This is a genomic window from bacterium, assembly GCA_028820935.1.
Classification (GTDB): domain Bacteria; phylum Actinomycetota; class Acidimicrobiia; order Spongiisociales; family Spongiisociaceae; genus Spongiisocius.
Map to the genome: position 1 here is coordinate 1 of JAPPHZ010000042.1, position 57,671 is coordinate 57,671.

The window sequence follows — 57,671 nt, forward strand, 5'->3', positions numbered from 1 at the left end:
ACCCGGCCCAGGTTCATGACCGCGATGCGGTCGGACATGGTGAGGGCTTCCTCCTGGTCGTGGGTGACGTACACGAAGGTGGTGCCCAGATCGTGCTGGATGGCCTTCAGCTCCAGCTGCATCTCGCGCCGCAGCTTCACGTCCAGGGCCCCGAGCGGTTCGTCGAGCAACAGGGCAGACGGCCGGTTGACCAGAGCCCGGGCCAGGGCCACCCGCTGCTGCTGGCCTCCGGAGAGCTGGAAAGGCTTGCGCTTCTGGAACCCGGGCAGCCGGACGATCTCGAGTATCTCGGCCACCCGCTGGACGCGCTCCTTCTTCTTCACGCCGGAGACCCGCAGCCCGAACATCACGTTGTCCTCCACGTTCATGTGGGGGAACAGGGCGTAGTGCTGGAAGACCATGTTGACGTTGCGCTTGCTGGGCAGGTCCCCGCTGACGTCCTTGTCCCGCAGCAGAACCCGGCCGGCGTCCGGTACCTCGAAGCCGGCGATCATCCGCAGGCTGGTGGTCTTGCCGCACCCGCTCGGTCCCAGCAACGAGAAGAACTCCCCTTCACGGATGACGACGTCGACGTCGTCGACCGCCACCACCTCGCCGAAGGTCTTGGTTATGCCCTCAAGGTGGATCCCGACCTCGGATGTCACAGAAGAGCTAGCCGTCATGATCCGTCTCCTTGGTGCAGGGTGAAGGTTACCGATGATTCCCGTCCCGGTTCGTGGCATATACCGTGCATGGCCGCTATCCCGTCCCACGTCGGGGTCATCGCGGGCAGATCTCCGGTCTGGGGGTTGATATCGAAGGCCGGGAAGGCCCCGCTGGTCACGTGGAGACGCAGCTGATCACCGGGGCGGAGCAGCGCGGCGGTGGACTGCATCTGTATCTCGACCTCCGCCACACCGTCCTCGTCCCGAGCCTCGGCGAGATCCTCGGCCGTCATCCGCCTGATCCCGTCGCTGATGTTGAGCGAAGTGCCGTCGTGGACCAGGCATAGCCGGGTTACGTAGTCGGCTGAGACCGCCTCCGTGGCCGTCCACAGCCGGGCGGTGACCGGGCCGGCGAGGGTGACCTCCTCGGTGAAGGGCTCCGTCGAGTAGACAAGGATCTCGGGCAGCCTCTCCAGGAAATGCTGGCTGCGCGGACCGGCAGGCATGGCGTTCTCGTCGCAGCAGGTATGCCCACCCGCCGCTGCCACCGGGATGCGGGGGACGAAGTGGTAGAGGTCAGCCGGTTCCGGCTCCCCGGGAGGCGCCTCGTCGAGACGGCCGTCGCCACCCACCGTGTTGGCGGTTCCATCCGAGCGCAGGTAGAGGGTGGTCTCCGTCCCCGGGGGCGGCCACGACGGGACATCGTGCCATCGGTTCTCGTACAGCACGAAGTAGCGGACCCGGTTCTCGCCCGTCTGCGGGGTCTCGCCGTCGAGATGCCGATGGAAGAAGTCGACCTGGACCTGGTCGAGGGGGACCGTCCCTCTGGCCTGCGGCCCCAGGATCAGGTCTCCGATGCACTCCCCACCCGGGAGGTGTCCCCACGGACCGAGGATTAGCCATTGCTCGGGACCGTCCGGCCGGGCCGCCAGTTCCCGGTAGGCGACCAGGGCGCCTTCCAGGAACGTGTCGAACCATGCGCCTATGTGCAACACGGCACAGTTCACCGAGTCCATCCGGTGAAGGGCGCTCCGTTCCTTCCAGAAGGCGTCGTTGGTGGGGTGTTCCAGCCACTCCCGGTAGAACTCGGCGTGCTCCAGCGGCTCGAGGTCGGCCGGCGCCGCCGAGCCCAGCCAGGCAGCGGCCTGCGATGGTACGGCCCGGATGGCCCTGCCACGCGCCGTCAACCCGGGATCGCCCCGCCTCCTACCGGCTTCCATCATCAGGGCAGCCGTCCAATGGGGAACGAACAGGCGCAGCGCTCCCCCTTCGTACGTCCAGTGGCTGTAGAGGTCGGCGGCGGCCACCGTGGGAGAGATCGCTCCGAGGCTCGGGGGGCTCTCCACGGCCGCCAGATACTGCACCATTCCGGGATAGCTGGCCCCGTACATGCCGACCCGCCCGTTGGAGCCCTCGAGGCCGGCCGCCCACTCCACCGTGTCGTAGCCGTCCTCCAACTCGTTCAGGTAGGGCACGAACTCTCCGTCCGACCCGAACCTGCCCCGGACGTCCTGGACCACCACCACGAAGCCATGCCGCACGTACCAGCCCGGATGCAGGTAGTGGCCGTCGTGCACGAAATCCTTGCCGTAGGGGGTGCGGTGCAACAGGACCGGCCAGGGTCCGTCGCCGAGCGGTCGGTAGATATCGCTCCGCAGGGTGACTCCGTCCCTGGTCTGCATCTCGACGTTGCGTTCGAGATCAACGCCTGCCCAGGTGTGGGTCCGCCGCGAGTAGGGCTGCCGCAACGACGCCTTATCCGGCATCACACCTCCGGTCCTCTCCTGCCTCTCATCTCACTCCGTATCGGCGTCGGCCACGCCGAGCAGGCCGGCGGTCTGGCTCAGCACCTGGTACCGGCGCTCGAAGACCCGGCGCATGATTTCGGCGCCCACCACCACCAGCAGCGAGAGCGTCACGACGACCACCGAGATGGCGATGATCTGCGGTACTCGCACGGGGACCTGCAGCTCGGCCAGGACGAAGATCGGGAACGTGGTGACCGGACCGCTCACGAACACCGCCACCGCGTATTCGTTGAAGGAGATGATGAAGGAGATCACGTAGGCAGCCGCCAGGGCCGGCGCTATGAGCGGCAGGATGATGGTCCGGAAGGTCCGCCACCCGCTGGCGCCCAGGTCCTGGGCAGCCTCCTCGAGGTGGGCGTCGATACGCTGCAGTCGGGGTATCAGGATCAGGACGATCAGCGGCATCAGGACGACAACGTGGCCGATAGCCACTGCCGGCAACGACAGGGGGAACTCCAGAAAACCGTCCGTCAGGATATCGACGCTTCGGAAGGTGATCAGCAACGCCACGCCGAACACCAGATGGGGCACCACCAGCGGACTCAGCACGAGGGCCATGATCGGCGTCTTGGCCTTGAACTTGCGCCGGGCCAGGGGAATGGCCATCAGCAGGCCCACCACGATGGAGGCGGTGCTCGACATCAGGGCGATCGTGGCGCTGGTACGGATCGAGAGCAGGAGGCCGCGGTTGGTGAAGGCCGTCTCGTACCAGTTGAGACTGAACCCGACGAAGGGGAACGCGACGACGCTGCCCTCGTTGAACGAGAAGATGTAGAGCAAGGTGACGGGGGCGTACAGGAAGATGATCTCGAAGACGAATATCCCGATCAGGACCCACTTGGCCCACCTGGAGGTGGCGATGTCGATCATGATTCGGCCAACCTCCCGAAGCGCACCAGGCGCATGAACAGCAGCGCAAGGACGAACACCGCCATCACCAGCCACAACGAGAGCACGGATCCGGTCCTCCAGTCGAGACCCATACCGAACAGGTCGTCGATGGCGCTCCCGAACATGTAACCCCTGGTCCCACCCACCAGCTTGGGCACCACGAACTCCCCGATGGTCGGGATGAAGACGAAGAAGAACGAGGCCACCACTCCCGGGAGGCTGAGCGGGAATGTCACCTTCCAGAACGCCCGCCAGCGGCTTGCTCCCAGATCGGCGGCAGCCTCCAGCAGCCGGCGGTCCATGCTGATCATCGCCGCGAACATCGGCAGCATGACGAACGGGATCCACACGTATCCCAGCACGATCATGACCGGAATCTCCCCGAAGGCGAGACCCTCGATAGGATTCCCCTCCGCTCTCAGACCCGACCAGACGAGGAAGGAGTTGAGCACCCCCTGCCTGCCTAGCAGCACCTTCCAGGCCATCACCCGCATGAAGAAGTTGGTCATAAAGGGGGCGATCATCAGGAGCAACAGCGAGTACTTGTACTTGTCGGCGATCATCGCCAGGAAGTAGGCGATCGGGTAGGCCAGGATCACCACCACCACCGCCACGATCAGCGCCATCCGGAACGACTTGATGAACAGCAGCATGTAGACGTTCTCGCCGGTGAGGAAGATCCGCCAAGTTTCTAGGCTGACCCCCTCCTCCTTGGTGAAGGTCTCCAGAATCCCGACGCTGTAGGCGACGACCAGCGACACCGGGATCACGAAGAACAGCAGCAGCCAACCGAGCGGCAGCGCCAGCAGTGAACGGGTCACCCGGTCGCGGCGGCGCGCCAGGCTGGCCACGCGACCCCCCTTCTCAGAAGTGTCGTTCTCTGAAACCATGGCGCTCAAGGGTAGGGGTCGGCAGGTCTCACGGCCCGCCGGCCCGAGAGGATGCCGGACAGCGACAGGTTCTCACCGGCCACCGGCAACCCGGCACCCTCCTGGATCGTTGATTCGATTTGGGATCAGACTCCGGCCGCGGCCTTGACCTCGATCCACGCGTCGTTCAGCCTGTCGATGTTCTGCATCTTGTCGAGCAGCGACACCCCGTCCAGTGCGGCGGGGTCACCCAGTCCCATCACGTCCACCAGCAACGGATTGTCGACGGCGGTCGCCTTCAGGTTGGAGTTCCCGAAGTTGAACTTGTTCGAGATGGTCAGGGCCGCCTCGACGCTGACCGCCGCGTTGACCCACTCGTGGGCGTGGTAGTACTGATCGGCATCGGCCATCAGGAAGTAACCGCACGAGAACCCGATGAAGCCCTCGTCCGGGGTGATGAAGGCGATATCGACGCCCTGCTTGGTCAGTTCGATCCACTGGGTGGGCGCGACGTAGGACGCCACGATGTTGCCCGTGGCCAGGTCGGTCTGGTTGGTGGCCAGATCGCTGTACAGGGCAGCCGGCACGATCCTGATCTTCCGCTTCATGAACTCGACCAGACGGTCCAGTTCTTCCTCGGTCGGATCGAGGGGGTTGGCCACGTTGTTCTCGGGCAGCTTCCCGGCCACCACGAACCACTCGGCCGAGTCCGTCCAGGTGACCTTCCCCGCCAGGTCCTCATCGAAGAGGATGGAGTAGGAGTTCTCCTTGGGCGTGTACAGGTCGGCCCGGTAGATCGGGATCGCGAGCCCGTACAGCAACGGAATGGCGTACTGGTTGCCGTCGCGGGAGGTAGCCGCCGTCAGGTTGGGGTTCAGATCCGCGAAGTTGGGGATCAGACTCGTATCCCACGGCTGCACCAGACCCTCGCTCACCGCGGTGTCGAACACCGCGAAGCACGGGTTCCAGATGTCCGGCTCGATGGCGCCCAACTGCAACTCGCCGAGGGAAGCGAAGCTTCCGGCGGTGGCGGCGAACTGCGGATGCGGGAACCTTCCCAGGTAGCCGGGCCACTGGGTGGGAACTTCCCGCCCAGGTGGGGCGTAGATGAGAAGGTCGGCGCCGTTCTCCGCCGCCAAACCCGCCTCGCGCATGCCCATGGTTGTGGTGGGGGCCTCTCCCTCAACCTCGACCTCGACGATCTTCTCCTCGATGACCGTTTCGGTGACGACCCTCTCCTCGATGACGGTCTCGGTCACCACCACCGTCTCGGGCGGAGCATCCTCGCCGCAAGCGGCCAGAGCGGCCGGCATGGCGCCCGCGACGAGCGCCCCTTTGCCCGCTAGCTTGACGAAATCCCTCCTGCTAATCGGATCGCGGCCATCAGACATGGGCACCCCTCCTCCGGGTCGCTTGATCGATTATCGCCCGGGGGGGATGCACGCGCAACTGGTTTGCCGGTCTGATTGCGGAACGGGCCAGACCGCCGGTTCAACCACCTGCTTCACACTTGCGGTGATCTGAGGTCAGAGCGATACGCGGCCCTAGTTTTACACTGATTCAGAGGGTTTGCATTAACCTGTCGAAGTCAGATAGATCGCGCAAGCCGTTTCCGGTGTGTTACTAGCCGGCCCGTTCGATGCGGAGCTCGACTCCCTGGTTCTTCCAGACGTGGTCGCCGGCCCGGCGGAAGGCTCCCATGTCATCGGTTGCCACCCGGGCGAAGATGTTGGTGAGACCCACCCCTCCCGTGTCGCTGTAGAACATGGCGATGATCATGCGGTCGGGCCAGTAGGCGATGTTGCCCGCCTTCTGTGCCTTGGACTGGTTCTCGGGACCCAGGTAGGTCCGGATCGGGAACATCAACTCATCGCCGGCCAGGCGAGCATGGTTGACGGTGCCGGAGAGGGGGAGCAGGTCACGGATGGCAGAGGCGGTCACCGGCGCTTCGTCGAGGAGGAGCGTGGCCCGGATCTCCTCGCCGGCCACCTTGATCACTATGTCCGCGTCGCGGTCAGCTGGTCCTTCGATGATGCGGATCCCGGCTAGGCCGGCTTCGTCTCGGGCCGCAGCGGTGATCACGGTGGGCGGTTCCACCACCAACTCGGTCTTGCCTCGGCGGGCGACGGCCCTGATGTCCTCGGTGGTCAATACCCGGCGCATCGGATCATCCTTCTCCAAGAGCCTCGAGCGCTACGCGGTGTCCGATCTCCACCTCCGCTTCGCTGCCCGCGAGGATAAGCCGCCCGGTGGCGCCATGCAGTCTCACCAGCACCATGCGGAGCGAGGTTTGTTTCTCCACCTCGTTGGCCGCCAGCGCCACGTACGCGGCCGGCTCGGTCTCCACGACCAGCATGGCGTCGCCTTCCCGGAGCCGGTCGCGGATGCCCATCCGGTTCACCAGCCCGGCCTCCGCCCCGGTCACGTTGTTGATGACCCGCGTGGTCACCAGGGAGGGCGCGATACCGGGCGCCGAGGAACTGCCGATCATCCCCAACATGATCGTTCCCGCCTGGCGGACCGCGTCAGGATTGGCCGAATGGAGTTCGAGCGTCCCGTACCTCCGCTCGGCGACCAGCATCGAGGAGGAGTTCTCGGTGTTCTTGAGCGCGGCGTTGGCCAGCGAGAACACCAGGGTGGCAGGCGCCACCTCCACGTACAGCTGCGACATCCCCTCCAATGCCGTGCCATCCGGGTCGTCCCTTCCTACATAGGCCGCCCAGGCAGGCTGCATCTTGTCGACATACACGTAGGCGCGCAGGGAGTTGCCACCCCCGCCACCTGATTGCCCCGGACTCGTCACCTCATCCTCCCGGGTCGTGGCTTGCTTCGTCGACGATGCCGACGATTGTCGCGTCGGTCGGCGCCGACGCGGTGGATTCCGGGATCCTCGCCGCGGTTCCCTGAGCAACCAGCACCAGATCTCCCGACCCGGCGCCCACGGCGTCCATCGCCACGAACGACGAGGCGGGGTCGCCGCCCTCCGGCCGCACCACCAGCAGCTTGGCTCCTCCCATCCCGCCGGCCCGCACCGTCACGACGGTGCTTCCCGTAACACGGCACAACAACATCTAGGTACCCTCGCTTTCGCTCCGCCTGCGATTCCCGGCTGTCCCGCCTATCGGTAGGACAGGCGCGGGGATCAGCCGTCGAGCAGAGCGCTCACCTTCCCCAAGTCCTCATGGGGCTTGGGAATCAGGTGGGCTGCGACGAGTTCCCCGACCTTCTTGGCCGCGGAGGCGCCTACGTCCACCGCCGACTTCACCGCACCGACCTCGCCCTGCACCATGACCGTGACGTACCCGCCCCCGATCACGTCGCGCCCGACGACCTCGACACGAGCTGCCTTGGCCATCGCGTCGGTCGCTTCGATGGCGCCGACCAACCCACGGGTCTCGATCAACCCTAGAGCACCTTCCATGATCCGAACCTCCTCAGTTGCCTTCGTACCAATCGTTGAATCCGCGCCCGATATTGACGTGCACGTTCTTGGTCTCCAAATACTCGTGGAGCGACTCCAGACCCAAATCGTGGCCGGTGCCACTCTCCTTGTAGCCGCCGAAGGGCGCCTCGCTCGGATACACGCCGAAGTGGTTTACCCAGATCGAGCCCGCTTCCAAGTCCCGTGCCACTCTATGCGCCTTGCCTACATCGGTGGTCCATATCCCGGCGGCTAATCCATAGCGGACGTCGTTGGCCAGCCGGACCGCCTCCTCCTCGCCGCTGAACGGCATCACCACCGCCACCGGGCCGAATATCTCCTCCTGCGCGATCCTGAACCCGGGCTCGACGTTGACGAAGCAGGTCGGCCTGATGAAGTTACCCCGGGCGAGCGAGGGGTCGTCAGGCGGGGCGCCGCCCCCTAGGACCGTCGCTCCCTCCGCCCTGCCGATGTCCACGTACTCGTAGACCCGCTCCAGCTGCCGTTCGTTCACCAGCGGACCCAACTGCGTCTCCCACCGCCACGGCAGCCCGATCCGGATGGATGCCGCCCTGGCCGCGAAGCGTTCCACGAACTCGTCGTAGACCGTCCGCTCCACGAGAATCCTGGATCCGGCGGAGCAGACCTGGCCCTGCGCCAGGTAGATACCGAACAGGGCGCCGCTCACCGCCCGGTCCAGGTCGGCGTCGGCGAACACGATCGACGGCGACTTCCCTCCCAGTTCCAGGGAGACCCGTTTGATCGTCCCGGCCGATCCCCGCATCACCGAGCGGCCCACGACGGTCGAGCCCGTGAAGGCGATCTTGTCGACCCCCCGGTGCTCGACCAAGGCCTGGCCGGCGACCTCTCCGGCGCCCGGGACCACGTTGAACACGCCGGGCGGGAGACCGGCCTCCAGGCAGATGCGGCCCAACTCCAGGCACGACAACGGGGCGAGTTCCGGAGGCTTCAACACCACGGTGTTCCCGGCCGCCAGCGCCGCGGCCGCCTTCCGGCAGGCGATGTGGAGAGGGAAGTTCCACGGGATGATCATCCCCACCACCCCCATCGGCTCCTTGCGCACGTAGTCCAGGGAGTCCTGCGGGAGCGCCAGCACCCTACCGTCGATGGCTCGTACCAGGCCCTGGAAGAACCGGAAGGGATCCCAGGATGCCGGAAGGTCGATCAGGGTGGTCTCCCTGATGGGCCGCCCCACGTCCTGGCTTTCCACCTTGGCCAGGAACTCGTGCTCCTGCTCGATACGCTCGGCAACCCTGAGCAGGAGATCGGCGCGCTCGGCCGGATCGAGGACGCGCCACTCGCGGTAGGCCCGCCTGGCGGCCCGGACCGCCAGGTCGACGTCATCGGTGGCGGCGGAAGCCACCTCCACGATGGTCTCGTTGGTCGCCGGGTCGACGGAACGGTTGGTGGCCCCTCCGGTTGCGTCCCGGAACTCGCCGTCGATCAGGAGCTTCGGGTGCATGCGGGCGGGGTCCGGCAGTCCCTCGAAGCGGGGTCCGGCGCTCGTGGTCGCCGTCGGCGACGCCGGCGCCGCGTCTCCAGCCGTGACCGCCGGAGCGCGGACCGGAGGCTGAGCCGGAGGAGGCGGGGCGGGACGAGGTCCGTCTGCCGCAGGAGGCCGGGGAGCGGCCAAGCTGGAGCCCTCTACCAACCGCACCCCCAGCCGGTGCGCCTCGTCGAGGGCGGCGTCGGTCAGGACCGTCCCCTCGCGCATCATCAACTCGAACTCGCCCACCCCGGCCAGTTCGCGGATGTCCTCGGTGGTCACGAAGCGCCTCATGGCAGCCCGGCCTCAGACCAGCTCATCGACTATCCCTCGCGCTTCGGACAGGGTCAGAATCCGGTACGGATCCTGGAGAACCCGCTCGCGGAAGTCCGCCACCGTCCAAGGATCACCCCCGTACTCCCGGTCCTGGTCGGTCAGCTCCTTGGGTTGGAGTAGGGCATCGGGAGTGTGGATGCATGCCACCTCCTGGGAGGTCATCCCGTCCGGCGCCAGCCCGATCCACATCAGTCCCAGGTCGGGGCGGGCCAGGAAGAAGGGGGGAACTCCGAGATCGAAGCCGCGCGTTGCCAGGCTGTCGATCAGGAGCGGAGCCAGGTCGTGGGGATGCAGGTCGGTGTGGAGATAGGTATGGAAGTGCTCGGTCTCGTCATCGGCGTACCATCCCAAGACCTGCTGCCAATGGTCGGACGCGATGTAGGAGAGGATGCCCTCCCGATCCGCATCGGTGGCCCTTCTCGGACCCACATCGGCCAGGTAGCTGCGCTCCCCCTCGTCGGTCCAGACGTCCAGGAAGTCCTCGTGGTGGTCGGCAATCACCGACGAGTCGTCGTATCGCCATACCACGTTGAGCACCGGCCTGGTCTCCGGGTAGATCTTGATCCAGCCCCATTCGCCTACGAACGCGTGGCCCACGTTGCGAACCCTGCGGCCGATCCGGTCCAGATACTCCACGAAGAGGAACTCGAGCGAGAGCGGATGGACCACGGTGGTCACCTTGGCCTCGAAGAAGCTCACTCCAGGATCGTCCAGCAGGGCCTGGGCGTCCGCCCAGACGTCCGACCGGAAGAAGTCGAGGAGCCCGTCCCGCAGCGTCGTAGGCATCCGGCCGGCCTGTTCTAGCCCGGCCGGTCCGGTACTGGGTGACCTCGCGGAACGGTCACAGGTGGATGACTTGCTGCGTCTCGGCCGACTCGTAGGCGGCGAACACCACCTCCATCGTCTTGGCGTTGTCGGACGCCACGGTGACCGGTGGGATGCCGTTGTCCAGGTAGTCGAGAAATGCCATATAGCACCCCACGGTGCCCTCCCGGAGTTCGTCGGCCGGCCAGGGCGCCGAGTACCCGACGGTGTGCCCGCCCGGGGGCTTGGTGTCCGTGGGGGGATAGTGCCAGCCCTCCAGGCCCGCCTTGTCGGTGTACAGCTTGTAGGGGTGGTCAGGCTGGTTGATGAAGATCGAGCCGATGGTGCCGTCAATGCGCATACGCATCACGTACTGGTCGCCGCGGGCCGACACCCAGCACTCATCGATGCGGGCGATCACCCCGTTGTCGAACTCCATCGTGATCATGGCGAAGTTCTCGCCGGCCAGCTGCTGGGTTGCGATCTGGCGGGTCATGGCGTGCACCCTCACCACGTCGGCGTCGACCAGATGCCGGATCACGTCGATGTAGTGGACGTCCTGCTCGTACATGAGAAAGCGTTCCTGGTCGCGCCGGTAGGTGGGGTCGATGTCGTTGATGAACTCCTCGACCCGCACGTGGAAGAGGTCGCCGATCAGCCCGGCGTCGATCCGCTGCTTGGCATCGACCAGGTCGGGGTACCACCAGAAGTTCTCGGCGATCATGAACTTGATCCCGCTGTCCTCCACCACCTGGACCAGCTCCGCCACCTCCTCCGGTGAGGCGGCCATCGGCTTCTCGCATATGACATGAACGCCGGCCGCGGCGGCCGCCTTGGTGACCGCCAGGTGGAGGAAGGGCGGCACGCAGACGGAGACGATGTCCAGGTCGGCCTGCTCGATCATTTCCTCGAAGGGGCCGTAGACCTCGGGGATCCCGTACTCGTCCGCCCTGAGCTGGGCCAGGTCCATGTCCAGGTCGGCGATCGCCACCGTCTCAACGCCCTCGACGCGTTGCTGGACGGGCAGGTGGTAGACCGAGGCGGCGAAACCCGCCCCCACGCATCCGACCCTGTAGTTACCGTCGCGTTCGGCCACCTGCTCCTCCTCGATTCCCGCTAGTCGGTCATTTCCTCGTACTTGCTGCTTATGTCATCCCACGGGACCAGAGTGTCGGCCCACCAATGGAGGCGGCCCAGGTAGACGCTCAGCTCGTGGGTGTAGGCCAGGTACTCCTCGCGTGTCTCCATGTGGTCCAGCGCGTCCAGAGAGCCCCGCACCAGCGCCACGCTGTCGTCGAGCCCGTACCAGTTGTGGAGAATGCCCAATTGCGCATCGCAGAACATCCGCACCACCTGCTTGAGCGTCTCCAGGTCGAGCGACTCGTCCCGGCCGGCGTTGCGTAGCACGGCCATGTCGTCGGCGAAGGCCCTCGTGTTCTCCTCGGCGCAGATGATCATCGGCCATCCGTACCCCTTGGTCCCCCGCCGGGTCGTGAGCCTCCTGACCTCCTCCGGCATCTCGTACCAGATGGCGTTGGTGGCGCGGTTCAGCACTTCAACGGTGTTGGCAACCCTGTAGTCCATGAGTCATCCCATCCTATCGGTCTCCGCCGCGGCGGTGCCAGCCCCCGATTTGGTCAGGCTGCCTTCATGGCGAGGGTGAGAGCACGTGCCGGGTTGTCGATGACGGCTCCGTAGACGGTGTCGATCGGCATGCCCCGCTCCCTGAGCGACGGGAGGATGACGTTCATGATGTGGTCCCAGCCCGGGCCGCCGAAGCTGGACAGGCGGGCCTTCAGGCCGATGTCGTGCGCGAAGAGGAGCTTGTCGGCCAGACCGTCCTCCACCATCCACTCGACCGTGGACATCCGGTCCTCGTCGGATACGTATACCCCGTCGGTCGGGCAAGGATGGCCCCAGTCGTCCAACTCCAGGAAGGTGTCGAAGGCGGCGATCTCCTCCAGATAGGGCCGGTCGTCGGTGCACAGGTCCAGGTGGCCGGCGATGACCCGGCTGGGATGCACGCCGTGGCCCTCGATCAGGAACTCGAGAATGGACGGCATCAGGCGCTGCTCGTGGAGCGCATGGATCTGGATGGCCGCACCGGTGGCGTGGTGGGTGATGGCGGCGGCCTCCAGGACCTTCCATTCGTTGGGCGTCACCGGGTCGGAGGTGCCGATCTCCCCGATGATCCCGCAGCGGATGTCGGTCCCGTCGGCGCCGGTGGTGATGTCACCGATCATTCCCTCTGCCAACTCCTCGGCGGTCATCGAGTCCACGTACCAGGGATGGGCATGGTCGACGTAGTACCCGGTGCCCGAGATGATGTTGATCCCGACATCGTCGGCGACCTTCTTCAATCCCCACACGTCCCTGCCGAGACCGAGGTTCGACGAGTCGACCACGCTCTGGCCCAGGGCCATCTTGAACCGCCTGATCTCCTGCGCGGTGAGCCTCCAGTCGGTGTTGATCAGGTTGTCGCGGCTGCGGTACGGAAACTCCCGGAGCAGCGCGGCGTTATGGGGCGTGACGGGGACGTACGAATCGGAACCCAAGCCCCGATGTGACCCTTCCAGGAACCACATCAGGCAGGTGAACAGCAGATGCTCGTGCATCATGGTCACGCCGAGTTGGTGAGGCTCGATGGGACCGTTGACCGTGATGATCTTGCCTGGGTCTCTCATGGTTTCTCCGTCGGCTCGTCCCGTGACACTCGGAAGGGTACCGAAAAATGTCCGGGTGGCCCGATATTCGGCTACAAACCCCACGTAATGCCAGCGCGGGCCAACCTAAACCCGTCTTTGAGCACCCTCCAGGACGGGCCCGGAGCGAGAGGTGTTACCGCTCGGAGTGGCGGGCCGGCATTAGAACAGGCCGGATACCTTGACGCGGACGCCCTCCGCGTCGGACTCGACAATGACAGTTATGTTCTCCACCCCGGGGTTGAACACCCAGATGGCCCGGTCGACACCGGCCTCAGTCCTTACGTCGAGAGGCGGTTCGAGGGCATCCGTGAAGAAGTCGATGAGCTCGTCGAAACCTGCGGTCACCTCGAAGAAGACGTCGGTGCCCGCCCCTGTGGGTTCCCAATAGGCGGAGGTCACGCCGGGAGGGACCAGCTCGGGCGGGAGTCTCTCCGGGAGTCCTTCGGTGGGCGCGGCCACGGTCGTCGGCGGCAGCGTGGTCATGGACGCCGGCCGGGTGGTGGTGGGAGCGGAGGTCGTGGCGGTGGTGGTCGGGCCGGCGTCACCGCCGCACGCGGTGAAGAGTAGAAGGGCGATCGCCGGAACTACATGGCGTTTCATCAACCCTCCCGGTGATCCGAAAACGATCAGTCTGTCGCCGATCCTAGCCCCCGATCGATGGGGCGGTCGGTGGTGACAGGTGACGGATCGCGCGGCAGTGGGTAGCATCCGCGGCGCGTCTGTAGAGGAACCGGATGGCCAGAAGTAGTCGTCGGCGAGGTGTCTCGCCCCCGGCGCGAACTCCGAAGCAGTCGTTGCTGGTCGCACAGGCCGCCTTCGTCCCGGTGATCCTGGCGATCGTCTGGTACTTGGTCACCAGGGAGACCCAGCTGGACCCTATGAGCCTGCCCTCGTCGTTACGCCTGTTCTTTACGACCGACAGTTCGGGCCTTACCCGCATCGACCCGGTGTACCTGCCCCCGCCCGAAGCGGTCTACAACAGCGCGATCGAACTCTCCGACATTCTCCCCGGCGCCCTCTGGATCTCGATGCGGATCGTGCTGCTAGGCCTCGCCATCGGGGGTGCAGCCGGCATCGCCACCGGCCTCATCCTCGGCTATAGCCCGACGATCCGGCGGTACTTCGAGGCCACGCTCGACAACCTGGTGCGCCCGGTCCCGTTCATCGCGTTCATCTACTTGTTCATCCTCTGGTTCAGGGTCGAGGCGGTCCGGCTCGTCGTGCTGGTGGCCATCGGGATATTCCTGCTTCTGAGCCTGACGACTCTCGAGGCGGTACGGAACGTCCCTCAGATCTACGTCAAGGCGGCCCTGACCGCCGGGGCGGAACGGTTCCGCATCTACCGAACCGTTGTCGTACCGGCCATCACGCCGCACCTGATCGCTTCCGTGCGGTTGGGAGCCGCCTACGCCTGGGGGCTGCTCGTCGCAGCCGAGCTGGCCGGTAGCCAGCAGGGTCTGGGCTACATCCTGATCAGCCGGGTCAACTTCTACCTGGACACGGCTTCAGCGGTGCTCATCGTGCTCATCTTCTGCTCGCTGGCGGTGGTCTTCGACCAATCGGTGCGGTACGCCGCCGGTCGACTGACCAGGTGGAGCCCTCGGGCGAGGAGAGGAATGGTCGGCCACATGTTGGGGAATTGACGCGAGATGCGGCGACTTGGCCTCCTACGGTCCAGAACGGAGAGGAGAGACGTTCAACTCCAGATCCAACCGGTGACCGCCGGACCGGCGCGCCGGCTGGCCGAGGCGTCGGTGGTGCCGCTCGTCTTGGTAGCGGTCTGGTATGCGCTGACTCGGAACATCCTCGATTCCGGCATATACCCCGGCCCGGACAAGGTGATCGCCTCCCTGGTGGAGATCATCGATCTCATCCCCTCTGCTACCTGGGTGTCGCTGCGCATGGTGTTGCTGGGAATGGCGGTGGGTAGCGTCGCCGGGTTGGCCACGGGCATCGTCTTCGGTTACAGCGCGTTCATCCGTCGGTTCTTCGAGGCAACCCTCGACAACCTGGTCCGTCCCGTTCCGTTGTTCGCGCTGATCCCGTTCTTCATCCTCTGGTTCGGAGTCGGGTACGCGCCCCAGGTGTCTCTGGTCGCGCTGGCCATGTTCCTCCTGTGGACGCTTGTCACCTTGGAGGCCATACGCAACGTCCCGCACATCTATATGCAGGCCGCCCTTACCACGGGAGCGAGCCGCTTTCACATCTACCGGACGGTGGTCGTGCCGGCCATCATCCCGCACCTGGTGGGCTCTCTCCGCCTGGCCGCAGCCTCTGCCTGGGGCCTCGATGCGGCCGTGGAACTCATAGGCGGTTCCCGGACCGGACTGGGCTTCATCCTGCTGGTCCGTAACCAGTATCTCGATCCGGCCGGAATGATGATGATCGTGTTCATCTTCTGCACGATGGCGATCATCTTCGACCAGACGGTTCGCCTTATTTCGGCGAGAATAATTCGCTGGAGCCCACGCAGCGACCGCGGCCTCGTAGGTAGCATGCTCGGTAACTAAGTGGGAAGTAGGCTGCCGGCGCGGCCTAATGCGGCCTAATTGATGCACCGGCAGGAGAGTACGCACTCCCACGCGATGGGAGGCAAAATGCGACGCTCACCCAGGAAATGGCTCTTCATCCCGATCATGATGGTCCTAGCCCTGATGGCGACGGCTTGCGGGAGCGACGAACCTGCCGCAACTACGGCCGCGCCCACCACGGCCGCGCCCACCACCACCGCCGCGCCGACCACCACGGCCGCACCCACCACCACGGCGGCACCCACCACCACGGCGGCGCCCGCGCCCACCACCACCGCCGCTCCCCCCGAGACTGTGGTGGTCCGGGAGGTAATCCGCGAGGTGGTCGTGGAGCCGGAGGAAGAGGAGATGGGTCCGATGATCCCGGACGCCCCGCTCGTGACGGTGCGGATCAACGGCGGACCTTTCTATCCGTTCAACCTCTGGGCCGCATCCAAGGAGTTGGGCATCGCCGACGAACTCAACATCGAGTTGGACATATCTAGCCAGGGGTTCTTCCCGACCGCCGCGCTGAAGCGGGGCGAGTTCGACGTGATCGCCTCGTGCCCGGCCTGCGCGTTCGGCGTGTACGAGAGCATTCCGGAGTTCCGCAACTGGATCACGTCCTACCAGTGGAGGGGATTCCAGCTGATCGGCCGCGCCGATCCCGAGACCGGCGCCGCGGTACACAAGCCTTGGATCGACTTCTTCGTCGACGCCGGCGGCGACCTGGAGCAAGCCAACCGGGAGTTCGCGGCATCGCTCGCCGGACGGAGCTTCGCGATCTGGGATCCTGGTGGCATCGCGACGCTCAAGGCCCTGATCGAGCAGGGCGGGTTGACCCTCGACGATATCGAGATCATTGGCTTCGCCGACATCAACGTGGCCTCGACTTCGTTCATAGCCGGCGAGGGTGACTACCACTCCGGTGACAGCATCCAGATGCACCGAATGCTGACCGCACCCGACCTGAGAGACAAGTTCGTATCGGCTGCCCCGTTCCAGGCCTACGGCTCGACCGGGTTGTGGTACAGCACCTTCGCGTCCACCCAGGACTGGCTCGACGCCAACGAGGAAACGGCGCTGCGAATGCTGGCGATCTGGTATCGGACCACCCGGTACCTGCACAACCGTACCGCCGACGTGCTCCCGCCCATGCACGAGGCGGTGCGCCGGGCCGGCGGAGTCCTGGTGGACGACGAGACGCTCAAGGCCGAGTTGTTCAACATCGAGGACTTCGTGCGGTACCAGGATGCGTGGGATCACTACTTCGCCGACGGTTCGCCCACCAACATGGACCTGTCCATCGCGCTTACGCACAAGAACGCGGTGGAGGCAGGGACCGTGGCGGCCGACTCAGACTGGCGGATCTTCGAGGTCGAGAAGGATTGGTTCCAGAAACTCATGGCCAGACAGGACCTCGTCAACTGGATCATGAAACCGCTGTAGGACAGCCAAGCGAGGAGGGTGCTGAAAAAGACGGGGATGGATTGGCCTGCGGCCCCTTGAACTGGGGCTTCATTACCGACTATCAGGCCAACTGGACATTTTTCAGTACCGTCCGAGAACAGGCCCCGGACCGGAGCCGGGGCCTGTTCCGCGCACCGGACCGCTCAAAGGAGAGAGAAGCAAGTGACCGACGTCAGCGGGAGGGTGGCAACCGGTTTCGAGCCGGTGGTGGAGGCCTTCGAGGAGAACTTCGCCGTCCGGGGCGAGGTGGGAGCCGAGTTCTGTGCCTACGTGGGGGGCGAGCCGGTGGTCGACATCTGGGCCGGGACGGCCGCGCCGGGGAGGCCGTGGCGCGAGGACACGTTGGTGCCGGTGTTCTCGGTCACCAAGGGCCCGACCGCCCTGGTGGCCCAGATGCTGGTTGACCGAGGCCTCATGGACCTGGACACCCCGGTTTGCGAATACTGGCCGGAGTTTGCGGCCGGGGGCAAGGGTGATGCTCGGGTGCGGGAGGTTCTAGGCCACACGGTGGGACTTCCGTCCTTCCCCGACTACTGGAACCTGGTGAGCTTCGACGCTACGGAGGGATGGCACCGGTATGGAGAGATCTCGTCGAGGCTGGCCGCTGCTCCCCTCGCCTGGGAACCGGGTGCCCGGGTGGGTTACCACTCCATCACCTACGGCTGGCTGGTGGCGGAACTGGTGCGGCGGATCGACGGTCGGACGCTGGGCGCCTTCTTCGCCGAGGAGGTGGCCGCCCCGCTGGGACTCGACTTCTGGATCGGGCTTCCGGCCGAACATCACGACCGGGTCGCCCGGCTACGGCACGATCCCGACCCCGCGTTCGACCTCGTCGAGGCGCTCGGAGGACCCGAGAAGGCGGCGGGCGCGGCCCTGTTCATCGGCCCGGAGCGCCGATCTCCGATTGACCTCGCCAACGACCCCGACTTCTGGACGGCCGAGATGCCGGCTGTGAACGGCGTCGGCGCCGCCCGCAGCGTGGCGCGGATGTACGCCATGCTGGCCGCGGGCGGTGAGCTGGACGGTGTGCGCCTGGTGTCCGAGGAGTCGGTGGCCACTCACGCTACGGAGCAGGCCAGGGGCACCGACGCCATCTTCGGGGGCGAGACCCGCGTGGCGCTCGGGTACGGGCGTTCGACGCCCGGAGGACTGTCGTTCGGACCTAACGACGAGGCGTTCGGGATGCAGGGGATCGGAGGATCGGTCGCTTACGCGGACCCGGTCGCCGAGGTCGGCTTCGGCTACGCCATGAACCAGACCCACATGGAGGTCGGCACCGACCGCCGGCCCAGAGCCCTCTCGTCCGCCCTCTACCGCGCGATCGCCCTCCAGGGCGGTTGATACCGAACCACGCGGGACTCAGACCGGGTTGTCCTTAGCCTCCGGACCCATGGCTGTGTACCCGCCGTCCACCTTGAGATCGATGCCGGTGATGAACGAGGCGTCTTCGCTGCAGAGGAACAGGATCGCCCTGGCCACGTCCATCGTCTCGCCACAGCGGTCGAGCATCAGGCGCGGGATGATGTAATCCTCGAAGGCCTGGCGCTCCATGACGTTGGCGGTGGCTTCGGTCCAGGTCCATCCCGGGCTGACCGTGTTGGCCCGAATGCCGTGGGCGCCCAGGTCGAGGGCCATGCATATGGTCATCGCCACCAGCGCCCCCTTGGTGCTGTGATAGGTCCAGGCGCCCGGCTTGGCGACTCCCGCCACCACGCTGGCCACGTTCACGATGGCGCCGTTGCCCGCCTGTTTCAGCGGCTCGAAGGCGGCCTGGACCATGTTGGTAGCGCCCAGAACGTTGGTGGACCAACTGGCCTCCCACTCCTCCCTGGTGACATCCAATCCCGCGACCACGAAGCTGGCCGCGTTGTTGACCAGGCAATCGACCCGGCCGAACGTGTCGACCGCAGCCGCCACCGCCCGGCGGCAGTCCTCCAATTTCGCCACGCTGCCGCCCACCGACCGCAGGGCGTCGGGCGAGCAATCGAGGCCTTGAGTGACGAGGTCGTGGTCCACCGGCTGCTGGTCCAGCACCACCACCCGGGCGCCCTCCCGGAGGAACTCCCTGGCGGTTGTCCGGCCGATCCCGGACGCCCCCCCGGTGACCAGCGCCACCCGATTCTCGAAACGCATCATGAGGGCCTCCCATCCCCGAGGAGCGATGGCCTGAGCCCCGCCTGGTGAGGGGACACACGCCGCCTGCCCGCAAGCGTATGGCGGGCCCGCATGGGCGTCAACAATGTCGTGTGCCCATCGACCTCCAATCTAAGACCAACTATCGCAGACAACTAGCAACTAGCAACTAGCAACTAGCAACTAGCAACTAGCAACTAAAGCGTCGTATCCCGCTCGATAGTCTGCCAGCGGCCGCAGCCGCCCGCGTGGAACCAGCGCTCTTGTCGGGCTCCCTCCGTGTTGCTCATCATGAAGCCGCGGTCCACATCCCGCTCCTCGGCACCGGTCAGATAGTCGGGAGGGTCGGGGACCTCGCCGTACATCCACTCCTCGACCGGGCGGGAACCGCAGTGCGGGCAGTCGAGACGCAGGACCATCAGTGGGTCGTCCCTGTCGAACCGGGGTCGAACATCAGCCGGTCCTCCCTGAAGCGACTCAGGGAGAACGGGGCGATCAGCTCGGGCGTGCGATCCGTGGCTATGAGTTCCGCCATCTGCTCACCGCCGGCGGGGATCCCCTTGAAACCCCATGTTCCCCAGCCGGTCGTGACCAGGAAGCCGTCCACCCCTGTGTACCCCATGATCGGGGACAGATCCACCGACATGTCACAGACGCCAGCCCACTGGCGCAGGATGGTCAGGCTTCCCAGGAACGGGAGAAGGGTGACCGCGGGAAGCGAGCAATAAGAGAGGAACTCGTAGCTCGACCGGTACGAGTAGCTCGGCTGGCTGTCGATACCGGCGCCCAGAAGCATCTCTCCTCTCGGCGTCTGGCTTACGTAGAAACCCATCTCTGCCGAGGCGACGATGGGGCGGAAGGAACGGGCGTAGTGGTTGGTGACGAACGCCTGGAGGGGATGGGTGCGGATCGGTAACCGCACTCCTGCCATGGCCGCCAGGGTCGAGACATGGCCCCCCACCGCGCTCACGACCACGCCTGCCGCCACCGGTCCCCGGTCGGTCAGGACACCCGTGACCCGGTCTCCTGACTTGAGCAGGCCGGTCACGGCGGCTCGCTGGTGGACGTGGACCCCCCGCTTCATGGCGCCCTCCGCCAGCGCCCACACCACCCGATCATGGCGCGCCGTGGCGGCGTGGGGACTGTACGAGCCCCCCGTCACCCGGAACTCACCTCCCCCCGCGTTCAGGTCCACATCCGGACAGATCTGCCGCACCTCCTCCGGGGTCACGTAGACCGTGTCGGCTCCGAAGGCCTGGTTGACGATGGACCGGGCCCGCTCGTGGCGGGTACCGGGAGTCCCGTGGACCAACCACAGGAGCCCCTTGCGGTCGTGCATGATCCAGCGCCCGGTCTCCTCCTCCAACCTGGAGTAGAGGTCGACGCTCCGCTGGTAGAAACGGACCGCCTCGGGGATGCCGTAGTTCGCCCGGATGATGGTGGTGTTGCGACCGGAGTTGCCCGATCCGATGTAGCCGCGTTCCAGGACCGCCACGTTGGTTATCCCGTGGCGGGTGGCCAGGTGATAGGCGGTCGACAGGCCGTGCCCGCCTCCGCCCACGATCACCACGTCGTAGGACGACCGCAGATCCTCCCAACCGAAGGCCACCTGGGCTTCGATGAACTCGTTCACTCCGCCCGCTCCCCCAGACCGAGACGCTCCTCAAGGTGGTGCGCCAGCACAGCCGGGACCAGGACGAGGACTCCGCCCTCGTCGAAGAGCATCTTGACCGGTACGCCGGCAAGATGCCCCTGTGCGAACTCCGGGCAGTGCAGGGGGAACTCCCACGCCGACACGGCTTGCAGGCAGGCCAGTTCGGAACGGTCGAACCACGCTGCCGAGAATCCCGCCTCGGGTTCGATGATGGCGTACGGGTCGGCCACCTCGACCCGCTCGGGGGGCGGCAGCACGAGCAGGTCGTCAGGCGCGAGGCGCAACAGGCGCCCGCCGTCCGGCGAATCGATTTCGTCGAGCGCCTCAGGGACGCCGACGATCCTGGTGGCCTCCAGCTGCTCGAAGCGATCAGGCGCGGACACGTCGGCCCTCCGGATCGTAGAAAGGCACCGGCACCCTCCGAGCCGGGCGTCCATCGATCATGATGTCGCCGGGAAGTCCGCCGTCCCGGGCGTAGAGCCAGGCCAGCATCACCGAGCGGCCCAGCACGCGGGACCAGGTGGTGGAGGTCACGAACCCGGCGTAGTCGCCTCTCACGCGCAGGATGGCACCCTGCGGCGGCGGAGGGCCATACCCCTCCAAGCCCACTAGCAACCTGTCCAACTCCATCCGGGAGGTCCGGGCCACCGCAGGCCGGCCCAGGAAGTCCGCCTTGTCCATCCGGACCGCCCAGCCGTGGTCCAACCGGCGGGGCGTGGAGTCGGGCAGGCTGTCCACCCCGACCAGAATGTGGCCTTTCTCGAGACGCAACTCCTCCAACACCTCGATCCCGTGCGGCCACACGTCGAGGTCGGCGCCGGACTCCATCAGAGCACGCCAGAGGTGTCGCGATCGACTCGCCCCGTGGTGGAGTTCGTAGGAGATCTCGCCCGTGAAGCTCAGCTTCATGACCCGGCACGCGACACCCGCCACCTCGATCTCGGTGTGGCCCATGAAAGGCGGCAGCCGATCAGCGGCGCCGAGCCTGGAAAGGAGCTCAACGGACCGGGGTCCGGTCACGTTTATGGCCCCCCAGGAGGCGGTCCGGTCCAGGATCCTCACGTCCATTCCCCAGGCCTCCGCCCAGTCCCGCAGCCACATCTCGAAGTGACCAGCGCCGGCGGAGGTGGAGGTGAGTAGGAACCGGCTCGCGCCCTCGCGGCACACCAGCCCGTCGTCGAACACGTAGCCCCGCTCGTCAAGTGCCAACACGTACTTCGCCCGGCCCGGGCGGAGCGGCGTGATGGTGGTCGGGTAGATGCGCTCGAGGAACGCGTCCGCGTCGGGACCCGATACCAGGAACTTGCCCAGGGTGCTCACGTCGCAGATCGACACGCCGGTCCGGACCGCCCAGTACTCGCGGTCCGGGTCGCCGTAGGTCCAGGGCCTGAGCCAACCCCCGGATCGTTCCATCACGGCTCCCAGGGCGAGATGCTCGTCGTGGAGGGCGGTCCGCCTGTCGGGGTGGTGGTACCAGCCCGCCGCGGCCTCGCCCATCGTGATCTGGGTGACGACCGGACGAGCGGTGAACGACGGAGGCAGGTCCTGCCCCCCGGCGGCCACGAAGCTGCGCACGTGCGGCATGCAGACGGACCCCTGGCAGGCGCCCGTACCGGCCAGCGTGGATCGCTTGATCAACTCCAACTCTTGGAACCCGCGATCCCACACCGACCGAAGGGCATCCACCGTTACATCGGAGCACGGGCAGACGACACCCGCCTCGGGCACGGGCGGCCGGTCAAGATGTCCGGCGACGCTTCCTACCGAGCGCACCCCCGGCAAGCCGTGGGCCATCCGGGCGAGCGTGTCCCTCGGACCGGATCCGAGACCGACCACGGCCGTATCGCACGGGTAGGCGCGTTCGGCGCCGGTCTCGGCGTCTACGGTCACCACTCGCTGCACCGTTCCGTCGCCCTCGAACCGGACCAACCTGCCCCGAGCCGGCTCGTGTCCGACTCCCTCCGGTGGCCTACCTACCGACACCACCCTTCCCAGATCCACTCCCGAAGCTGCCAACGCCTCGGCGGCTCGCCTGGTCACGATGCCGGCCAGCTGGTTCCCGGGACAGACGGGCTGCACCTCGACGGACCCGGTCGCCACCACGACCTCCTCGCAGAAGATCCTCGCCATGCCTTCGGGCGTCCGGGCCACCACCTCGGGACCGGGGTAGACACCGACCGCTTCCCTGCCTGCCCGCGCGTCGAGGGCGACGACGCTGCGGCCGCTCTCCTCGGCCTCGGTAGCGGCCTCCCTCCCCGAACTACCCTGGCCGATCACGACGGTGTCGCAATGGACCATCTCGAAGCCGACGGCGCTCTCGCGGGCGGGCGGCTGAGTCGACGGAGGAAGGGCCGGGTACCCGCCGGGTGGATGCGAAGCGACCTTCATGCCTTCGACGGCCGGCGTCCGGCAGGCGCGGACATACGAGACCCCCTCGAGGGTGACAAGGCAGTACGGGCAGTCTCCCGCGGCGCAAAGGCATCCGCCCCACGGCCTCAGACCGGCTCGGAGAACAGCTGTGAGGACCGTGTCGCCCTCTTCGAAGGGGACCTTCGTCCCGTCGAAGTCGATCACCTTGCCCGGTGCGTCATCGCAGCCCGAGAGGGTAGCTGGAAAGCAACTCGGCGCCGGTATCTGTAACTAGCACCTGCTGCTCCAGCTTGACGCCCTCCCCCCGACCCCACCGACCCACGAAGGACTCGACGCAGAGCACCATTCCGGCCTCCACCACGCCATCCCAGCCGGACTGGTCCCAGGTGTCGGGATAGACGATCATCGGCCACTCGTCCGCCATGCCGACCCCGTGGAACTGGGTGGTGTAGTGACGGAACTCCTCTACGTCCGGCACGAAGGTATCGAAGGTCAACTCGCGGAAGGTGATGCCGGGACAGAGCATCGCCATATTGTGGTGGATCATCTCCTCGGCCCGCCCGAATACATCGAGTTGGTGAGCATTCGGCGGTCGGTCACCGGCGATCCACGTTCTCGAGATGTCCACGCACATCCCGAATGGACCGATCAGATCGGTGTCGAAGGCCACGAGGTCACCGTCCTCGATCACCCGGGCGGATGCCTCCTGGAACCAAGGGTTGGTGCGGGGGCCGGAGGACAGCAGGCGGGTCTCGAGCCACTCGCCACCGCGGCGGACGTTCTCCGAGTGGAGCACCGCCCAAAGCTCCAGTTCGGTGATGCCCGGCTCGAGAGCCGCCCGCATCGCGTCCAGGGAGCGATCGGTTACGACGGTTGCCGCCCTCAGCAGCGTGACCTCCTCGGGGCTCTTGATGGATCGCGCTACCTCCATGACCTCCCCGCCGTTTCGGAGCTCGAGTCCGCGCCCCTCCAGAGCGTGGATCGCGTCGGGACTCGCCCGATCGATCGCAACCCGACGGTTCCCCCCACCGTGTTCCTCCACCACGGAGACCAGCTCGGCGGACCATCGGCGCAGGCTCCGGTCCATCTCGATCCCCGACAACTCGTACATCCACTGGGTAGCCGGCCGTACCTCTTCGACCAATCGGGCGTGACCGGCCAGGAAGGCCGCATCGCCGTAGTCGAAGAGGATCATGGGACCCTCGGCGCCGACCCAAAGGTACCGGCAGGGGTTGTGAGCCGTCCAGAGCGACATGTTGGTGGTGTCGGACGCGTAGCGGATATGAACGGGGTCGTAGAGAACGATCCCCGCGTAGTCCAGTTCCCGCAGCTGCTCTCGCACCCGGTCCAAGCGGTAGCGGCGCACCACGTCGAGGTCGGGAAGAACGATCCCGGCAGCCTCTATCTCCGCGAGGGCATCCGGCGGTAGTCCGATGGAATGCCAGTTGTCGGCCACGGCCCGCCGGTACTCCGCGCCGCCAACCCCACTGGAGCCGATCCGGCTGCCAACACGCGGTCCGAACGGGTCCCGGCGGGTTGTCATCGGCGGTGGCAAACGTCCGATCTCGCCACCGTAAGGAGGCTCCCCCCGACTGGACCGTAGAACTCGAGAGTCGCGGTCATCGGAGGCCGATCGGAAACCGGGACAGGAGCTCGTGACCATGCTCGGTCACCAGCACCTGCTGTTCGAGTTTCACCCCCTCGCCCCAACCCCGCCTGCCCACGAAGGACTCGACGCAGAGCACCATGCCAGGCTCCACCACACCGTCGTAGCCAGCCTGGTCCCACGTTTGAGGAAGGCCGATCATCGGCCACTCGTCGGCCATACCGACCCCGTGGAACTGGTTCGAGTAGGAGTTGAACTCGTCGATGTCGGGAAGCCAGGCATCGAAGGTGAGCTCCCGGAAGGTGACACCCGGGCGCACCATCTCGATATTGCGCCGGATCGTCTCCTCGGCGCGGGCAAAGACATCCTGCTGGTTGGCATTGGGACGCCGGGAGCCGGCGATCCAGGTGCGCGAGATGTCGACGCACATCCCGAAGATGCCTATCAGGTCGGTGTCGAACGCCACCAGATCCCCGTCCTCGATCACCCGCCCGGCGGCCTCGTGGAACCAGGGGTTGGTCCGCGGACCGGAACAGAGGAAACGATTCTCGATCCACTCACCTCCACGGCGGATGTTCTCCGCGTGGAGGATCGCCCACAAGTCCAGCTCGGTCATGCCGGGCTCGAGTGAAGCCCTCATCGCTTCCACGGAATGCTCGGCCGCCACCAGCGCGGCTCGCATCAGGGTGACCTCCTCCGGGCTCTTCACCGAGCGAGCCACCTCCATGACCTCGCCCCCGTTGCGGAGCTCGAGTCCCCGCTGATCCAGGGCGTGAATGGCATCAGGACTGGCCCGATCGATTGCCACCCGCCGGTTGCCCGAACCGTGCTCCGCCACCACGGAGGCCAACTCGGAGGACCACCTACGTAGATAGCGCTCCATCTCGATCCCCGCGAGTTCGTACATCCACTGGGTAGCCGGCCGTACCTCGTCCACCAGGGGGTTGTGTCCGGCCAGGAATGCAGTCTCCGAGAAGTCGAAGAGAATCATGGGCCCCTCGGCTCCCACCCAGAGGTAACGGCAGGGGTTGTGCGCGCTCCACAGAGTCATGTTGGTGGCATCGCACGCGTAACGGATGTGTACCGGGTCGTAGAGGATGATGCCTGCATAGTCGAGGTCTCTGAGGCGATCTCGCACCCGTTGAAGCCGGTATCGCCTCACCACATCCAGGTCGGGGAGAACGATGTCCTCGGCTTCGATCTCCGCGAGCGTCTGGGCGGGCAGTCCTACTGAATGCCGGTTGTTGGCCACGTCCCACCAGTACCCGCGGGATCCTCTCCGGCCGGGTCCGATTCGGCGGCCGGCAGGGGCGCTTCCCAAGTGATGGGTCATATCATCCATGGCTCAGCGGCGGGATCGGGATTGGTCGCCGGCGTGCCAGGTTACAGCCGTACTCACCGGCCGGCAGCCAAGCCACGGGCACTCTCCCTGACAAACCACAGCAGGTGATGATCCCCCATCAGGTGCAGCGATGGTGATCCTTTGACAGATGGCTCGAGCAGCGATCGGTGGATGTCTGCTGGCAAGCGATCCGCGACCGGTTTTCCGGACAAATCGCGTGCCAGACCGGGGCGGGAGCACCCGTTTCGTTATGGTGATCACACCGGCGTGACGCCTAGCGGCAGGTTCGGGAGAGGCCGGAAAGAAAGGGAAGACCATGATCATCGACAGCCATGTGTGGCTCTCGAAGCCGGAGCACTGGGGCGGCAAGGGCGTGATGGACGACGCCATGTACAAGGCGGGTTGGGCCGCCCGGGGTCTTGGTACCAAGACGGGGCTCTTGAAGGGCATGAGCGCCGAGCAGATGGTGGAGATCATGGACGAGGCAGGGGTCGACATGGCGGTCTGCCATGCCAGCAAGGTACCCCACCTGAACTCGGAGGTGCCCCCGTCATTCGTGGCTGCGGCCGTTGACAAGTACCCCGACCGGTACATCGGGCTGGGGAGCGTCGACCTGTTCGGGGGGCTCAGCGCGTTGCGCGAGATGGAGGAGATCGTGGACATGGGCCTGGTAGGCATGAAGATCTCGCCCGCCACCAGCTTTGACATACCTCTCAACGACCTCTCCATCATGCCCATCTACGAGAAGGCCCAGGAACTCGGCATGGTCATATTCGTCCACACCGGGTGGTCCGGGTACTTCCTGCTCAAGAACCAGCACCCGCTCCTCCTCGACGACGTGGCCGTGGAGTTCCCCGAACTGAAGCTGGTGGTGGTTCACGCCGGGGAGAACTACTACGAGGAGGTCGTCATGATGATGCTGAAGAACCCCAACGTGTACGCCAACACGGGCTGGTGGGGCTTCCTCCAGCCGCTGGAGACCAACATCCGGTTCCTCAAGTACGCCAAGCACTTCATGGTCCTCGACAAGGTCCTGTGGGGTACGGACAACTACGACTGCCGGGAGGACGTCCCGTTCGTCAAGTCCTTTCCCGCCCAGGCCGCCGAGCACAACATCGCCCCCGGACTGCCGGAACTCACCGACGAGGACATCGCCGACTACATGGGGAACAACTCCGCCCGCCTCTTCGGCGTGGACACCGGCTGATCCCGATCCGAGCCCGATAACCTCCGCGCATGCGGGCTGCCGTAATGCACTCGCCCGGTTCGCCGCTCGTGATCGAGGAAGGGCCGCGGCCTCGTCCGAAGTCGGGTCTGGTGGTGGATGTGCTGGCCTGCGGCGTCTGCCACACCGACCTGGACCTCCTCGACAGCGATCTCACCAGGACCCCGCACGTGCTCGGCCATGAAGTGGTGGTGGCCGGCCCGGGTGGAGAACCGTGCCTTGTGTACGGCAGTTGGGGGTGCCGGCGATGCTCGCACTGCCGGTCGGGAGACGAGGCCATGTGCGCGGACGTGGTCATCGCGGGGGTGCATACGGACGGCGGCTACGCGGAGGCTATGGCGGTCCCCGACGAGAGCTACCTGTACCCGATCGGCGACCTCGACCCGTCCGAGGCCGCGCCGCTCGCCGACGCGGGAGCCACCTCGTACCGGGCGGTTCGGAGGGCCATGCCGGCCTCCCGGGCGGTGGTGATCGGGGTCGGCGGCCTCGGCCAGTTCGCCATCCAATGGCTGCGGCTGGTGGCGGACTGCTCGGTCACCGCGGTGGATACGGCTCCGGCGAAACTCCGCCGAGCCCTCGAACTCGGCGCCGACGAGGCCTGCCCACCCCCGGCCCAGATGGAACCCGCGCCGGTCGTGCTCGACTTCGTCGGTACTCCGGAGTCCTTGCAGCTGGCCAGGTCCCTGGTCGAGCGGAAGGGAAGGATCGTGATCGTGGGAGGCGGCGGAGGGTCGATTGCGGTGGGTATGGAGACGATCCCCTACCAGACGTGGGTAACCACCTCCATCATGGGATCCCGGTCAGATGTGACGACCGTGCTGGAACATGCGCAGCGAGGGAGCGTGGATTGCCATGTGGAAGAGCTCCCGCTGGACGATGCCGACACGGCTCTGGGACGGCTACGCGCGGGCGGGGTCACCGGCCGGCTGGTCCTGAAGCCGTAGGAGCCACCAGATCGTGGACGGCTCGAGCAGTCAGGAGTGGTAGGAGACGTAGGGTGCCTCGACGCTCGGGACCTTCACCTGGACGACGGCCGGCATTCCTGACTCCATAGCCCGGCGCAGGGCATTGGCCAGGTCAGCCTCGTCCTCCACGTATTCCCCGTGACCGCCCATCGCCTCCATCACCTTCCACCACGCCCGGCGTGGCAGGTCGAGTTCGATCTCCGTGCCGTAGGCCCGCTGCTGGGGCAGGGCGATGGCTCCCCACTTCTCGTCGTCGTACACCACCACAACAACGGGGGCTCCGTACCGGAGCGCCGTCTCCATCTCGAATCCATGGAACGCGAACCCGCCGTCGCCGACGATCACGACCACGGTGCTCGCCGGGGAGGCGAGCTTCGCGGCCACACCGAAGGGAATCTCGGCGCCGAGGGTGCCCGACTGGCCCGCCCGCAGGTAGCGGCCCGGTGGCCTGACCCGCAGCACCGGGTCGGCCCAGAAGTCGATGTTGCCGTGCGAGGTCACGAAGGTGGTATCGCGCGGCATTGCCTGCTCGAGCAGTGCGGTGAGCCGGGCCGGGTGTACCCCCTCGCCTTCGACCTGCGGCTCCACGGCCGCACGATCCCGCCACGAGCGCCAGTCCTCGGCGACCCGGTGGCACCAGGCGCGGTCAAAGCCTCCGGGATCGACCCTCGCCAGAGCGCCCAGCATGACTTCGGAGCCGGCCACCAATCCGAGGTCTGGTTGCAGGAACTTGCCCACCACTGCCGCGTCCGGATGCGATTGGATCACCACGGCATCATCAGCCACCGGGCCGCCGTACCCCAGGTCCGCCTCGAATTCGTGACCTACGACCAATACGAGGTCGGCTTCGGCGATGGTGTCGCGGAGCGGGGGGTTGGATCCGAGGTAGCCCACCCCGGCGTAGTACGGGTGGTGTTCGTCCACCAGACCGCGGCCGAGCCGGAGGGTGACGAACGGGATCCGGAGGTGATCGACCGCATCGGCCAGAACATCGTCGGCGGTCGACCACAGGACGTCGTCTCCTGCCACCAGGAGGGGTCGCCGGGAACCGGAGACGAGGTGTGCGAGGCCCTCTGCCTGCTCCGCCCCCAGCCCCGGGCCGCGCGGCGGGCCTTTGGCCCGCCTCGCCGACGGAGGGGGCGCCGACCCGGCCAGCACATCCACCGGGATCTCGAGGAACGCCGGGCCCGGACGCCCCGAGGTCATGGCCCTCCAGGCGGCATCCAGGTATTCCTCGATGCGGGCGGGGTCCACGACCCGGGCCGCGTACTTGGTGACCGGCATCATCACCGGGAGAGGGTCGAAGGACATGACCGACTCCTTGTCCAGCACGCTCACCGGCGCCTGCCCGCCCAGGATCAGGAACGGCACGCCGGCCCGGACGGCCGTCAGCGCGGGCGTGACCGTGTTGGTGACGCCTGGCCCCAGGGTCACCGCGCACACTCCGGGAGACCTGGTGACCCGGGCTGTGCCCTCCGCCATGAAGGCGGCGGCTGCTTCGTGGCGGGTGTGGACTATCCGGACAGGGGCCCGCCGCGTGGCGTGGTAGATGGGGTTGAGCGGCCCGCCGGACACCGAGAAGACATGCCGGATTCCCCGGGCGGCCAGTAGGTCTACTACCAGATCACCGCCGGAATAGGGGGCGTCGGCGGCGGTCACCAGGTCAGGCTTCTCGGATCTCGGCGATCACTGCCCCGACATCCACGGTGTCATCCTCCGAGACGTGCACCTGGGTGAGGATGCCCGAGGCCGGAGACTCCAGCTCGACCTCGACCTTGTCGGTCTCGAACTCCGCTATGGGCTCGCCCTTGACGACCGGCGCGCCCACCGGCTTCAGCCAGCGGATCAGCACCGCGTCCTGCATCGACACGCCCCACTTGGGAAGAATCACCTGCATACCGACCTGCCTCCCTTCACGCCGAGCCGACCGCCACCCGGTCGGCGAGTGACGCCCTGATGGCCCTCTCCAGGTCGTCGGCGCCCACGTCGAGCCTTCCCTCGAGCACAGGGCTGAACGGCACGGGTATGTCGGGCCACGTGACCCTCTGCGGCTGGGACCGCAAGGAGTCCCAGGCTCGCTCCGACACGCCGGCGATTACCTCCGCGGCCAGGCCGCACAGGCGGCGGGCCGGATCGGCCACCACGAGCCGCCCGGTCTTGCGGACCGAGGCGACGATCGTCTCCCAGTCGAGCGGCACAAGGCTGCGGGGATCCACCACCTCCACCGAGATCCCGTCGGCCTCCAGCTTGTCCGCCACCTCGACGGCCGTGTGGACCAGCGAAGCCAGCGCCACCACCGTCACGTCCTCGCCCCGACGCTTGACGTCCGCCACGCCCAGCGGGATCTCGTAGGGATCCCCCGGGACGGGCTCGCGGCGGCGGGAGAGGCGCAGATCGGCCAGGAAGACGACCGGGTTGGGATCCCGTATGGATGCGATCATCAGGCCCTTGGCATCGTGGGGGGTGCTCGGCATCACCACCTTGAGGCCGGCCGTGTGCATCAGGATCGAGTGGGGGTTCTCCGAGTGCTGGGCGGCGGCGGAGCCCGACGGCCCGGTCCCGGCGAAGTAGACGATGGGAAGTTCCACCTGGCCGCCGGACATGTAGCGGAGGCGGGCGGCCTGGTTGGCCACCTGGTCCATGGCCACGTAGAAGAAGCTGGAGAACATCACGTGGGCGAACGGCTTCAGACCGGCGGCTGCGGCGCCGACCGCCCCGCCGACGAACGCCGCCTCCGAAATGGGGGTCTTGCGGATCCGGTTGGCGCCGAACGTGTCGATCAGGCCCCTGGTGACGCCGAAGACGCCCTGGTCCACATCCTCGCCCATCACAATTACCGTCTCGTCCTCCTCCATGGCGGCGCGTAGCGCCTGGTGGATGGCCGCCATGAAGTACACCCTCGCCACCGTCATCCTCCTGCGGGGGCGAATACGTGGTCGAGCGCCTCGTCGGGCGACGGGAGGGGGCTGGCCTCGGCAAAGTCCACGGCCCGGCGAACCGCCTCCTGCTCCTCAGCGTCGATGGAGTCGAGTTCCCCGGCCGTGATCCCGGCTTCGGTCTGGAGCAGGTCACGGAAGCGGGTAATGGGGTCGCGGGCCTTCCAGCTCTCCACCTCCTCATCCGTGCGGTAGGCGGACACGAAGGCGCTCTCGCCCTCGCTGTGACCCGAGAATCGGTAGGTGATCGCCTCGATCAGGGAAGGCCCCTCCCCGCGCCGGGCCCGGTCGACCGCCTCGCCGACCACCCGCCGCACCTCCAGGACATCGTTGCCGTCCACCTCCATGCTGGCGACCCCGAAGGGTTCGCCACGGCGGAAGATCCTCCCCGCGGTGAGGTCGGCGGTGGGAGTGAACTCCATGTACTGGTTGGACTCGCACAGGTAGATGACCGGGAGCTTCCAGATGGCGGCCAGGTTGAGGGCCTCGAGCAGGACGCCCTGGTTGGCGGCGCCGTCACCGAAGAAGCAGATCGTCACCCCGTCCCGGCCCAGCACCGAGTCGGCGATGCCCGAGCCGGTGGCCATCGGGATCCCGCCGCCGACGATTCCGTTGGCGCCCAGGATCCCCAGGCTGGTGTCGATGATGTGCATCGAGCCGCCCTTGCCCCGGCAGTAGCCGTCCTCCCGCCCGAAGAGTTCGGCCATCATCGGCGCGACATCGGCCCCCTTGGCGATGCAGTGGCCGTGACCCCTGTGCGTGCTGGTGATGTGATCCGTGTCGCGCAGCACGCTGCAGGCGCCCACCGCCACCGCCTCCTCGCCCACGTAGACATGCACGAATCCGGGCAGCTTTCCGAGCCGGTGGAGTTCCTGGACCTTCTCCTCGAAGACCCGGATGCGTACCATCCGCCGGTAGAGGCGCAGCAGGGTATCGGGCGACATAGTGGCCGATCCTAACGGCTACTCCTCCCGGCGCCCCAGCGGCACCGAGAACGTGAAAATCCCGAGGAGCGGGCTTCGCCCGCTGGGCCCGCCCCCTCCGCCACCACCTTGGTGTCGAGCGCGTTCCGTCCTCCCCCCCACGGGCCACTCGACGATCTGTTCCCGGCGCGGTCCGGTCGACGTCGGAGCCGGACCGCAGGTGCTTAACGATCTTCCAACACCGTATAGCGGGGGTATGACAGATACAACCCCCCTGTTCGTGGGGGCGTCTCCGCGTGGGATGACGGATCCGCGCGGTGTTAGAGCAACCCTTCGGAGCGCAGGTCGGATTCCACCCGTTCGAGGCTGCGTTCGATCACACCTACCACCCAATCGCCCTCCTCGGCGGTCATGATCAGGGGAGGGGACAGGATGATGTGCTGGCGGAGGGGCCTGACGATCAGGCCCTCGTCCCGGCAGAAGGCCTCTACCCGCCCGGAAATCCCTACCTCCGACGGGAACAGCGCCTTGGTATTCCGGTCCGCCACCAGCTCGACCGCGGCCATGAACCCCAGGCCCCTCACCTCGCCCACCAGCGAGGAGCCGGACAGGTCCCGGAGCCGGGCCTGGAACCGGGCGCCTACCCGGGTGACGTGGCCGCAGAGATCCTCGCGCTCCATTATGTCGATATTGGCCAGACCGGCCGCGCAACACACCGGATGCCCGGAGTGGGTGAATCCGTGGGCGTAGATCCGATCCGGGTCCTCGGAGGCGCTGATGACTTCCTGGATACGGTCCGACACCAGGGTTGCTGATAGGGGCTGGTATCCGGAGCTGATCCCCTTGCCCAGCGTGATGAGATCGGCCTGCATCCCGAAGACCGGCTCGGCTGCCATGAAGTGGCCCAGCCGGCCGAACCCGGTCACGACCTCGTCGGCGATCACGAATATGTCGTTTGCGTGGCATACCTCCACCATCCGGGCGTGGTATCCCTCGGGAGGAACGATCACTCCTCCGGCGCCCAGGACCGGCTCCAGGATGAAGCAGGCGATGTTGTCGGCCCCGAGGCGAGTGATCAGGCGTTCTAGGTCGTCCACCAGGTAGTCCACGAACCGATCCCCCACCAGCCCGTCCGGAGCGCGGTAGGGGTAGGGAGAACGGAGCTCGTGGACCACATCCACCACATGGAACGTCTCGTGATAGTTACCCGAGAAGGTCAGCGACGCGGCCAGATATGTGGATCCGTGGTAAGACTGATCGACGCTGAGGACAAACCGTTTGCTGTCCCGGCCCTGGAGCCGGAAGTAGTGATGGACGGTCCGTATCGCTGTCTCGTTGGCGATCGACCCGCCGGTGCCCAAGAAGACCCGGTTCAAGCCCTCGGGCGCCAACCGGGCGATCCGGGCGGCCAGCTCGGCGGAGGGCAGGTTGGCGTTCCGGGCGAAGATCTGCCCGTAGCTCATCCGGCCCGCCTGCTCCCGGATCGCCTCCACCATCTCGTCCCGCCCGTAGCCGACGTTGACGCACCAGAGACCGGCGTTGGCGTCGAACAGTCGATTGCCACGGGCGTCCTCCAGATAGCACCCGGCGCCCCCCACGTACATGTCGTCCGGGGTGATCTCGGTGGTGGCCAGCTGGCTGAACGGATGGATTACGTGGGAACGGTCGTGTCCGATCGCCTTGCTGTAGGTCCCGTTGGCGCTCATGGGAATATCCGGATCGCCCATCCGCGCCCGCTACGGGGAGAACGATGCTTCCGGGCGGCGCCTACCTCCGGCGTCGCATGGGAGGGATCCTGGAGCCGGTCGGCCATGGACCGCACAATACACCCTCCATCCACGAAGCCCCCGGACCGGCCCGATCCGCTCCCCCGCGTCGGGCCAACCCGGTGACCACTCAGAACCCTCCCGACAGGGGTAGTTAGCCTTGGATTGGACCCGGAAGTCGAAGGAGGCCGCGTGGTGCTGGGCGCAACCAAGAACCGCCCCCTCGCCACGACGACCACCGGCGGCCTGCCCCGCCCAAGCTGGCACACCGAGTCACTCTCCGGGAGACCGTTCTCGGTAGCGATGGCAGGGCGCGGTTTCCGCGAGCAGTACCGTGACCTGGTCGCCGCCCTGGTGGCCGACCAGAACCAGGCCGGTATCGACATCCTGGTCGACGGGGACGCCCGGTTCGACGACGACGTGGCAGGGAGGCAGTGGATCGCCTACCCGGAGGAACGTCTGGCCGGTCTCGGACCTCCTGAACTGCGCAGCTATCCCATCCACCAGGGCCACCAGCCCGGCGAGTTCATGTACGAGGTCATGGAGACCAGGATGCCGCGCGCCGTCATCGGGAAGGTCGGCCCGGGCCCGCTCGAGTACGACCGGATCTGGCAGACCGCGCAGGCCTCCACGGACAAGCCGGTGAAGTTCGGCGCCATCTCGGCCCAGCTCCTCGAAGCCTCCATCAACAACGACTTCTACCCTGACCGGCGTCGCCTGGTCATGGATCTGTCGGAGATCATGAACGAGGAGTACCACCGCCTCGCCGACGCCGGCTGCCCGGTGATCCAGGTCGAGGAGCCCGCCATCCACGGGATCGCCGGGACGGAGCCGGGCACCATGCTCGACGCCGGTTTCTACGTAGAGGCCTTCAACCGGGAGGTGTCCGGCCTGCGTGACAAGACCGAGGTGTGGTGCCACACCTGCTGGGGAAGTCCCGGTGCCCAACGGACCCGCTCGCAGCATTTCTCCTACGAAGCGGCTCTGCCCTTCCTCAACGAGCTGGACGTCGACGTCCTGACCTTCGAGGCGAAGGAGACCTCGGGCGAGGAGATACCGATGATCGCCTCCGGTATCGGACCGGACAAGAAGATCGCCCTGGGGGTGGTGAGCCACCGCACGCTCCAGATCGAGCCTCCCGAAGAGGTGGCAGGTTTGGTACGGATGGCGCTGGACCACATCAGCCCCGAGCGGTTGATCCTGTCGACGGATTGTGGGTTCGGGCGCCAGGGGATGAGCCGCATGCACGCGTTCTACAAGATGGTGTCGCTGGTGCGCGGCGTGAACCTGGTGCGGGCCGAGCTCGGCTTGGAGGAGGCCGACGTCCCCACTGCGTCGCCTGGCCTGACCACGCTCGACTGACCGTCCGGAACCCGGGCACGTTGCCCGCCTCCGCGGTACGCTCTGCTCGTTCTCAGACTTGACAGGAGCACCCTATGGCTGGACGCGGCGCGGACGTACTCGATCTCGACGGCCGGGTGGCGGTAGTCACCGGCGCCGCCTCGGGACAGGGGAGGGCAGCAGCTCACCGCCTGCGCCGGGCGGGAGCGACGGTGGCCGCACTGGACCTGAATGCGGAGGGCCTCGCCACGTTGCGGGACGACATCCTGACGCTGGCGGTGGACACCTCGGATCCCGATCGGGTCGCAGAAGCCTTCGATGAGATCGAGAGCTCGCTGGGACCTGCCTACATCCTGGCTTCGGCGGCGGCCGTCTGGGCGGGCTGGAACAGCATCGTCGACATGGACTACGACGACGTGGAGCGGATCTTCCGCATCAACACCTTCGGAACGCTCTACTGCGTCAAGAATGCCGCCCGCCAGATGATCGGCGCAGCCGAGGGCGGCCGGATCATCATGTGGTCGTCCATCGCAGCCGCCCGCGGCCAGGCCGGCGACATCCCGTACAGCGGCAGCAAGGCCGCCTTGGAGGGCATGGCCCGACCGTTGGCCGCGGAGCTGGCCCAGCACGAGATCACCGTCAACGTGATCGCGCCCGGCGCCATCGACACCCCGATGCTGGGCGGCACCGACCTGAGCTTCTACGATACGGTGCTGCCCGGCCGCCGGATCGGAACCCCGGAGGAGATCGCCGAGTTGGTCGCCTGGCTCTGCTCGCCCCTTTCGCGCTTCGTCACCGGAGCGGTGATCCCCATAAACGGAGGCGTCGCCTCGATCAACGGACCGTGGGCGCTGGCCCACACTTTCCACCAGCTGGAGCCGGAACTGGTCGACCGGATGAAGGTGGCCCTGTACGGCGAGGACCAGCCAGCCAGCACCAGTTACAGCTAACAGCTAGGTCTCAGTAGGGCCGGGATCCCTTCGGCCGGTTAGCCAGGTAGGGCTGGGTGATCTTGCGAGCCTGCTCGATCGGATGCACCCCTACCTGCTGGGCGAAGGCGTCGATCAGCCGATCCACCACCGGACCGGGAGTCCCGGTCCCGATCTCCCTGCCGTCGATGCTGGTAACCGGCATCACGAAGAAAGGAGTGGAGGCGAAGAAGGCCTCATCGGCGGTCATCACGTCGTAGGGCTCGAGGTTGGTCTCCACGAACTCCATACCAAGTTGTGGCGCCAGTTCCCGCACGTCCTCGCGGGTGATTCCCCGCAGGATGTTCCGCCCCTCCGGTGAGATGATGGCGCCGTCCTTCACGATCAGGAAGTTGGCCCCGCCCCCTTCGGTGATGTAGCCGTCATCGTCCACGAACAGCGCCTCGGCCCTGGGGTCGATCTTGCGGGCCTCCCTCATGCCCTGCCCGTAGTGGATGCGGTTGCGGTTCTTCATCTTCGGATCGAGATAGCGGGCCGGGAGGTTCTTGGTGGGCGGTATGACTGCCGGAACTCCGTTCTCCAGCCCGTCGAGGAACCCGACCAGCGACGGTCCCAGCGGGATCACCATCATGAACACGGTCCGCTCGTAGGAGTCGTACGGTCCGGGATCGAACGGTTTGGCGATGCCCCTCGAGCAGTCGTTGTTCCACATCAGGTCGTCGTAGGGCTCGATGGTGGCCCTGTTCCGGTCGATCAGTTCGTGGGTCACCTCCTCCATCTCCTCGATCGACATGCCGCAGTCGATATCCAGGGCCTTCATCGAGGCGTAGAGCCGGTCCAGGTGGTCGCGGAGACGGTGGGGACGGAGGTCATAGGTCCGAACCGTCTCGAACACGAACTCCCCGATCCGCACCCCCACGTCGAATGGCGCCAGCCTCAACTCCGACTCGGGGATGAAATGGCCGTTGTAATAGGCGGTACGTTCGTCCATGTCCCCTCCTTCCGGCTGCCAAAGGCCCTACCCGATGCGACCGTTGTCGTTCATAATGGCACAGGGCAGACCCGGACGGTCGGTAGGAGGGCTGATGGCGAATCAGGTAATGACGGTTACCGGTCCGGTCGATGTGGAGGACCTGGGCCTCACGCTCATGCACGAGCACATCTTCTTGGACCTGATGCGGGACGCCTGGATCTTCACCAACATCCTCAACGACCCCGAGCTCGCGGATATCGAACTCGACATGCTCTGCCAGGCCGGTGGCGCCACCGTCGTCGACCTCACCTCTGGAGGCCTCCGGGAGTACGACAACCCCATCATGTTCCACCAGGACGATCTCGCACCGTTGCCACCGCCCCTGGCCGTTCGCCGGGCCGCCGAGCGGAGCGGGCTCAGGATCGTCATGGGCGCCGGCTGGTACCACGAGAACTACTACAAGCCCAGGTTGTGGGACCTCTCCACCGACCAGCTGGCCGAAGAGATAGTCGGGGAACTCCGCCTGGGCATGGAAGGGACCGACGTCAAGGCAGGGATCATCGGGGAGATCGGCGCCCAGTACAACCGCCTGTCGGCGATCGAGGAACGGGTGTTGCGGGCCGCCGCCCGCGCCCAGATGGAGACCGGCGTCGGCCTGACCACCCACACCACGAGAGGTGTCGGTGGGTTGGAGCAACTGGACGTCCTGGAGCAGGAGGGCGTAGACCTCTCCCGGGTAGTGCTCGCCCACTCCGGAGGCCAGCCCTACCCCGAGTACCACGCCCGGATCTCCCGGCGCGGAGCCTGCGTCTCGTTCGACCGCATGGGGAGCCTGCCGGACATGACGGATTTCCACCGCAACCGGGTCCTGCGCAGCATCAAGCGCCTGATCGATGACGGTTGTACGGACAAGATCGTCCTGTCACATGACGTGTGCTATGCCGATGACCTGGCCACCAACGGCGGCCCCGGCTACGCCTGGCTCCCCGTGGCCGGCCGGGAGATGCTCGCGCGAGAGATCGGCCTTACCGACGACCAGTGGCACACCATCATGGTCGAGACCCCCAAACGCATCCTCGCCGGCTAACCGCCCCCGCCCAGGCCGTCACGTGCCTCCGGCGGCCATTGGTAGGACGTCGCCCGCGCCGGTAGCCGGGCCTACGTCAGAGGCTGGCGGCCTCGTCGATCACGGCCAGGAACCGGTCGATGTCCTCCCGGTTGTTGAACACGTGCGGATCCACCCGGAGCATGTCCGCGTAGTGCCAGCCGTCAACACCCCTCCTCCGCATCAGGTCGCACACCTCTCCGGAGTTCTCCATACGGACGGCCACAATCCCGGCCCGCCGGTTGCGGTCGGGGAGCGTGTAGAGGTCGAGGCCGCGGGATAGCAACCCTTCGATGCAGTAGCCGGCCAGGTCCAGCACGTGCTGCTCGACCTCGGCCATACCGGCACCCGTCAGGATTTGGAGCCCCGGGAGGGTGGCGGCCAGTCCCAGGAGTGGCGGAGCGCCCAGGCGGAACCGATCCGCGCCGGGCTTGGGATCCAACCCGCCTTCGGGCCACGACGGATAGTCGTAGGAGAGCCCGGTGATCCCGGCTCGGGGAGGGAGGCGGTCCAGGTAGCGCCGGTCGACATACAGGAACCCGACCCCGGCCGATCCCAGCAGCCACTTCATGGCGCCGCAGGCGAGGAAATGGACCCCCGACCGATGTACGTCGATCTCTACGGCGCCGGCCGACTGCATGGCGTCCACGATGAGCGCCGCACCGTGCTCGACGGCCAGCGTCCCCAGTGCGTCCAGATCGTGGCGGAACCCCGTCATGTGGCACACGTGGGAGACGCTTACCGCGATCGTGTCGTGGTCGATGGCCTCGGCCAGGTCGTCCAGGTGGACCGCCCCGTCCCGAGGCGCCACGAAGCGGCATTCGATCGACTCGCGTGCGGGGAGCATCCACGGATACACCGAGGAGGGGTAGGTGAGGGTGTCGAAGACCACGTTGGTTCCGGGGAACCCGTCGAGTACATCCACCGCCAGGCTGGAGCCGGCGCCGGTGCAATCGGTGATGACCACCTCGTCGGGTTCGGCACCGATGAGCGGACCGAACAGATCCTGGACCCGGCGGTAGTCCTGGTCGAGCCGGTCGTAACGGTCGTTTGGATCGTACGTGACCTCGTCGACGAACCGGGCGATCGCGTCGCGGGCGGGAATCGAGGCGGGCGCCAAGCCGCCGCTGAACAGGTAGGCGCGCTCGGCCAGCACCGGGAACAGCGCGCGGATCTCCGACAGGTTCATGGACCGACCATCATGCGTTCGCTGTGCCGACGCATCGGCTCGGCTGTCAGGCGGGCGACTCTACGGCGAGAGTCAGCACCCGGCGCGGGTTGTCGATCAATATCTTGTTGATGATGTCGCGGGGAACGCCGTCCCTGCTCAGCGTGGGGATGATCACGTTCATGATGTGGTCGTATCCGGGCCCTCCGAAGCTGGACAGCCTCGCCTTGAGCCCGATGTCATGGGAGAACAGCAACTGGTCCTCATGGCCCTCCGAGATCATCCACTCGACGGCACCGACCCGATCGGCGTCGGAGACGTACACGCCTTCGGTCGGGCACGGGTGTCCGAACCCGTCGAGTTCGAAGAAGGTGCCGTACTCGGCGACGCGCTTCATGTAGCTGGGGTCGCCGGTGGTCAAGTCCATGTGTCCGGCGATCACCCTCGTGGGATGCACGCCCATCTCCTTGACCAGGAGGTCCAAGATGTCGGGCATCAGCCTCTGCTCATGCAAGGCGTGGATCTGGATCGCAGCGCCCGTAGCGTGGTGGGTGATGGCGGCGGCTCTCAAGGCCTTCCACTCGGAGGGAGCGACCGGATCCGATGTCCCGATCTCCCCGATCAGCCCGCAGCGGATCTCGGTGCCATCCGCACCCTCGGTGATGTCCCGGATCATGCCCTCCGCCATATCGTGCTCCGTCATCGACTCGACGTACCAGGGCTGGGCGTGGTGGACGTAGTACCCGGTACCCGAGATGATGTTGACCCCGACATCATCGGCGATCTTGCGCAACCCCCACACATCCCTGCCGAGGCCGAGGTCCGAGGAGTCGACGACGGTGCGGCCCAGCGCCATCTTGAAACGCCTTACCTCCATGGCGGTCAGGTACCAGTCGGTGTTGATCAGGTTGTCCCGGTTGTGGTACGGGAACTCCCGGAGCAGGGCCGCGTTCTGGGCGGTCACGGGCATGTATGCGTCCGATCCCAGGCCGCGATGGCTCTCCTCCAGGAACCACATGAGGCACGTGAACAGCAGATGCTCGTGCATCAGCGTGATGCCGAGTTGGTCGGGCTCCATGGGGCCGTTGACGGTGATTACCTTGCCCTGATCCTTCACAGCAACCTCCTCGCCACGGCCCTGCCGACATTAGCCCTGATTATTCCTGTTCCCGGCACGCCGATGCCGTCAGGCCACTCGGACTTGTCGTTGCTAAGCGGCCACTCTTCACCCCGGCAACGGATGTCACGCCAGGCCGCAGACCGAGTTTTCAATGTGGCTGTAGCACCAGGTCGGGAGACCTGAGCTCCTGCGACCTTCACCCGTGGACCCCCATCCATGAATAATTGGGGCTAGACAATCAGCGGTCTTGTTCGTCGGTTTCCAGGATCCTGGGCCCTGCAGTACTTTCCTACTCGCGGCTCCGGATACCGCGCTGCCGGCCTATCTCCGACCGCAGCCGGGCCACGACCGCGCGGAACTCGGAAGATGCCTCGGAGAACCCTTTCTTGGTCTTGACGCCGGGTCCGTTCAGGTAGTCCAGGACGATCGCCTCGGCGGCAACGAATTCGGCAGCGGCATCCGCCACCTCGGTGGCGATGTTCCCGGGGATGCTGGTCACCCCGTTCAGATCGCCGTGCAGTAGATCGCCCTGGTTGACTACCAGGCCACCCACCCGCACCTGCCGCCCGACATGGAGGGTACGGCAGTAACCGTGGGCACTGATGGTCGACCCGGTGAAGACCGGGAAGTCCAGAGCCCTGACCTGATCGAGGTCCCGCCCGGCGCCGTTGGTCACCAGCCCGACTGCCCCGAAGGTCCGGTAGGTGGTGCACATGATCTCCCCGAACACCGCGGCGGCCGGCGGATCGTCGAGGTCCTGGTAGACGACCACCGGCGGACCCCCGAGTCCTTCGAAGAGTTCGATCTGGTCCTCAAGAGATCCGTAGATGTCGGTTGCGGACGGCTCGCCCGCCGATCGGAAGGCGGCAGTGGCGGCGAAACCGACCATCGGCGGCATCTCGGGGAAGGCAGAACGGATCCGATGATCCATGTAGCCCTGGTCGCGGGGTCTGACATCGAACAACTCGATCACGTTGCAGATGGTGGGTGTGTCGAAACGCCGGAGCAGGTCCAGGGTGGAACCTGTCAACCTGGTCCCTGCCGGCACACTTCACCTCCCGTGACATCCGCCCACCGGAGCCCGCGGAGCGTACCGTAATTGGGCTGACCGTGGGCTGTGCCTACTGTCCGGCCGCGCCGGGTAGTAGGGCTCAGGCTCCCGCATCCGGCTTCAGCTACTCGGCTTTCCCGACCGTCTCGAGACCAGTGTGGATCGGCTGCTTCATCCGGATAAAGGCTAACCCGATCAAGAACACCCAGGCGATCTGGAGCAGCAGGATGCCGCTTCCGACTTGATACAAGCCGATCACGTTCCCGCCTCCGAGCAAAGCGATCAGCAGAAGGAGTGCACCAAGGATGGCCGGGATCACTCCGAGAACGGTTGCCACAGCCCGATCTGGTCCCAACAGGCGAACCTTCATCGTTCCCAGGGCGAACAATCCCACGCCGATCATTGAAAATGAGATCCCGAAAGAGACCAGGAGGGTGCCATCTGCGGTGAACAGCTCAGAGACACCAGAGGGCTGTTGTTCGCGGTCAAGATGTGTGGTCAAGAAGTGAGAGAAAGTCCACGCGATGATCTCCGACACCAACCCCAACACCAATACCACCAACCCCGCTTGCCTGAGATAATCGGTGCTCTTCCCGTCCTGGAGTACCCGTTCCATACCGATCATTCCCAGTAGAAAAGCAACAGAGACGAATATGCCACCATCCGCTATCAGGTGAGACAATGCAGTGTCCACACTTTCATCAGGTTCCAGCGCAAAAACAACGAGGAGACCAAGCGGAACGCTTAGAACGGCTCCGATCACCAGCAACCAACCTACAGCTATTCTAAAGGTTGGTCGGTCGGTGACCCGTGCCATGAAGCCCCCTTTCAGCGAATCCGCTTCCCCGCAATCAAACCAAAACTGCGACCGCGGTGCTCAAGACCCATACCAACTCTGCCGGTCGGTCAGTATAGCAACGGGGCCGGCGCGGGAGCTTTGGGCCGATTCGATCGCGGCGCCCTGAACGGAAGGCCTGGTGAAGTCATACGATCTTGGTACCTGGATAAGACGCCCGTGATCATCGGAGGCGTCCAAGGCTTGACCACGGCAGGACATTGTGCAAATGGATCCATGACACCCGTAGTAGGAGACGAGGCCATAACCGTCCGCACACGTTGAGCGAGAAGTCGCGTCATCGGACTCCAACCCACCGGAGGCAGCGGAGCCCTGAGGAATTAAGGCCTGAGCACCTTCGACAGCACGGCCCGCGCCTCGCTGAGCGTTACAGGTCGGTAGGGATCCTTGGCGATGAACTCCCGCAGTTGTGAAATGGTGAAGCCGTCGCCGCCGTAAGCCCGGTCGGCGTCGGTGAGCTCCTGGGGCTCCAGGACCGCTCCCGGGGTGTGGGTTGCCACGAACTCCATGGACTTGGTGCCCGGCGGGGCGTAACCGATCCACATCGATCCGATGTCGGGTCTCGGCAGGTAGTAGGGCTCGACCTCGCCGTAGCCGGCATCCCGAATGGCGTCCGTGCAGCGTTCGGCCAGGTCATAGGGATGGATCTCGGTCAGCAGGAAGTCATGGAAGTGCTCGATGTCCGGATCGCGCATCTTCCCGAGCATCTCGTCCCAGTGTTCGGAGGCGAAGTAGCGGTCGATGGCGTCGTGGTCGGAGTCGTTGATCCGCCTCGGGATCACGTCGTCGAGGTAGGACCGCTCGCCGGCGTCGCCGAGGAGGACGGTCCCGCCGTCGGGATCCGGGCCGATGAGGGAGTCCTCCCCGTATGTCCACATCAGGAAGAAGGAGGGCCGGTCGGCGGTGTAGTACTTGACGAGTCCCCGGTTACCCACCACGGCGTGGCCCACGTTGACCACATCCTTGCCCATGGCGGCCAGATACCGGTCGAACAGGAACTCCAAGGTGACCGGGTGGACACTCGTGGAGAGCATCACCTCGTGGAGGGTCAGGTCGGACCGGCGCATCAGGTCGATGTTCTCCGCCCAGTAGTCGGAGCGGAAGAACGTGACCAGCTCTTCGACCGTGGACGTCATCTCAACAACTCCTCGCTCAATCCCCCGACATCAACCGGTCCAGGACAGCCTGTCCCGGGTTGACGAGTTCCTCGCCGGGAACCCGGCCTGACAATACTTCGGGCCACTTCGGCCCGGCGCCCGTTATGCAGCAAACCACGAAGTCGCCGGGTTCGATCACTCCCTGGCGCGCCAACTCCCATGCACCGGCGAGGGCGGCTGCCGAGGCAGGCTCGGGACTCACCCCTACCTGCGCCGCCCGATGGAGGGCTTCGAAGATCGCATCGTCGGTGACTTCGACCGCGGTCCCGCCCGAGTCGCGGATCGCCTGGAGCGCTATCCGCCCTCCCGTGTCGTCGGCGATCGAAAGCGCCACCGTGTCGGGGCCGGGATGTACCGGAACGTTGTCCAATCCCTTCTCTATAGCCTCGACGATCGGGTTGGCACCCGCCGCCTGCACCCCATGCACCCGGGGGAGCGACTCGGTAAGACCGAGGCGGTACAGCTCCTGGAAGCCCTTCCAGGGGCCGTACAACCCATCGCCGGCGGCCACGGGGAACAGGTAGTGATCCGGCGCCCGTCCCAAAGACAGCACCGCGTCATAGGCCATGGTCTTGTATCCCTCCACTCCGTACGGTGTCGATACGGGCATGGGGGTCATGTAGGTCGAGGGGTACCAGCCGTGTTCCTCTACGAAGGCTTGGAGCGGGGGCTTGCGGTTCATCTCCACGACCACGGTCGCCCCGAACAGGCGCATCCAGTCCCTTTGCGTCCTGGGCGCCCGAGGATCGGCCAGCACCACGCAGCGCATCCCGGCCCGGGCCGCGTAGGCGGCGGCGCTCATGCCGTGGTTGCCGGTGGTGGAGCACACCACTCCGTCGAAGCCGAGTTGCCGGGCCATGGATATCGAGACCGAATGGAAGCGGTCCTTGAATGCGTAGGTGGGGTTGACGGTCTCGTTCTGGAGGTAGAGGAAGGGCAGCGGGTTCCCGCCCGAACGGGGAACCCGGATCATGGGCGTACCGCCCTCCCCGAGCGTGATCCTCTCGGCGCCAGCGGGGAGCGGGAGGAGTTCGGCGTAGCGCCACACTGACGCCGACCGCCGGGCCCACCTTTCCAGGGACACGACCGAGCGGACCGCCGCCTCGTTGTACATCACCTCGAGGGCCTCGCCACATGCCGGGCAGCCCCGGAAGTAGGCGCCAAGGTCGTAGTCGACCGCGCACCTGATGCACCGCAGGCCTTTTGCGAACATCCTCAGCCTCTGTGAACGGTCACGGAGCGGATCGTGGGGCCTAGCGGCGGGGGAATTCTCAGCCCGCGGCCGCAGCCCACGGCTCGACGTTGATCTCCTCCAGGGTGAGCACCGCGTCGGAGGAGAAGGCGTCGATCGGGGTCTCCTGGGTGGCGTACCCGTCCAGCCACGGCGTCCGGTAGCCGTCATCCGACCAGAGGACCGGGAAGAAGTTGTCGTCGAAGTCCTGCTGTCCGGGCGCGAAGTAGCGGCTGTAGGCGCGGTGGCGGATCCGGGGATGGTGCCGGGATGCAGCCGGAATCATGTGGATGCTGTAGGACCGCCGGATGTTCCCGGGCCGGGTGTTGGGCCCGCTCCCGTGCCATATCCAGCCCGTGTGGAAGCCGGCAGATCCGGCCCCGAAGACCAACGGTACCAACTCGACCTCCTCGCCCTCGGGGGCGAATTGCCGCACGTAGTCGGTCCAGCCATCCATGGTGTCGCGGGTGATCTGGGTGGTGCCCGGCGCCGGCTGCGGTCCCCACTTGTGGCTTCCCCGCACGTAGACGAGAGTCCCCCCGTCGGCGTAGGTGTCGTCGAGTGCGATCCAGCAGGTCCAGTTCCACACCGGATCGACCCAGCACATGAATGCCGCGTCCTGGTGGATGTCGAAGGGCTTGCCGCCCTCCGGCTTGTACATGGCGACATCGGCCCAGAGCCGGGCGCTCGAAGCCCCCTCCAGCTGGCATGCCAGCTTGCCGAAGGAACCACTGAACGTGTGCTTGGCCACCACCGGATCGGCCCGCCACAGCCCGGCCAGCACCCGGTGGGCATCGACGGGGTCACGGCCCTTCTGCCAGTAGTACTCGTCCGGCCAGTTGACCAGGTCGTGCTGCCCGTCGAAGATGCGGTCGTATCTCTCCCGCAACTCCATCACCGCGTCCATGTCGATCAGGTCCTCCACGATCAGGAACCCGTCTTCGCGATATTGCTGGATCTGCGCCTCGGTGAACTGCTCGATCACTGCCAACCTCCCGGAAACCTCGGCCGCTCGCGACTATACCCAGCCAGGCTACGCGAGGTACCTTCAGGATGCCTGGTCTACTGCGGAGAGCAACTGTACGGGCTCTCTCCGGCTCGGCCGCGGGCCGCCAGGTTCAGCCGGCCAACTGGAAGATGACCAAGGGGTTGTTCTCGGGGTCGGTCAACTCCACATACCGACCCCACTGCCTGTTCACGACTTCACCCACTCCGACGCCGCGGGCGATGAGGCCGGCTCGGGTGGCTTCGAGGTCGTCCACCTGGAAGCCGGTCCCGACGGATCCGCCGACCGTCATGGGCAACTCGGTGGGATGGACCGACCGGTCGAAGATCTCGACTCCGGGCCCGCCGGCGTCGAGATAGACGAAGTCCACCCCCTCGTCGTACTCGGGGCCGGGGTTGATCTCGACCACCCTCAACCCGAGAACGTCCCGGTAGAAGGCCAGCATCGCCTCGAAATCATCCGCGTACAGCAGCACCGCTCCCAGGTTCACGTCGCCCTCCCTTCCCAGCAGGCCATACCGGTTCAGACCGCGAAGATACGCCGGGGGTTCTTCACCAGCATGTCGTCGATCTGGTCCTCCGTCACCCCCAACTCGCGTAGCTGCGGCACGATCTCGTTGAGTATGTAGGCGTACCCCTTGCCGCCGTACTCCACGAAGTGGATCTTCAGGCAGTTGTCGTGGGCCAGCATCAACTGGTTGCTGTAGCCGTCGGCGCACATCTGGGCGAGGGTCTCGACCCGCTCCCGGTCGGAGACCCAGTGGTCGCCGCCGAACAGCAGGTGAGAGTCGTTCCACGGCGTTCCCCGGAACAGGTCGTAGTCGATCATGACGCCCCGATCCATCACCGACTCATGGTACTTGTAATCGGGGCAACTGCCGTCCATGTGGCTCATGTACACCTTGTCGAGGTTGGCGCCCTCCTCCTCGAGAATGTCGATGTAGCGGTGGGCCTCCTTCATGAAGACCATCGGGTGAACGGTGAGCGGAACTCCGGTCGCGGCCTGGGCTCTTCCCCCGGCGCGGAGGACCTTCTCCTCCTGGGGGTGGAGGGGCTCGCACATGCCCAACTCGCCGATGACCCCTGCCTTGACATCCGTTCCCTGGATACCCACCTCGATGTCCGTGATCAGCATCTCGGCCAACTCGCCGACCGATGCGGTGGCGTGCCCCGGCGGGTGGGACGGGGCGATGTACCACCCGGTCGACGCCACCACGTGGAGTCCGGTGGCGCGGCTCGCCTCTGCCAGAGCATCCGGCCACCAACCCGGTATCTTGCCGCTCACGTCGATGATGCTCTGCCCGCCGGCGTCGGCATACATCTGTAGCTCTCGGATCGCCACATCGAGTTCCGTCATGTTCAGGTTGTCGCGGGAGATGTAGGGTCGCTCGGCCAGGGTCTCGTAGGCTTCCCGGGTCACCGGGGCCTCGCCCAGAGCCTGCACCTCCGGCGGGTCGTCCGGACCGGGAGGCTCCCAGAACAGGTCGCCGCTGTCGATGACGATGTGCTCGTGGCTGAGGGTGACTCCCAGATCCTCCGGCTCTATCTCTCCCAGAACGGTACGGACCTTCGCCATCTTGGCCTCCTCTCGCGCCTACGGCCGGATCAGAACTGTGCCCCCGCCCGATGGAGCGCGTCGATCAACTCGGCGCGGTGATCCTGGAATTCGGTGCTGGTCCGGAGTGACTCCTCCCGCGGGTGGGGGAACGGGACATCCGTCTGGTGGAACAACCGGCCCGGCCCGGTGGACATCACGAAGACCCGCTCGCTCAGGTACAGAGCCTCCTCGACATCGTGGGTAACGAACAGCACGGTTGGCTGCGAGTCCTCCCAGATCTTCAGGAACTCGGCTTGGAGCCGGGTCTTGGTCATGGCGTCCAGGGAGGCGAAGGGCTCGTCCATCAGCAGGACATCCGGCTCGGCGGCCAGGGCGCGTGCCACGTCCACACGCTTGCGCATACCTCCCGACAGCTGGTACGGGTAGGCGTCCTCCCGGCCCGACAGACCGACCAGGTCGATGAAGCCCTGAGCCTTCTCGCGTCGCTCTGTCTTCTCGACCCCCTTGACCCGCAGGCCGTACTCGACGTTCTGGACCACCGTGTACCAGGGGAACACCGCGTCGTCCTGGAAGACCATGCTGCGGTCCGGGCCCGGAGCCGTCACCTCGATCCCGTCCCGGGTGATGGTGCCGGTGGTCGGGGCCAGCAGCCCGGCCACCAGGTTGAGCAGGGTCGACTTGCCGCACCCGCTCGGACCGAGCAACGACACGAAGTCGCCCTCGGAGAGTTGGAAGGAGATGTTGTCGAGAACGTGCAAGTCGTCGAAGTGGATGGAGAGGTCCGAGACCTCCAGTTTGACCGCGCCGTCGCTGCCCATGTCCATCGTCATTCTTCTCCTCTGGCAGGAAACCTACCGCCCTGAGGCCGGTTGGCGCAACAGCCTTCCATGGTCAATGCTCTCTTTCGGCCTTCATCCTCCGGCGGATGGAAGCCGTGGCCTCGGCGTCCACCACCATATCTTCGTCCAGAATCACCCCGTAGTCCCCTCGGGCCGCCTCGAATCCGACCTTGCCGTTCCTCACGTCCTCGGCGACCCGGGCCGGGTCGCGTTCCAGCGGATCACCCCAGCCGCCGCCCCCCGCCTGAACGTGGTGGTACAACTCGCCGGCAGCCAAGCCATCGCTGAACATGGGCGGGAACTCCTCCTCTTCGCCGGACAGCCTCGAGACGGTGTTGGCGGACAACCCGCCCGGAGCACCGCCCATCAGGCCGAAGGGCGGGTGCCGCTGGCGGTCGGAGCGGATCAGCAGGGAGGTGGGCACCAGCGGCCGCCATGACTTCTCCAGGCCCAGACCACCGCGGTGGCGCCCCGCCCCACCGCTGTCGGGCACCAGGCCGTAGCGTTCGATGATGATGGGGAACTCCGCTTCCGCCACCTCTATGGGTACGTTGGCGGCAGTGGCTATGGGGTTGCTGAGCCCGTCGTTCCCGTCGCTCTCGGGAGTGGCTCCCCAGGTCCCGACCAGCAGCTCGAAATAGACGAAGGGCTCGCCGTCGTCGTGATGACCTCCGAGAATCACCACTGTGTTGCCGCCCTCGCCGGCCGCGGGCACGCGGTCCGGGACCAGCTGGGCAAGGGCGCCGTTGATGGCGTCGAAGGCGCGGAACCCGGTGACGCCCCTCATCGAGTTGGCGCCCGGATAGACGGCGTGGGTCACAGTCCCCGGTTTGGTAACGATACGGACCGGACGGAAGGCCCCGGCGGTGTTGGGGAACTCCGAGGCGGCGGCCGACATGACGCAGTGGTATGCGGTGGCCACGATGAACGAGCGGGTGGCATTGAGAGACCCCGCCACCATGGGATCCGAGTCCGAGAGGTCGACCATCACCTCATCCTCTTGGATCGTCACCTTCACCCTGATGGCCACGTCGCGGCTCTCGATGCCGTCCGAATCCATGTAGTCGGTGAAAGTGGCGGTCCCGTCCGGCCAGGTGGAGATCTCCTTGCGCATCAGGACCTCGGTGTAGTCGATCAGCCCATCCATCAGCTCGGTCAGCCGCCCGATCCTGTAGCGCTCGGCCATCGCTTGCAACGCCCTCTCTCCGACAGAACAGGCCGCCACCTGGGCGCCGAGATCGCCGAAGAGCATGTGGGGGACCCGCACGTTGGCCCTGATGAGAGCGTGGACCTCCTCCACCGGATCACCCTCCTTGTAGAGGTGCATCCAAGGTATGCGGAGGCCGTCCTGGAACACCTCGGTGTTGTCCGTGGCCGAGCTACCGAGCAGCCTCCCACCGATGTCGCCATGGTGGGCGGTCGCCACGCCGTAGCCGATCAGGGTCTCCCCGTAGAACACGGGCTTGATGACGAAGACGTCCGGTAGGTGCATGCCGCCGTCGAAGGGATCGTTCATTATGAAGACGTCGCCGGGCCGCATCCTGTGGCGGAAGCGAGCCAGGAGGGCGTCGACGGCAGTAGGCACGGCGCCGAGGTGGAAGGGAATGGTCACGGCCTGGGCCACGGTCTGGGCATCTGGACCGAGCAGGGCGGCGGAGAAGTCCATCGCGTCCCGTACCACGGTCGAGTGGGCGGTCCGGAAGATGGTGGTGGCCATCTCGTCCGCGGCCGAAGCCAGGGCGTTGGCCACTATCTGGCGGGTTACGACATCGGCATGCTCCACCTCGGTCTTGCCGCCCTCCTGGCGGCTCAGGAAGAGGGCCCCCGAAGCATGGCGGCGGGCGACCCAGCCCGGCGGAACCACGATCGTGGTGTCGTACTCGTCGATGAGCAGCGGACCGGTCATCCCGTCCGGCCCTACACCGTTCCTTCGTGCGAGCACCGGAGTGTCCAGGTAGCCGTCGGCGAGGCTGAAAAGGGCGGGACGCCGGCCGTCGGGTGGCCTGGTTTCTTCAGCGCGGTCGGGAAGCGCTGCTTCTTGCGACACCTGCCTGGTTCGAGGCAGGGATCCCAGGGCCGCGAGTCGGACCGCCCGCACCTCGATCGGGTCGTCCGGATCCTTGCGCACGCCGTACAACTGCTCGTGGCGGTCCTCGAAGTCCGTGACCAGCTTCGCCAGCCCTGCAGCGGTCAGCTCGGTCTCCGGAATGGTCACCTCGATGTCGAAGCTCTGGCCCTTGTAGCGCACATCGGCGGATCGGACCCACTCGCTGACCCCGCCGGAGATGCTCGACTCCAGCCGGGATTCCAGCTCGGCCAACAATCGGGACATGGTGGGGATCACCGAAGTGTCCCTGGCGTCCAGTTCGCAGAACCGGACATCGTGGTACTCCGGCCGGGCATAGAGGAGACCTGCCGCAGAGAAGACCCCGGCATTGGGGGGCACGACCACCGTGTCGATCCCCAACTCGGTTGCCAGGCTGGCCGCGTGGATAGGACCTGCCCCGCCGAACGCGATCAGGGCGAACTCCCGCGGATCGCGCCCGCGCTCGGACGAAACCGCCCGCAGGGCGCGCATCATCCGGGCGTTGGCCAGATCGTGGACACCCCGGGCGGCCTCCGCCACCGGAATCTCCAGCGGGGTGGCGACCGACTCCAGCGCGGCCCTCGCCAGACCCGGTTTGATCGAAACGGCGTCCCCGGCGAGGGGCCCGGACCGGACGTAGCCCAGCACCACGTTGGCGTCGGTCACGGTGAGATCGTCCCCGCCGAGGCCGTAGCAGGCGGGACCGGGAACCGCCCCGGCGCTGCGAGGACCCACCTGGAGGCCGCCGGCGGAGTCCACCCAGGCGATACTCCCACCACCGGCCCCCACCTCCGCAATGTCGATGCTCGGCACCCTCAGCAACTCTCCGGAACCACGCAGCAGCCGGGTCCCCACCGATAGGTCGGCACCCACCTCGTACTCCCTGCTGAGGGTGACTCGCCCTTCCTCGATCAGCGACGCTTTGGCCGTGGTGCCGCCCATGTCGAACGAGATGGCGTTCGCTATGCCCAGTTCCCTGGCCAATCCTTGGGCGGCCACCACTCCGGCCGCCGGACCGGATTCGAGGGCGTAAACCGGCCGGTGGGCGGCGTCGGCGGCGGTCATAGCGCCACCGGACGACTGCATGATCAGGACCGGAGCGTCCACCCCGACTCCTTCCAGACCGTCCACGAGATCGCGCACGTAGGCGCCCATGATCGGGATCACGTAGGCGTTGAGGGCGGTAGTGGCGGACCGCTCGTACTCGTTCTGCTCCCTGAGAACCTCGTTCGACAGCACGACATGGACGCCGGGGAGTTCACGCCTCAGGATTCGCGCCACCTGCTCCTCATGGGCCGGATACTTGTGGGCGTGCAACAGGCAGACCGCCACCGCCTCCACCTGCTCGTCGCGCAATCGGGCGGCCACCTCCGCGACCTCGGCCTCGTCCACCGGACGGTGGGACGTCCCGTCGGCCAGCATGCGCTCGCCGATCTCGAAACGAAGGCGCCGCTCGACGATCGGCGGGGGCTTGCGCCAGAAGGGGTTGTAAAGGTGGGGCATCCTGACCCGACGGAGTTCCAGCACGTCGCGGAACCCCTCCGTGGTCACGAGGGCCAGGTGGGCGCCCCGGCGCTCGAGAATGGCGTTGGTCGCCACCGTGGTCCCGTGGATTACCTCCTGGACCAGGGTTGGCGCCGACCGGGGTGAATCACGCACCAAGGTGTCGATGGCGACAGTGACCGCCTTGTCGTACGAGGGAGGTGTGGACAGCACCTTGCGCGTGGTGGTGCGGCCGTCGGGTTCCTGGACGATGACGTCCGTGAACGTTCCCCCTACGTCGGCGCCCACCCGGCTGGCCGCGGAGATGCTATCGCTCCCAGCGAGACGCCGCGTGCGGCGCGGCCCTCATCGCGAGCCGAGCATCTCGCCGACCATGCTGACGGAGGCCGTGGCTCTGGGGCTCCACCTGGTGAACCGCTTGGCGGCGGCGCGCAGCAGGAAGTCGCTCAGTATCGCCAGCGCGGCGAAGATGAAGACGATCACGAGTATTCCGGCGTTGTCCAGGTACCGGCTCCTCCCGATCATCAGCCACCCGAGACCGACGCCGGCGCCCATGAACTCGGCCGCCACCACCAGACCCCAGGACACCACCACCGCCAAACGGAAGCCGGCCATCATGTGGGGCAGGATGGCGGGGACCACCACCGTCCGGTAGATGTGGAACCGCGATGCCCCGGCGGTCAGAGAGGCCCTGACGTAAATGTGAGGCACGTTGCGGACCGCCTCCGTGACCTGGATGGTGAGGATCAGGAACACCCCGAACGCGATCAGGGCGACCCCGGTCGAAGGGTCGGAACCGAACCACAGCAGGAACAGCGGAAGGAGAGCCAGCAGAGGGGTGGGACGGATGGCGTCCAGGCTGAACTCCAGCAGGTCGCGCATCAAGCGGCTGTACCCGAAGGCGAGCCCGATCACCAGGCCCGGGGGGGTGCCGATCGCCAACCCGAGCAGCACCATCCGGGTGCTGACCCAGGTTGCCTCGTAGACACCGTCGGCGAAGGGAACCCTCTTGCCGGCCAGGTAGTGAAACCCTGTACTGAAGACTTCGACCAGCCGATGCGGTGGGGGCAAGTATTCCGGGCCTATCCAGCCGGCGTTGGTGACCGCGTACCAGATGACCAGCACGCCGAGCGGAACGAGCAGTGCCCGGATGATCGAACGGAAGCGGGTGCCGCCGAGAACCTTCTGGTCCCCCAGCACCACACCGGGCCGAGCCGCCGTCGTCCGCCGGCGTTTCAGTCTCATCGGCCGCTCACCTCGTACCCAAGACCTCGGCGACCAGTCCACCGGCGGTAGCCCGCTGTGCCCACCTGATAGTTCGCTTGATCAATGCTCTCAGCAGGAAGTCCGAGCCTATCGCCAGCAGCGCGAAGATGATCACCATGGCGATGATGCGGGCGGAGTCGAGGTTGACCAGTCCGGCCAGCATCAGGAACCCGAGACCCTGGACCGATCCCATGAACTCGGCCGCCACGTCCAACCCCCATGCGGCCATCACCGCCAACCGCAGGCCCGCCAGTATGTGCGGGATGATCGACGGGACCACCACCGTACGATAGATGTGAAACCGGGACGCCCCCGCCGTCAGAGCGGCCTGTACGTGTATGTGCAGGACGTTGCGAACCGCCTCGGTGGTCTGGATGGTCAGGATCAGCATCACACCCAAGGTGACCAGGGCGATCTGGGGCCGCATCCCTATGCCGAACCAAAGCAGGAACAGCGGTATCAGCGCGAAGATCGGTACCACGCGCAGCGCGTCGAACGAGAACTCCAACAGGTCCCGCGCCCATCGGCTGTATCCGAATATAAGACCGAAGCCGAGCCCTGCCAACCCACCCACGATTATGCCGGTCACCACCATCTGCAGGGTGATCCAGAAGGCGCCGGGAATCAGATCCCCGATCGCCCACCACACCGAGAACAGCTTCTGGGGTGTCGGAAGGAGGATCGGCTTGATCAGACCGAGGTTGGTAATAGCGGCCCAGATCAAGAGGGCCAGCACGGGGAGGAACAGCGCCCGCACCATCCGGCTGATACGCCCCGGCCTGCGCAACCAGGCGAGAGTGCGATCGGCCAAGTTGCCAACGAAGCGTCGACCAATTCGGCTTCTGTGTGGTCCGACCATTCGTCGTGTCCTCGTCGCGATAGTCCGATCTGAGGGTTCATGCCTACCGGATGGCCGCAGGATACACACGCGGGCACCGGGACGACGGAGCACACGTAGAACTCCACTGGCCCGTCTTGGACCCACCCCCGACGCCTACAATGGCTCAGGCCACCAAGGAGCGTGAGCGTGCGGTTTCGAGACTTACCGGTGTGCTTGGTTGCCGCGACCCTTCTCTTCGCAGCGTGTGGAGGAGACGGAGGTGGCGGGGGCGAAGAGGGTGGTGGCGGCACCGAGTCGGAAACGACCGTCTCCACTTTCGGGCAGTTCGCGGATCGGGCCGACTTGCCCACGGTGGTGTACGACGGCACAGCATGCACCTACATCGGTCCGGAGACCGTCGCTCCCGGCCCGGTCCGGATGACGCTGGACAACCGGAGCGATGTGCGGGCCCGCATCGACATCCTCCGCTTCCCTGAGGGCAAGACCTTCGAGGACCTGGCCGCCTATGTCGAGAGCGGCGAGGCGGCAGCCAACCAGGACTCCCCCGACTGGGTGGATCAGACCCGCAAGATTCGCGCCCCCGCCAACCAGGTGATGGGGGCCAACCGCACCCTGTTCGACAACACCTACGGCATCCTCTGTTACATAGGAGAAACGGAACCCTTCGAGATCCAGGCGGTAGCCACGTTCGAAGTCCTGGAGGGCTAGTTGCTGTTAGGTCACCCTGACTACCGCTAGCGCGGGATCACGGGCAGAACGAGGCGGCTGGCGTGTTCTGCATCGTGGTACACGGTCTGGTGGGCTGACCGGAAGTCAGCCTCGTGGCCGATGTCGCCTCCCAGGTTGGTGTTGCGGTCGAAGCGAGGGAAGTTGCTGCTCGACACGTCGAGACGGATCCGGTGCCCCGCTTTGAACACCCACGCGACCTCCCACAAATCGATCCGGTACTCGTAAACCTGTCCGGGTTCGATCAGGGAGGGGGACTGGCGGCTCTCCCGGCACCTCGCCCTCACGATCCCTTCGGTGACGTTGATGGCCCGGCCGTCGGGGAACACATCTACGAGCGTGGCTGTGAAGTCGGTGTCGGGCGCCGACGAGGCCGCGAACAGGACCGCCGCGACCCGGCCGGTGCACTCGAGGTCGGATGCGAGCAGATCACCGGTATACACCAGGACATCGGACCGATCCTCGACCGTCGACCGGTCACGCGGCCCGCTCTGGTCCACGTACGCCACCTGGCCACCCACCGTGGGAACCGGGTCCGAAGGGTCATACACGTACGTGTCGGGCGGCTCGCTTCCGACCGGTGGCTCCCAACCGAGGCTTCCGTCTCCGTGCCGCGTGTTCGCGGATCCTTGCCCGTGCAGGAAGAAGTCCCGGTACTCCGTGCGCGCCAGCGGCCACTCGTACTCTCCTCGCCAAACGTTGTCGCCGCACACGAAGAGCTGGAGCGGCGCCTCGTCGTCGACCCCGGTGGCGACTCCCTTGAGGCGCTGGTCGTACCAGTGGCGGTGCAGGGCGAAGATGTCTAGTTCGGCATCCGGACCGAACTGGACATCCTGGCCCCAGTCGGCCACCCCGATACGGGTGTGGGTCCAGGGACCGCACATGATCTTGGTGCGAGCCCGAGCCTCGGGCCGGGCGTCTCTGGTCCAGTTCTCGAACGCCTCGAACATGTGGCGCACGGTGCAGTCCCACCATCCGGTCAGGAAGTAGGCGGGCGCCTCGATCGTCCCGTACCGGCCGTTAACGATCCTCCTCTTCCAGTAGTCGTCGTAGGTCTGATGGTCGAGGATCTCCTTCCAAATCTTCACGTCGTCGTACTCGTCGAACGCCGAATAGAGCGGCATCCGCTCGTAGAGGTAGGAGAGGTCACCGGGGGGCTCGCCGGCCTTGCCGCCACCCACCCCCATCGTCCCGCCGGGCAGGCCGGCCAGCATGGCCATCCCTTGCGCGTGGCTGGTCCGCCGACCGATCTGGAGGAAGTGGCTGGCCTGCTGCATAAGGAATGCTCCCTGCTGCCAGAACATGTCGTAGCCGTCCGGCGTCGCCGCGATCGGCAGGATGCCCTTGAGCCCTTCCGAGGCCAACGGGGCGGGATGCATCTGGGTGAAGCCCAGGTAGGAGATACCGAACATGCCGACGTTCCCGTCGCACCATGGTTGGCGGATCAGCCATTCCACGGTGTCGTGGCCGTCCTCGTCCTGGACGTAGACCTCCCAGACCCCGTCGGAGTCGTAGCGCCCCCGGCAGTCCTGGATGACGACGGCATAGCCGCCCTCTCTGAAGCGTTCCCCCCAGCCGACATAGCCGTTCGGGCGCGCCCCGTCGGTCTCGGGATAGCTCTCCTTGCTGTAGATGGTCCGGGTGAGCAGCACGGGAAACTGATCCCCCTCCGGCGGCAGGTACACATCGGCCGACAGCAGGGTTCCGTCCCTCATCGGCACCCGCACATCCAGCATGATCCTCTGTCTCATGTCACCTCCCGTACCCTCTCGTAGTCAAGGCTGATCTCCCCGAACGGTGTCAATTCACTGTGGAAGGACCTACTAGCTGTTGACACGCCGCACCTCTCTAAGCATCATAAGCCCAAGCGGGCGGTGATCGACGGGCGAGAGACGCGCGGGCCGTCCAAACCAAGGGAGGGAATATGAGCAATCGCTGGTGGAAAGGAACACTCCTTCTAGCCATCCTGGCGATGTTGGCAATCGCCTGCGGTGACGCTGAGGAGGAGGCCCCCACGACCACTCAGGCCCCCGCGACCACTCAGGCCCCGACCACGACGGCTGCCATGGTCGAAGAGGAACCCATGGTGGATTTGAGCGTCCCGCCCGACGAGCCCAAGGGCGGCGTGATCCGGATCGGCGCCACGCCGTCGTACGATGACCGTCTGTGGTCTTATGCCGCCTCGATCGGCATGGACACGCGGATCGGCCTCGACCTGGAGATCATCCCGTTCGTGAGTATCCCCTACACGCAGTTGCAGACCGACGAGATCGACATGCTGTTCTCGTGCCAGATCTGCTACGGGACGATCATCGGCGAGTTCCCCGAATACCGGAACTACCTGATCACCAACCAGTACCAGGGCTTCGTGCTCATCGGCAGGGCCGGCGAGACGGTGGTCTACGAGGAAGCGCTCGAGCGATTGGGCGACGAGGAGGCCGCCATGGCCGAGTTGGCCGAGTCCATGAGGGGCAAGGAGTTCGTCAAGACCGAAGGGTTCCCCACCACCTTCGAGCGGGGGCTGCTGGAGAATATCGGGCTGACCTTCGACCCCGACGATACGGCGAGCCAGGACGTGGTGTTCAAGTACTACCCGACCATGGAGGCGATGAACTTCGGCTACCTGAGCGGTGAAGCGGACTACTACACCGGCAACCTCTCCGCCCAGGCCAGGATGCTCTACTCCGAGGAACTGGCGGGCGAATACGTGGTTGCGGCGCCGCTGGAGCTGTTCGGGGCGTCGGCGATCCTCTACTCGACCGAGGGCGTGCGGGCCGACTGGCTCGAGGAGAACCCCGAGACGGTGCTCCGTTCACTGGCCATCTGGTACAGAGCCTCGCGCTACCTGGATGCCTTTCCCGAGATCGTGGGCGAGTTCGTCGGCGAGGAGGCCAAGGACCAGACCGGCGGCACCAGCCTGGGCGCCTTCGTGACCTCGAGGATCATGACGGAACTCAACTACTTCCCGCTGCTCGATGACGCCAAGGACTACATGTTCACGCCAGGCGAGCTCACCTATTTCGGCAACGTA

Annotated in this window: 53 protein-coding genes (1 of these 53 running past the window's edge); 11 read left to right on the plus strand and 42 right to left on the minus strand. The window is 66.1% G+C overall.

The genetic code is table 11. The annotated features are described in order from the left end of the window. From OXM57_11970 to OXM57_12040, 15 genes are all read right to left on the minus strand, one after another. Positions 1–662 (minus strand): ATP-binding cassette domain-containing protein (locus tag OXM57_11970; protein MDE0353395.1); only part of this gene is annotated, 662 nt, incomplete at its 3' end. Continuing rightward, complete coding sequence (locus OXM57_11975; protein ID MDE0353396.1) at positions 659–2,410, minus strand: CocE/NonD family hydrolase; 1,752 nt, start codon at positions 2,408–2,410, stop codon at positions 659–661. The genes OXM57_11975 and OXM57_11970, both read right to left, overlap by 4 nt. Positions 2,411–2,440: 30 nt before the next feature. After that, positions 2,441–3,322: an ABC transporter permease subunit gene (locus tag OXM57_11980; GenBank protein MDE0353397.1), complete on the minus strand. Its 882-nt coding sequence runs from the start codon at positions 3,320–3,322 to the stop codon at positions 2,441–2,443. Further along, complete coding sequence (locus OXM57_11985) at positions 3,319–4,194, minus strand: ABC transporter permease (protein ID MDE0353398.1); 876 nt, start codon at positions 4,192–4,194, stop codon at positions 3,319–3,321. The genes OXM57_11980 and OXM57_11985 overlap by 4 nt, the downstream gene beginning before the upstream one ends. Positions 4,195–4,358: 164 nt before the next feature. After that, positions 4,359–5,603 (minus strand): extracellular solute-binding protein, encoded by a 1,245-nt coding sequence (locus OXM57_11990; protein MDE0353399.1) that lies wholly within the window; start codon positions 5,601–5,603, stop codon positions 4,359–4,361. Positions 5,604–5,835: 232 nt separating this feature from the next. Then, on the minus strand, positions 5,836–6,375 hold the full coding sequence (locus OXM57_11995; GenBank protein ID MDE0353400.1) for a cyclophilin-like fold protein: 540 nt from the start codon (positions 6,373–6,375) through the stop codon (positions 5,836–5,838). A gap of 4 nt (positions 6,376–6,379) precedes the next feature. Further along, positions 6,380–7,015 carry a hypothetical protein gene (locus tag OXM57_12000; GenBank protein MDE0353401.1) on the minus strand — a complete coding sequence of 212 codons (636 nt, stop codon included), beginning with the start codon at positions 7,013–7,015 and terminating at the stop codon, positions 6,380–6,382. A gap of 1 nt (position 7,016) precedes the next feature. Then, a complete protein-coding gene (locus OXM57_12005) occupies positions 7,017–7,283 on the minus strand; it encodes a EutN/CcmL family microcompartment protein (GenBank protein ID MDE0353402.1) in 267 nt (88 codons plus the stop codon). Positions 7,284–7,354: 71 nt separating this feature from the next. Beyond that, positions 7,355–7,633 (minus strand): BMC domain-containing protein, encoded by a 279-nt coding sequence (locus OXM57_12010; GenBank protein ID MDE0353403.1) that lies wholly within the window; start codon positions 7,631–7,633, stop codon positions 7,355–7,357. A 13-nt stretch (positions 7,634–7,646) separates the two neighbouring features. Then, the gene (locus OXM57_12015) at positions 7,647–9,434 is read right to left on the minus strand and encodes an aldehyde dehydrogenase family protein (protein ID MDE0353404.1); all 1,788 of its coding nucleotides are present in this window, start codon (positions 9,432–9,434) and stop codon (positions 7,647–7,649) included. Positions 9,435–9,446: 12 nt separating this feature from the next. After that, on the minus strand, positions 9,447–10,262 hold the full coding sequence (locus OXM57_12020) for a hypothetical protein (protein ID MDE0353405.1): 816 nt from the start codon (positions 10,260–10,262) through the stop codon (positions 9,447–9,449). Between the two features lie 55 nt (positions 10,263–10,317). Further along, positions 10,318–11,376: a Gfo/Idh/MocA family oxidoreductase gene (locus OXM57_12025; protein ID MDE0353406.1), complete on the minus strand. Its 1,059-nt coding sequence runs from the start codon at positions 11,374–11,376 to the stop codon at positions 10,318–10,320. A 20-nt stretch (positions 11,377–11,396) separates the two neighbouring features. Further along, positions 11,397–11,864, minus strand: coding sequence for a hypothetical protein (locus tag OXM57_12030; protein MDE0353407.1), 468 nt, complete (start codon positions 11,862–11,864; stop codon positions 11,397–11,399). Positions 11,865–11,917: 53 nt separating this feature from the next. Then, the gene (locus OXM57_12035; protein ID MDE0353408.1) at positions 11,918–12,964 is read right to left on the minus strand and encodes a hypothetical protein; all 1,047 of its coding nucleotides are present in this window, start codon (positions 12,962–12,964) and stop codon (positions 11,918–11,920) included. A 180-nt stretch (positions 12,965–13,144) separates the two neighbouring features. Further along, on the minus strand, positions 13,145–13,585 hold the full coding sequence (locus OXM57_12040) for a hypothetical protein (protein MDE0353409.1): 441 nt from the start codon (positions 13,583–13,585) through the stop codon (positions 13,145–13,147). Between the two features lie 194 nt (positions 13,586–13,779). Between OXM57_12040 and OXM57_12045 the strand changes: the two genes are divergently transcribed. From OXM57_12045 to OXM57_12060, 4 genes are all read left to right on the plus strand, one after another. After that, positions 13,780–14,628 (plus strand): ABC transporter permease subunit, encoded by an 849-nt coding sequence (locus tag OXM57_12045; GenBank protein MDE0353410.1) that lies wholly within the window; start codon positions 13,780–13,782, stop codon positions 14,626–14,628. A 72-nt stretch (positions 14,629–14,700) separates the two neighbouring features. Next, positions 14,701–15,495: an ABC transporter permease subunit gene (locus tag OXM57_12050; GenBank protein MDE0353411.1), complete on the plus strand. Its 795-nt coding sequence runs from the start codon at positions 14,701–14,703 to the stop codon at positions 15,493–15,495. 87 nt (positions 15,496–15,582) lie between these two features. Then, a complete protein-coding gene (locus tag OXM57_12055; protein MDE0353412.1) occupies positions 15,583–16,944 on the plus strand; it encodes an ABC transporter substrate-binding protein in 1,362 nt (453 codons plus the stop codon). A gap of 183 nt (positions 16,945–17,127) precedes the next feature. Next, positions 17,128–18,306 (plus strand): serine hydrolase, encoded by a 1,179-nt coding sequence (locus OXM57_12060; protein ID MDE0353413.1) that lies wholly within the window; start codon positions 17,128–17,130, stop codon positions 18,304–18,306. An 18-nt stretch (positions 18,307–18,324) separates the two neighbouring features. Here the strand turns inward: OXM57_12060 and OXM57_12065 are convergent, their stop codons facing one another. The 7 genes from OXM57_12065 to OXM57_12095 form a co-directional block, all read right to left on the minus strand. After that, a complete protein-coding gene (locus tag OXM57_12065; GenBank protein MDE0353414.1) occupies positions 18,325–19,101 on the minus strand; it encodes an SDR family oxidoreductase in 777 nt (258 codons plus the stop codon). Positions 19,102–19,295: 194 nt separating this feature from the next. Further along, positions 19,296–19,517, minus strand: coding sequence for a sarcosine oxidase subunit delta (locus OXM57_12070; protein MDE0353415.1), 222 nt, complete (start codon positions 19,515–19,517; stop codon positions 19,296–19,298). After that, the gene (locus OXM57_12075) at positions 19,517–20,731 is read right to left on the minus strand and encodes an FAD-dependent oxidoreductase (GenBank protein ID MDE0353416.1); all 1,215 of its coding nucleotides are present in this window, start codon (positions 20,729–20,731) and stop codon (positions 19,517–19,519) included. Before OXM57_12075 ends, OXM57_12070 begins: the two co-directional genes overlap by 1 nt. Then, positions 20,728–21,135 carry a hypothetical protein gene (locus tag OXM57_12080; GenBank protein MDE0353417.1) on the minus strand — a complete coding sequence of 136 codons (408 nt, stop codon included), beginning with the start codon at positions 21,133–21,135 and terminating at the stop codon, positions 20,728–20,730. The genes OXM57_12075 and OXM57_12080 overlap by 4 nt, the downstream gene beginning before the upstream one ends. Continuing rightward, positions 21,122–23,326: a 2Fe-2S iron-sulfur cluster-binding protein gene (locus OXM57_12085; protein MDE0353418.1), complete on the minus strand. Its 2,205-nt coding sequence runs from the start codon at positions 23,324–23,326 to the stop codon at positions 21,122–21,124. The genes OXM57_12080 and OXM57_12085 overlap by 14 nt, the downstream gene beginning before the upstream one ends. A 13-nt stretch (positions 23,327–23,339) precedes the next feature. Further along, a complete protein-coding gene (locus OXM57_12090) occupies positions 23,340–24,665 on the minus strand; it encodes a Xaa-Pro peptidase family protein (protein ID MDE0353419.1) in 1,326 nt (441 codons plus the stop codon). Positions 24,666–24,741: 76 nt separating this feature from the next. Next, positions 24,742–26,049: a Xaa-Pro peptidase family protein gene (locus OXM57_12095; protein MDE0353420.1), complete on the minus strand. Its 1,308-nt coding sequence runs from the start codon at positions 26,047–26,049 to the stop codon at positions 24,742–24,744. 337 nt (positions 26,050–26,386) lie between these two features. On the opposite strand from OXM57_12095, the gene OXM57_12100 reads away from it, so the two are divergent. Both OXM57_12100 and OXM57_12105 read left to right on the plus strand, forming a co-directional pair. Continuing rightward, complete coding sequence (locus OXM57_12100) at positions 26,387–27,277, plus strand: amidohydrolase family protein (GenBank protein MDE0353421.1); 891 nt, start codon at positions 26,387–26,389, stop codon at positions 27,275–27,277. A 29-nt stretch (positions 27,278–27,306) separates the two neighbouring features. Then, positions 27,307–28,239, plus strand: a complete 933-nt coding sequence (locus OXM57_12105; GenBank protein MDE0353422.1) for an alcohol dehydrogenase catalytic domain-containing protein — start codon at positions 27,307–27,309, stop codon at positions 28,237–28,239. A gap of 30 nt (positions 28,240–28,269) precedes the next feature. On the opposite strand, the gene OXM57_12110 is transcribed toward OXM57_12105, so the two are convergent. The 5 genes from OXM57_12110 to OXM57_12130 form a co-directional block, all read right to left on the minus strand. Next, positions 28,270–29,919: a thiamine pyrophosphate-binding protein gene (locus OXM57_12110; protein ID MDE0353423.1), complete on the minus strand. Its 1,650-nt coding sequence runs from the start codon at positions 29,917–29,919 to the stop codon at positions 28,270–28,272. 4 nt (positions 29,920–29,923) lie between these two features. Next, positions 29,924–30,157 carry a lipoyl domain-containing protein gene (locus tag OXM57_12115; GenBank protein MDE0353424.1) on the minus strand — a complete coding sequence of 78 codons (234 nt, stop codon included), beginning with the start codon at positions 30,155–30,157 and terminating at the stop codon, positions 29,924–29,926. Between the two features lie 16 nt (positions 30,158–30,173). Further along, positions 30,174–31,166: an alpha-ketoacid dehydrogenase subunit beta gene (locus OXM57_12120; GenBank protein MDE0353425.1), complete on the minus strand. Its 993-nt coding sequence runs from the start codon at positions 31,164–31,166 to the stop codon at positions 30,174–30,176. A 2-nt stretch (positions 31,167–31,168) separates the two neighbouring features. Further along, on the minus strand, positions 31,169–32,140 hold the full coding sequence (locus tag OXM57_12125) for a thiamine pyrophosphate-dependent dehydrogenase E1 component subunit alpha (protein ID MDE0353426.1): 972 nt from the start codon (positions 32,138–32,140) through the stop codon (positions 31,169–31,171). A 299-nt stretch (positions 32,141–32,439) separates the two neighbouring features. Further along, on the minus strand, positions 32,440–33,846 hold the full coding sequence (locus OXM57_12130) for an aminotransferase class III-fold pyridoxal phosphate-dependent enzyme (GenBank protein MDE0353427.1): 1,407 nt from the start codon (positions 33,844–33,846) through the stop codon (positions 32,440–32,442). A gap of 234 nt (positions 33,847–34,080) precedes the next feature. Between OXM57_12130 and OXM57_12135 the strand changes: the two genes are divergently transcribed. Both OXM57_12135 and OXM57_12140 read left to right on the plus strand, forming a co-directional pair. Next, positions 34,081–35,247 (plus strand): cobalamin-independent methionine synthase II family protein, encoded by a 1,167-nt coding sequence (locus OXM57_12135; protein ID MDE0353428.1) that lies wholly within the window; start codon positions 34,081–34,083, stop codon positions 35,245–35,247. 74 nt (positions 35,248–35,321) lie between these two features. Then, positions 35,322–36,176 (plus strand): SDR family NAD(P)-dependent oxidoreductase, encoded by an 855-nt coding sequence (locus OXM57_12140; protein ID MDE0353429.1) that lies wholly within the window; start codon positions 35,322–35,324, stop codon positions 36,174–36,176. 10 nt (positions 36,177–36,186) lie between these two features. Here the strand turns inward: OXM57_12140 and OXM57_12145 are convergent, their stop codons facing one another. After that, on the minus strand, positions 36,187–37,146 hold the full coding sequence (locus OXM57_12145) for an aminotransferase class IV (GenBank protein ID MDE0353430.1): 960 nt from the start codon (positions 37,144–37,146) through the stop codon (positions 36,187–36,189). Between the two features lie 94 nt (positions 37,147–37,240). Between OXM57_12145 and OXM57_12150 the strand changes: the two genes are divergently transcribed. After that, complete coding sequence (locus OXM57_12150; protein ID MDE0353431.1) at positions 37,241–38,215, plus strand: hypothetical protein; 975 nt, start codon at positions 37,241–37,243, stop codon at positions 38,213–38,215. 76 nt (positions 38,216–38,291) lie between these two features. Here OXM57_12150 and OXM57_12155 read toward each other — a convergent pair whose 3' ends face one another. The 13 genes from OXM57_12155 to OXM57_12215 form a co-directional block, all read right to left on the minus strand. Continuing rightward, positions 38,292–39,422: an aminotransferase class V-fold PLP-dependent enzyme gene (locus OXM57_12155; protein MDE0353432.1), complete on the minus strand. Its 1,131-nt coding sequence runs from the start codon at positions 39,420–39,422 to the stop codon at positions 38,292–38,294. A 46-nt stretch (positions 39,423–39,468) separates the two neighbouring features. Then, positions 39,469–40,518 carry a hypothetical protein gene (locus OXM57_12160; protein MDE0353433.1) on the minus strand — a complete coding sequence of 350 codons (1,050 nt, stop codon included), beginning with the start codon at positions 40,516–40,518 and terminating at the stop codon, positions 39,469–39,471. Positions 40,519–40,810: 292 nt separating this feature from the next. Beyond that, positions 40,811–41,551, minus strand: a complete 741-nt coding sequence (locus tag OXM57_12165) for an RraA family protein (GenBank protein ID MDE0353434.1) — start codon at positions 41,549–41,551, stop codon at positions 40,811–40,813. 145 nt (positions 41,552–41,696) lie between these two features. Beyond that, positions 41,697–42,389 (minus strand): hypothetical protein, encoded by a 693-nt coding sequence (locus tag OXM57_12170; protein MDE0353435.1) that lies wholly within the window; start codon positions 42,387–42,389, stop codon positions 41,697–41,699. Between the two features lie 359 nt (positions 42,390–42,748). After that, the gene (locus OXM57_12175) at positions 42,749–43,564 is read right to left on the minus strand and encodes a hypothetical protein (protein ID MDE0353436.1); all 816 of its coding nucleotides are present in this window, start codon (positions 43,562–43,564) and stop codon (positions 42,749–42,751) included. 16 nt (positions 43,565–43,580) lie between these two features. Beyond that, positions 43,581–44,798, minus strand: coding sequence for a pyridoxal-phosphate dependent enzyme (locus OXM57_12180; GenBank protein ID MDE0353437.1), 1,218 nt, complete (start codon positions 44,796–44,798; stop codon positions 43,581–43,583). Between the two features lie 58 nt (positions 44,799–44,856). Beyond that, positions 44,857–45,801 carry a phytanoyl-CoA dioxygenase family protein gene (locus tag OXM57_12185; GenBank protein ID MDE0353438.1) on the minus strand — a complete coding sequence of 315 codons (945 nt, stop codon included), beginning with the start codon at positions 45,799–45,801 and terminating at the stop codon, positions 44,857–44,859. Positions 45,802–45,934: 133 nt separating this feature from the next. Beyond that, positions 45,935–46,312: a VOC family protein gene (locus OXM57_12190; protein ID MDE0353439.1), complete on the minus strand. Its 378-nt coding sequence runs from the start codon at positions 46,310–46,312 to the stop codon at positions 45,935–45,937. A 32-nt stretch (positions 46,313–46,344) separates the two neighbouring features. Further along, positions 46,345–47,397: a hypothetical protein gene (locus OXM57_12195; GenBank protein MDE0353440.1), complete on the minus strand. Its 1,053-nt coding sequence runs from the start codon at positions 47,395–47,397 to the stop codon at positions 46,345–46,347. Between the two features lie 29 nt (positions 47,398–47,426). Then, the gene (locus OXM57_12200) at positions 47,427–48,209 is read right to left on the minus strand and encodes an ABC transporter ATP-binding protein (protein MDE0353441.1); all 783 of its coding nucleotides are present in this window, start codon (positions 48,207–48,209) and stop codon (positions 47,427–47,429) included. A gap of 61 nt (positions 48,210–48,270) precedes the next feature. Continuing rightward, the gene (locus OXM57_12205; protein MDE0353442.1) at positions 48,271–52,095 is read right to left on the minus strand and encodes a hydantoinase B/oxoprolinase family protein; all 3,825 of its coding nucleotides are present in this window, start codon (positions 52,093–52,095) and stop codon (positions 48,271–48,273) included. A gap of 57 nt (positions 52,096–52,152) precedes the next feature. Then, positions 52,153–53,052, minus strand: coding sequence for an ABC transporter permease (locus OXM57_12210; protein MDE0353443.1), 900 nt, complete (start codon positions 53,050–53,052; stop codon positions 52,153–52,155). 7 nt (positions 53,053–53,059) lie between these two features. Continuing rightward, positions 53,060–53,884 carry an ABC transporter permease gene (locus tag OXM57_12215; protein MDE0353444.1) on the minus strand — a complete coding sequence of 275 codons (825 nt, stop codon included), beginning with the start codon at positions 53,882–53,884 and terminating at the stop codon, positions 53,060–53,062. A gap of 216 nt (positions 53,885–54,100) precedes the next feature. Here OXM57_12215 and OXM57_12220 point away from each other — a divergent pair, with 216 nt between their 5' ends. Continuing rightward, positions 54,101–54,622, plus strand: a complete 522-nt coding sequence (locus tag OXM57_12220; protein ID MDE0353445.1) for a hypothetical protein — start codon at positions 54,101–54,103, stop codon at positions 54,620–54,622. A gap of 26 nt (positions 54,623–54,648) precedes the next feature. Here OXM57_12220 and OXM57_12225 read toward each other — a convergent pair whose 3' ends face one another. Further along, positions 54,649–56,391 carry a CocE/NonD family hydrolase gene (locus OXM57_12225; GenBank protein ID MDE0353446.1) on the minus strand — a complete coding sequence of 581 codons (1,743 nt, stop codon included), beginning with the start codon at positions 56,389–56,391 and terminating at the stop codon, positions 54,649–54,651. Positions 56,392–56,564: 173 nt separating this feature from the next. On the opposite strand from OXM57_12225, the gene OXM57_12230 reads away from it, so the two are divergent. After that, on the plus strand, positions 56,565–57,671 hold the 5' portion of the coding sequence (locus OXM57_12230; protein ID MDE0353447.1) for a hypothetical protein. The gene runs 183 nt beyond the window's last position; the window shows 1,107 of its 1,290 coding nt (coding positions 1–1,107); the start codon lies at positions 56,565–56,567; the stop codon falls past the right edge of the window.

Bases quoted from the DNA above. Each gene is read 5' to 3' on its own strand.
- OXM57_11975 (MDE0353396.1), bottom strand. From the start codon at position 2,410: ATGCCGGATAAGGCGTCGTTGCGGCAGCCCTACTCGCGGCGGACCCAC.
- OXM57_11980 (MDE0353397.1), bottom strand. From the start codon at position 3,322: ATGATCGACATCGCCACCTCCAGGTGGGCCAAGTGGGTCCTGATCGGG.
- OXM57_11990 (MDE0353399.1), bottom strand. From the start codon at position 5,603: ATGTCTGATGGCCGCGATCCGATTAGCAGGAGGGATTTCGTCAAGCTA.
- OXM57_11995 (MDE0353400.1), bottom strand. From the start codon at position 6,375: ATGCGCCGGGTATTGACCACCGAGGACATCAGGGCCGTCGCCCGCCGA.
- OXM57_12005 (MDE0353402.1), bottom strand. From the start codon at position 7,283: ATGTTGTTGTGCCGTGTTACGGGAAGCACCGTCGTGACGGTGCGGGCC.
- OXM57_12010 (MDE0353403.1), bottom strand. From the start codon at position 7,633: ATGGAAGGTGCTCTAGGGTTGATCGAGACCCGTGGGTTGGTCGGCGCC.
- OXM57_12015 (MDE0353404.1), bottom strand. From the start codon at position 9,434: ATGAGGCGCTTCGTGACCACCGAGGACATCCGCGAACTGGCCGGGGTG.
- OXM57_12020 (MDE0353405.1), bottom strand. From the start codon at position 10,262: ATGCCTACGACGCTGCGGGACGGGCTCCTCGACTTCTTCCGGTCGGAC.
- OXM57_12030 (MDE0353407.1), bottom strand. From the start codon at position 11,864: ATGGACTACAGGGTTGCCAACACCGTTGAAGTGCTGAACCGCGCCACC.
- OXM57_12035 (MDE0353408.1), bottom strand. From the start codon at position 12,964: ATGAGAGACCCAGGCAAGATCATCACGGTCAACGGTCCCATCGAGCCT.
- OXM57_12040 (MDE0353409.1), bottom strand. From the start codon at position 13,585: ATGAAACGCCATGTAGTTCCGGCGATCGCCCTTCTACTCTTCACCGCG.
- OXM57_12055 (MDE0353412.1), top strand. From the start codon at position 15,583: ATGCGACGCTCACCCAGGAAATGGCTCTTCATCCCGATCATGATGGTC.
- OXM57_12065 (MDE0353414.1), bottom strand. From the start codon at position 19,101: ATGATGCGTTTCGAGAATCGGGTGGCGCTGGTCACCGGGGGGGCGTCC.
- OXM57_12070 (MDE0353415.1), bottom strand. From the start codon at position 19,517: ATGGTCCTGCGTCTCGACTGCCCGCACTGCGGTTCCCGCCCGGTCGAG.
- OXM57_12090 (MDE0353419.1), bottom strand. From the start codon at position 24,665: ATGACAACCCGCCGGGACCCGTTCGGACCGCGTGTTGGCAGCCGGATC.
- OXM57_12100 (MDE0353421.1), top strand. From the start codon at position 26,387: ATGATCATCGACAGCCATGTGTGGCTCTCGAAGCCGGAGCACTGGGGC.
- OXM57_12105 (MDE0353422.1), top strand. From the start codon at position 27,307: ATGCGGGCTGCCGTAATGCACTCGCCCGGTTCGCCGCTCGTGATCGAG.
- OXM57_12115 (MDE0353424.1), bottom strand. From the start codon at position 30,157: ATGCAGGTGATTCTTCCCAAGTGGGGCGTGTCGATGCAGGACGCGGTG.
- OXM57_12125 (MDE0353426.1), bottom strand. From the start codon at position 32,140: ATGTCGCCCGATACCCTGCTGCGCCTCTACCGGCGGATGGTACGCATC.
- OXM57_12130 (MDE0353427.1), bottom strand. From the start codon at position 33,846: ATGGGCGATCCGGATATTCCCATGAGCGCCAACGGGACCTACAGCAAG.
- OXM57_12140 (MDE0353429.1), top strand. From the start codon at position 35,322: ATGGCTGGACGCGGCGCGGACGTACTCGATCTCGACGGCCGGGTGGCG.
- OXM57_12145 (MDE0353430.1), bottom strand. From the start codon at position 37,146: ATGGACGAACGTACCGCCTATTACAACGGCCATTTCATCCCCGAGTCG.
- OXM57_12150 (MDE0353431.1), top strand. From the start codon at position 37,241: ATGGCGAATCAGGTAATGACGGTTACCGGTCCGGTCGATGTGGAGGAC.
- OXM57_12155 (MDE0353432.1), bottom strand. From the start codon at position 39,422: ATGAACCTGTCGGAGATCCGCGCGCTGTTCCCGGTGCTGGCCGAGCGC.
- OXM57_12170 (MDE0353435.1), bottom strand. From the start codon at position 42,389: ATGGCACGGGTCACCGACCGACCAACCTTTAGAATAGCTGTAGGTTGG.
- OXM57_12175 (MDE0353436.1), bottom strand. From the start codon at position 43,564: ATGACGTCCACGGTCGAAGAGCTGGTCACGTTCTTCCGCTCCGACTAC.
- OXM57_12180 (MDE0353437.1), bottom strand. From the start codon at position 44,798: ATGTTCGCAAAAGGCCTGCGGTGCATCAGGTGCGCGGTCGACTACGAC.
- OXM57_12195 (MDE0353440.1), bottom strand. From the start codon at position 47,397: ATGGCGAAGGTCCGTACCGTTCTGGGAGAGATAGAGCCGGAGGATCTG.
- OXM57_12200 (MDE0353441.1), bottom strand. From the start codon at position 48,209: ATGACGATGGACATGGGCAGCGACGGCGCGGTCAAACTGGAGGTCTCG.
- OXM57_12210 (MDE0353443.1), bottom strand. From the start codon at position 53,052: ATGAGACTGAAACGCCGGCGGACGACGGCGGCTCGGCCCGGTGTGGTG.
- OXM57_12225 (MDE0353446.1), bottom strand. From the start codon at position 56,391: ATGAGACAGAGGATCATGCTGGATGTGCGGGTGCCGATGAGGGACGGA.